General features: G+C 73.1%; 60 protein-coding genes and 1 tRNA gene (2 of these 61 running past the window's edge). 41 read left to right on the top strand and 20 right to left on the bottom strand.

Annotation, left to right across the window (positions count from 1 at the left end; translation table 11 throughout):
• From ACZ4TR_RS11360 to ACZ4TR_RS11325, 8 genes are all read left to right on the top strand, one after another.
• Window positions 1-863, top strand: partial view of an Hsp70 family protein gene (locus ACZ4TR_RS11360; protein ID WP_465286935.1) — the 3' portion only. It extends 694 nt beyond the left edge of the window; 863 of the gene's 1,557 nt are visible here — the last part of the coding sequence; its start codon lies beyond the left edge, outside the window; its stop codon occupies window positions 861-863.
• Window positions 864-1,085: 222 nt separating this feature from the next.
• Complete coding sequence (gene cutA / locus ACZ4TR_RS11355; protein WP_465286934.1) at window positions 1,086-1,415, top strand: divalent-cation tolerance protein CutA; 330 nt, start codon at window positions 1,086-1,088, stop codon at window positions 1,413-1,415.
• Window positions 1,416-1,424: 9 nt separating this feature from the next.
• A complete protein-coding gene (locus ACZ4TR_RS11350) occupies window positions 1,425-2,123 on the top strand; it encodes an RraA family protein (RefSeq protein WP_364526801.1) in 699 nt (232 codons plus the stop codon).
• Window positions 2,124-2,182: 59 nt separating this feature from the next.
• Window positions 2,183-2,635: a DUF6292 family protein gene (locus tag ACZ4TR_RS11345; protein ID WP_465286932.1), complete on the top strand. Its 453-nt coding sequence runs from the start codon at window positions 2,183-2,185 to the stop codon at window positions 2,633-2,635.
• 46 nt (window positions 2,636-2,681) lie between these two features.
• Entirely contained in the window at window positions 2,682-3,326 is a 645-nt protein-coding gene (locus tag ACZ4TR_RS11340) for a response regulator transcription factor (RefSeq protein WP_465286931.1), read from the top strand.
• Window positions 3,327-3,396: 70 nt separating this feature from the next.
• Window positions 3,397-3,795 (top strand): ATP-binding protein, encoded by a 399-nt coding sequence (locus ACZ4TR_RS11335; protein WP_465286929.1) that lies wholly within the window; start codon window positions 3,397-3,399, stop codon window positions 3,793-3,795.
• Window positions 3,796-3,836: 41 nt separating this feature from the next.
• Window positions 3,837-5,129 carry a sensor histidine kinase gene (locus tag ACZ4TR_RS11330; protein ID WP_465286928.1) on the top strand — a complete coding sequence of 431 codons (1,293 nt, stop codon included), beginning with the start codon at window positions 3,837-3,839 and terminating at the stop codon, window positions 5,127-5,129.
• The gene (locus tag ACZ4TR_RS11325; protein ID WP_465286927.1) at window positions 5,126-5,503 is read left to right on the top strand and encodes a response regulator; all 378 of its coding nucleotides are present in this window, start codon (window positions 5,126-5,128) and stop codon (window positions 5,501-5,503) included. Before ACZ4TR_RS11330 ends, ACZ4TR_RS11325 begins: the two co-directional genes overlap by 4 nt.
• Window positions 5,504-5,507: 4 nt before the next feature.
• Here ACZ4TR_RS11325 and ACZ4TR_RS11320 read toward each other — a convergent pair whose 3' ends face one another.
• Window positions 5,508-5,900 carry an STAS domain-containing protein gene (locus tag ACZ4TR_RS11320; RefSeq protein WP_465286925.1) on the bottom strand — a complete coding sequence of 131 codons (393 nt, stop codon included), beginning with the start codon at window positions 5,898-5,900 and terminating at the stop codon, window positions 5,508-5,510.
• A 238-nt stretch (window positions 5,901-6,138) separates the two neighbouring features.
• On the opposite strand from ACZ4TR_RS11320, the gene ACZ4TR_RS11315 reads away from it, so the two are divergent.
• Window positions 6,139-6,447: a DUF4326 domain-containing protein gene (locus ACZ4TR_RS11315; protein WP_465286923.1), complete on the top strand. Its 309-nt coding sequence runs from the start codon at window positions 6,139-6,141 to the stop codon at window positions 6,445-6,447.
• Window positions 6,448-6,499: 52 nt separating this feature from the next.
• Window positions 6,500-9,070 carry a tetratricopeptide repeat protein gene (locus tag ACZ4TR_RS11310; RefSeq protein ID WP_465286921.1) on the top strand — a complete coding sequence of 857 codons (2,571 nt, stop codon included), beginning with the start codon at window positions 6,500-6,502 and terminating at the stop codon, window positions 9,068-9,070.
• On the opposite strand, the gene ACZ4TR_RS11305 is transcribed toward ACZ4TR_RS11310, so the two are convergent.
• Window positions 9,067-10,512, bottom strand: coding sequence for a phenylacetate--CoA ligase family protein (locus ACZ4TR_RS11305; protein ID WP_465286920.1), 1,446 nt, complete (start codon window positions 10,510-10,512; stop codon window positions 9,067-9,069). The genes ACZ4TR_RS11310 and ACZ4TR_RS11305 overlap by 4 nt on opposite strands.
• A 28-nt stretch (window positions 10,513-10,540) precedes the next feature.
• Between ACZ4TR_RS11305 and ACZ4TR_RS11300 the strand changes: the two genes are divergently transcribed.
• The 3 genes from ACZ4TR_RS11300 (at window position 10,541) to ACZ4TR_RS11290 (ending at window position 12,680) form a co-directional block, all read left to right on the top strand.
• Window positions 10,541-11,029 (top strand): MarR family winged helix-turn-helix transcriptional regulator, encoded by a 489-nt coding sequence (locus tag ACZ4TR_RS11300; protein WP_465286918.1) that lies wholly within the window; start codon window positions 10,541-10,543, stop codon window positions 11,027-11,029.
• A 516-nt stretch (window positions 11,030-11,545) separates the two neighbouring features.
• Window positions 11,546-12,277, top strand: a complete 732-nt coding sequence (locus ACZ4TR_RS11295; RefSeq protein WP_465286916.1) for a hypothetical protein — start codon at window positions 11,546-11,548, stop codon at window positions 12,275-12,277.
• A 97-nt stretch (window positions 12,278-12,374) separates the two neighbouring features.
• On the top strand, window positions 12,375-12,680 hold the full coding sequence (locus tag ACZ4TR_RS11290) for a DUF1883 domain-containing protein (protein ID WP_465286915.1): 306 nt from the start codon (window positions 12,375-12,377) through the stop codon (window positions 12,678-12,680).
• Here ACZ4TR_RS11290 and ACZ4TR_RS11285 read toward each other — a convergent pair.
• Window positions 12,649-14,247, bottom strand: a complete 1,599-nt coding sequence (locus tag ACZ4TR_RS11285; RefSeq protein ID WP_465286913.1) for an amidohydrolase — start codon at window positions 14,245-14,247, stop codon at window positions 12,649-12,651. The two genes, ACZ4TR_RS11290 and ACZ4TR_RS11285, sit on opposite strands and share 32 nt — an antisense overlap.
• A 49-nt stretch (window positions 14,248-14,296) precedes the next feature.
• On the opposite strand from ACZ4TR_RS11285, the gene ACZ4TR_RS11280 reads away from it, so the two are divergent.
• The 6 genes from ACZ4TR_RS11280 (at window position 14,297) to ACZ4TR_RS11255 (ending at window position 20,658) form a co-directional block, all read left to right on the top strand.
• On the top strand, window positions 14,297-14,773 hold the full coding sequence (locus ACZ4TR_RS11280) for an MSMEG_6728 family protein (RefSeq protein ID WP_465287346.1): 477 nt from the start codon (window positions 14,297-14,299) through the stop codon (window positions 14,771-14,773).
• Window positions 14,774-14,918: 145 nt separating this feature from the next.
• Window positions 14,919-17,468: a glutaminase domain-containing protein gene (locus tag ACZ4TR_RS11275; protein WP_465286912.1), complete on the top strand. Its 2,550-nt coding sequence runs from the start codon at window positions 14,919-14,921 to the stop codon at window positions 17,466-17,468.
• Window positions 17,469-17,490: 22 nt separating this feature from the next.
• The gene (locus tag ACZ4TR_RS11270) at window positions 17,491-18,636 is read left to right on the top strand and encodes a type III PLP-dependent enzyme (RefSeq protein WP_465286911.1); all 1,146 of its coding nucleotides are present in this window, start codon (window positions 17,491-17,493) and stop codon (window positions 18,634-18,636) included.
• Entirely contained in the window at window positions 18,629-18,988 is a 360-nt protein-coding gene (gene speD / locus ACZ4TR_RS11265; protein ID WP_465286910.1) for an adenosylmethionine decarboxylase, read from the top strand. The genes ACZ4TR_RS11270 and speD overlap by 8 nt, the downstream gene beginning before the upstream one ends.
• The gene (locus tag ACZ4TR_RS11260; protein WP_465286909.1) at window positions 18,988-19,851 is read left to right on the top strand and encodes a spermidine synthase; all 864 of its coding nucleotides are present in this window, start codon (window positions 18,988-18,990) and stop codon (window positions 19,849-19,851) included. Before speD ends, ACZ4TR_RS11260 begins: the two co-directional genes overlap by 1 nt.
• Window positions 19,852-20,031: 180 nt before the next feature.
• Window positions 20,032-20,658, top strand: coding sequence for a DUF4360 domain-containing protein (locus tag ACZ4TR_RS11255; protein ID WP_465286908.1), 627 nt, complete (start codon window positions 20,032-20,034; stop codon window positions 20,656-20,658).
• Window positions 20,659-20,721: 63 nt separating this feature from the next.
• Here the strand turns inward: ACZ4TR_RS11255 and ACZ4TR_RS11250 are convergent, their stop codons facing one another.
• The 3 genes from ACZ4TR_RS11250 to ACZ4TR_RS11240 all read right to left on the bottom strand — a co-directional run bounded on the left by ACZ4TR_RS11250 (window position 20,722) and on the right by ACZ4TR_RS11240 (window position 22,136).
• A complete protein-coding gene (locus tag ACZ4TR_RS11250; RefSeq protein ID WP_465286906.1) occupies window positions 20,722-21,153 on the bottom strand; it encodes a hypothetical protein in 432 nt (143 codons plus the stop codon).
• Window positions 21,154-21,434: 281 nt separating this feature from the next.
• Window positions 21,435-21,560 carry a hypothetical protein gene (locus ACZ4TR_RS11245; RefSeq protein WP_465286905.1) on the bottom strand — a complete coding sequence of 42 codons (126 nt, stop codon included), beginning with the start codon at window positions 21,558-21,560 and terminating at the stop codon, window positions 21,435-21,437.
• Between the two features lie 123 nt (window positions 21,561-21,683).
• Window positions 21,684-22,136 carry a MarR family winged helix-turn-helix transcriptional regulator gene (locus ACZ4TR_RS11240; RefSeq protein WP_465286904.1) on the bottom strand — a complete coding sequence of 151 codons (453 nt, stop codon included), beginning with the start codon at window positions 22,134-22,136 and terminating at the stop codon, window positions 21,684-21,686.
• A gap of 74 nt (window positions 22,137-22,210) precedes the next feature.
• Between ACZ4TR_RS11240 and ACZ4TR_RS11235 the strand changes: the two genes are divergently transcribed.
• On the top strand, window positions 22,211-24,283 hold the full coding sequence (locus ACZ4TR_RS11235; protein ID WP_465286903.1) for an MMPL family transporter: 2,073 nt from the start codon (window positions 22,211-22,213) through the stop codon (window positions 24,281-24,283).
• Window positions 24,284-24,410: 127 nt separating this feature from the next.
• On the opposite strand, the gene ACZ4TR_RS11230 is transcribed toward ACZ4TR_RS11235, so the two are convergent.
• The 7 genes from ACZ4TR_RS11230 to ACZ4TR_RS11200 all read right to left on the bottom strand — a co-directional run bounded on the left by ACZ4TR_RS11230 (window position 24,411) and on the right by ACZ4TR_RS11200 (window position 29,865).
• Complete coding sequence (locus ACZ4TR_RS11230; protein ID WP_364527074.1) at window positions 24,411-24,764, bottom strand: STAS domain-containing protein; 354 nt, start codon at window positions 24,762-24,764, stop codon at window positions 24,411-24,413.
• The gene (locus ACZ4TR_RS11225) at window positions 24,761-25,831 is read right to left on the bottom strand and encodes a cobalamin B12-binding domain-containing protein (RefSeq protein WP_465286902.1); all 1,071 of its coding nucleotides are present in this window, start codon (window positions 25,829-25,831) and stop codon (window positions 24,761-24,763) included. The genes ACZ4TR_RS11230 and ACZ4TR_RS11225 overlap by 4 nt, the downstream gene beginning before the upstream one ends.
• Complete coding sequence (locus ACZ4TR_RS11220; protein ID WP_465286900.1) at window positions 25,828-27,456, bottom strand: PP2C family protein-serine/threonine phosphatase; 1,629 nt, start codon at window positions 27,454-27,456, stop codon at window positions 25,828-25,830. The genes ACZ4TR_RS11225 and ACZ4TR_RS11220 overlap by 4 nt, the downstream gene beginning before the upstream one ends.
• A complete protein-coding gene (locus ACZ4TR_RS11215; RefSeq protein ID WP_465286899.1) occupies window positions 27,449-27,844 on the bottom strand; it encodes an ATP-binding protein in 396 nt (131 codons plus the stop codon). Before ACZ4TR_RS11215 ends, ACZ4TR_RS11220 begins: the two co-directional genes overlap by 8 nt.
• A 92-nt stretch (window positions 27,845-27,936) precedes the next feature.
• The gene (locus tag ACZ4TR_RS11210; protein WP_465286898.1) at window positions 27,937-28,323 is read right to left on the bottom strand and encodes an STAS domain-containing protein; all 387 of its coding nucleotides are present in this window, start codon (window positions 28,321-28,323) and stop codon (window positions 27,937-27,939) included.
• A gap of 99 nt (window positions 28,324-28,422) precedes the next feature.
• Window positions 28,423-29,595 carry a VanZ family protein gene (locus ACZ4TR_RS11205; RefSeq protein ID WP_465286897.1) on the bottom strand — a complete coding sequence of 391 codons (1,173 nt, stop codon included), beginning with the start codon at window positions 29,593-29,595 and terminating at the stop codon, window positions 28,423-28,425.
• A gap of 75 nt (window positions 29,596-29,670) precedes the next feature.
• The gene (locus ACZ4TR_RS11200; protein ID WP_364527058.1) at window positions 29,671-29,865 is read right to left on the bottom strand and encodes an antitoxin; all 195 of its coding nucleotides are present in this window, start codon (window positions 29,863-29,865) and stop codon (window positions 29,671-29,673) included.
• Between the two features lie 207 nt (window positions 29,866-30,072).
• Here ACZ4TR_RS11200 and ACZ4TR_RS11195 point away from each other — a divergent pair, with 207 nt between their 5' ends.
• From ACZ4TR_RS11195 to ACZ4TR_RS11170, 6 genes are all read left to right on the top strand, one after another.
• Window positions 30,073-30,975 carry an NmrA family NAD(P)-binding protein gene (locus tag ACZ4TR_RS11195; protein ID WP_465286896.1) on the top strand — a complete coding sequence of 301 codons (903 nt, stop codon included), beginning with the start codon at window positions 30,073-30,075 and terminating at the stop codon, window positions 30,973-30,975.
• Window positions 30,972-31,367 (top strand): PPOX class F420-dependent oxidoreductase, encoded by a 396-nt coding sequence (locus ACZ4TR_RS11190; RefSeq protein ID WP_465286895.1) that lies wholly within the window; start codon window positions 30,972-30,974, stop codon window positions 31,365-31,367. The genes ACZ4TR_RS11195 and ACZ4TR_RS11190 overlap by 4 nt, the downstream gene beginning before the upstream one ends.
• A gap of 115 nt (window positions 31,368-31,482) precedes the next feature.
• A complete protein-coding gene (locus ACZ4TR_RS11185; RefSeq protein ID WP_465286894.1) occupies window positions 31,483-33,186 on the top strand; it encodes an LTA synthase family protein in 1,704 nt (567 codons plus the stop codon).
• Window positions 33,187-33,445: 259 nt separating this feature from the next.
• Window positions 33,446-33,634, top strand: coding sequence for a hypothetical protein (locus tag ACZ4TR_RS11180; RefSeq protein ID WP_465286892.1), 189 nt, complete (start codon window positions 33,446-33,448; stop codon window positions 33,632-33,634).
• 585 nt (window positions 33,635-34,219) lie between these two features.
• Window positions 34,220-35,341, top strand: a complete 1,122-nt coding sequence (locus tag ACZ4TR_RS11175) for a S1 family peptidase (RefSeq protein ID WP_465286891.1) — start codon at window positions 34,220-34,222, stop codon at window positions 35,339-35,341.
• 102 nt (window positions 35,342-35,443) lie between these two features.
• Window positions 35,444-35,995 (top strand): dihydrofolate reductase family protein, encoded by a 552-nt coding sequence (locus ACZ4TR_RS11170; RefSeq protein ID WP_465286889.1) that lies wholly within the window; start codon window positions 35,444-35,446, stop codon window positions 35,993-35,995.
• Here the strand turns inward: ACZ4TR_RS11170 and ACZ4TR_RS11165 are convergent.
• Complete coding sequence (locus ACZ4TR_RS11165; RefSeq protein ID WP_465286888.1) at window positions 35,992-36,582, bottom strand: TetR/AcrR family transcriptional regulator; 591 nt, start codon at window positions 36,580-36,582, stop codon at window positions 35,992-35,994. The two genes, ACZ4TR_RS11170 and ACZ4TR_RS11165, sit on opposite strands and share 4 nt — an antisense overlap.
• Before the next feature lie 4 nt (window positions 36,583-36,586).
• Complete coding sequence (locus ACZ4TR_RS11160; protein WP_465286887.1) at window positions 36,587-37,474, bottom strand: alpha/beta fold hydrolase; 888 nt, start codon at window positions 37,472-37,474, stop codon at window positions 36,587-36,589.
• A 348-nt stretch (window positions 37,475-37,822) separates the two neighbouring features.
• Here ACZ4TR_RS11160 and ACZ4TR_RS11155 point away from each other — a divergent pair, with 348 nt between their 5' ends.
• Entirely contained in the window at window positions 37,823-38,329 is a 507-nt protein-coding gene (locus ACZ4TR_RS11155; protein ID WP_465286886.1) for a VOC family protein, read from the top strand.
• Here the strand turns inward: ACZ4TR_RS11155 and ACZ4TR_RS11150 are convergent.
• A complete protein-coding gene (locus ACZ4TR_RS11150) occupies window positions 38,326-38,751 on the bottom strand; it encodes a DoxX family protein (protein ID WP_465286885.1) in 426 nt (141 codons plus the stop codon). The two genes, ACZ4TR_RS11155 and ACZ4TR_RS11150, sit on opposite strands and share 4 nt — an antisense overlap.
• A 434-nt stretch (window positions 38,752-39,185) precedes the next feature.
• Here ACZ4TR_RS11150 and ACZ4TR_RS11145 point away from each other — a divergent pair, with 434 nt between their 5' ends.
• The 8 genes from ACZ4TR_RS11145 to rimO all read left to right on the top strand — a co-directional run bounded on the left by ACZ4TR_RS11145 (window position 39,186) and on the right by rimO (window position 45,753).
• Complete coding sequence (locus tag ACZ4TR_RS11145; RefSeq protein ID WP_465286884.1) at window positions 39,186-39,872, top strand: TetR/AcrR family transcriptional regulator; 687 nt, start codon at window positions 39,186-39,188, stop codon at window positions 39,870-39,872.
• Window positions 39,872-40,975: an FAD-dependent oxidoreductase gene (locus ACZ4TR_RS11140; RefSeq protein ID WP_465286883.1), complete on the top strand. Its 1,104-nt coding sequence runs from the start codon at window positions 39,872-39,874 to the stop codon at window positions 40,973-40,975. The genes ACZ4TR_RS11145 and ACZ4TR_RS11140 overlap by 1 nt, the downstream gene beginning before the upstream one ends.
• Before the next feature lie 15 nt (window positions 40,976-40,990).
• On the top strand, window positions 40,991-41,689 hold the full coding sequence (locus ACZ4TR_RS11135) for an alpha/beta fold hydrolase (RefSeq protein ID WP_465286882.1): 699 nt from the start codon (window positions 40,991-40,993) through the stop codon (window positions 41,687-41,689).
• A 24-nt stretch (window positions 41,690-41,713) separates the two neighbouring features.
• The gene (locus tag ACZ4TR_RS11130) at window positions 41,714-42,964 is read left to right on the top strand and encodes a PucR family transcriptional regulator (protein WP_465286881.1); all 1,251 of its coding nucleotides are present in this window, start codon (window positions 41,714-41,716) and stop codon (window positions 42,962-42,964) included.
• 85 nt (window positions 42,965-43,049) lie between these two features.
• A complete protein-coding gene (locus ACZ4TR_RS11125; protein WP_465286880.1) occupies window positions 43,050-43,301 on the top strand; it encodes a hypothetical protein in 252 nt (83 codons plus the stop codon).
• Between the two features lie 32 nt (window positions 43,302-43,333).
• A complete protein-coding gene (locus ACZ4TR_RS11120; RefSeq protein ID WP_465286879.1) occupies window positions 43,334-43,966 on the top strand; it encodes an NAD(P)H-dependent oxidoreductase in 633 nt (210 codons plus the stop codon).
• A gap of 96 nt (window positions 43,967-44,062) precedes the next feature.
• Complete coding sequence (locus ACZ4TR_RS11115; protein WP_465287359.1) at window positions 44,063-44,380, top strand: hypothetical protein; 318 nt, start codon at window positions 44,063-44,065, stop codon at window positions 44,378-44,380.
• Window positions 44,377-45,753, top strand: a complete 1,377-nt coding sequence (gene rimO, locus ACZ4TR_RS11110) for a 30S ribosomal protein S12 methylthiotransferase RimO (protein ID WP_465287345.1) — start codon at window positions 44,377-44,379, stop codon at window positions 45,751-45,753. Before ACZ4TR_RS11115 ends, rimO begins: the two co-directional genes overlap by 4 nt.
• Here the strand turns inward: rimO and bla are convergent.
• Window positions 45,737-46,639: a class A beta-lactamase gene (bla, locus tag ACZ4TR_RS11105; RefSeq protein ID WP_465286878.1), complete on the bottom strand. Its 903-nt coding sequence runs from the start codon at window positions 46,637-46,639 to the stop codon at window positions 45,737-45,739. The two genes, rimO and bla, sit on opposite strands and share 17 nt — an antisense overlap.
• Window positions 46,640-46,747: 108 nt before the next feature.
• On the opposite strand from bla, the gene ACZ4TR_RS11100 reads away from it, so the two are divergent.
• Together ACZ4TR_RS11100 and ACZ4TR_RS11095 are read left to right on the top strand one after the other, a co-directional pair.
• Entirely contained in the window at window positions 46,748-47,614 is an 867-nt protein-coding gene (locus ACZ4TR_RS11100; RefSeq protein ID WP_465286877.1) for a LysR family transcriptional regulator, read from the top strand.
• A complete protein-coding gene (locus tag ACZ4TR_RS11095; RefSeq protein WP_465286876.1) occupies window positions 47,611-48,513 on the top strand; it encodes a serine hydrolase in 903 nt (300 codons plus the stop codon). The genes ACZ4TR_RS11100 and ACZ4TR_RS11095 overlap by 4 nt, the downstream gene beginning before the upstream one ends.
• A 463-nt stretch (window positions 48,514-48,976) precedes the next feature.
• On the opposite strand, the gene ACZ4TR_RS11090 is transcribed toward ACZ4TR_RS11095, so the two are convergent.
• A complete protein-coding gene (locus tag ACZ4TR_RS11090; RefSeq protein ID WP_465286875.1) occupies window positions 48,977-49,543 on the bottom strand; it encodes an isochorismatase family protein in 567 nt (188 codons plus the stop codon).
• Window positions 49,544-49,598: 55 nt separating this feature from the next.
• Here ACZ4TR_RS11090 and ACZ4TR_RS11085 point away from each other — a divergent pair, with 55 nt between their 5' ends.
• Window positions 49,599-49,880, top strand: coding sequence for a hypothetical protein (locus ACZ4TR_RS11085; protein ID WP_364528431.1), 282 nt, complete (start codon window positions 49,599-49,601; stop codon window positions 49,878-49,880).
• On the opposite strand, the gene ACZ4TR_RS11080 is transcribed toward ACZ4TR_RS11085, so the two are convergent.
• Both ACZ4TR_RS11080 and selD read right to left on the bottom strand, forming a co-directional pair.
• A complete protein-coding gene (locus tag ACZ4TR_RS11080; RefSeq protein ID WP_364528434.1) occupies window positions 49,877-50,089 on the bottom strand; it encodes a DUF2795 domain-containing protein in 213 nt (70 codons plus the stop codon). The genes ACZ4TR_RS11085 and ACZ4TR_RS11080 overlap by 4 nt on opposite strands.
• 35 nt (window positions 50,090-50,124) lie before the next feature.
• Window positions 50,125-51,117, bottom strand: coding sequence for a selenide, water dikinase SelD (gene selD, locus ACZ4TR_RS11075; protein WP_465286874.1), 993 nt, complete (start codon window positions 51,115-51,117; stop codon window positions 50,125-50,127).
• A gap of 54 nt (window positions 51,118-51,171) precedes the next feature.
• Here selD and ACZ4TR_RS11070 point away from each other — a divergent pair.
• From ACZ4TR_RS11070 to selB, 3 genes are all read left to right on the top strand, one after another.
• A tRNA-Sec gene (locus tag ACZ4TR_RS11070) sits at window positions 51,172-51,266 on the top strand.
• Complete coding sequence (selA, locus tag ACZ4TR_RS11065; protein ID WP_465286873.1) at window positions 51,266-52,549, top strand: L-seryl-tRNA(Sec) selenium transferase; 1,284 nt, start codon at window positions 51,266-51,268, stop codon at window positions 52,547-52,549. The genes ACZ4TR_RS11070 and selA overlap by 1 nt, the downstream gene beginning before the upstream one ends.
• Window positions 52,540-53,783 carry the 5' portion of a selenocysteine-specific translation elongation factor gene (selB, locus tag ACZ4TR_RS11060; RefSeq protein ID WP_465286872.1) on the top strand. The gene runs 481 nt beyond the window's last position, so 1,244 of the gene's 1,725 nt are visible here — the first part of the coding sequence; it begins with the start codon at window positions 52,540-52,542; its stop codon lies off the right edge, out of view. The genes selA and selB overlap by 10 nt, the downstream gene beginning before the upstream one ends.

The raw sequence follows: 53,783 nt of genomic DNA, 5'->3' as shown, positions 1-53,783 counted from the left end.
CGGTGGCCGCGGTCGTGCGGTTGCGCCAAGAGTGCGTGCTGGCGAAGGAGGCACTGTCGGCCGACACCGAGACGGCGGTGCCGGTGCTGCTGCCGTCGGTGCAGACGGAGGTGCGGCTGACCCGCGGTGAGTTGGAGGAGATGATCAGCCCGTCGATCACGGCGACGATCGGCTCGCTGCACCGCGCGCTGCGCTCGGCGAACCTCCGGCCGGCCGACCTCGGGGCGGTGCTGCTGGTCGGCGGCTCGTCGCGGATCCCGCTGGTGTCCCAGCTGGTGTCGGCGGAGCTCGGCCGCCCGACGGCGGTCGACATCCACCCGAAGTACGGGGTCGCACTCGGCGCCGCGGCGCTGGCATCGGGCCGGTCGGGGCTGGTCCAGGCGACGCGTTCGCAGCCGGTCCCTCCGCCACCGCCCGCGGTGCCGCGCGTGCCGGCGCCGCGCGAGGAGACGAAGGAGCTGGCGACAACCGGGTTCGGCGCGGGCGCACCGCCGCCGTCGCTGGGGCGGGCCAAGTCCGAGGCCACCCCGGGTAGGCGGGCCTCGCGCCGCGGGGTCGTGGTGGGGTTGTGCGCGGTGGCGGTGGTGGCGATCGGCGGGGTGGCGGTGGCGGTCGCGAGTTCGGGCGGCGCCCCGGCGGGCAGCACGCCCCCGGCGACGAGTTCGGCGGCCGAGACGCCGACGCTGGTGACGTTGCCGTCCCCGGAGGCCCCGGAGACGACACACGCGACCCAGGCGGCCCCCCGCACGAACCCGGCGACGACCCGGCGCAAGACCCCGCCGAGGACGACCTCGCCGACCCGCACGACCACCCCGACGACGACCACCACCCCGACGACCACGACCACGAAGCCGACGACGTGAGGTGAGAGGTCCCGGCAGAGCAAGGGGTCCGCCGGACCAGGCTCGGTGCCGGGTCGCGGAGAAGTGGGCAGCCGCAGGGCCGGGGCCGACCTGGTGCCGCGCCGCGGGCGGGAACGGGCTGCCGGGTGCCGGGGTCGGGTCGGCGGCGGATGCGGTTCGAGGCCCGGGCCGCTGCTCGGCGCGGGAAGAATGCATCTCCCGCACCGCCGGTAATCTCGCCGCATGGTGGCAGAGCACGTGATCGTGACGTCCACGACCGACTCCGAGACCGCGGCCCGGGCGCTGGCCGCGCAGGTGATCGAAGAACGGCTGGGCGCCTGTGCGCAGGTCGTCGGGCCGGTGACCAGCGTCTACCGCTGGGAAGGCGAGGTGCGGACCGACCAGGAGTGGCGCGTCGAGATCAAGACGACCGCCGCCCGGGTGGCCGCGCTGACCGAGCGGATCCGGCAGCTGCACGCCTACGACCTGCCCGAGGTCGGCGCGACCCCGATCGAAGGCGGCAGTGCGGACTACCTCGCCTGGGTGACCACCGAAGTCCAAAACGGTGGTTAGCTGCGAGGCATGGATCTCGGAACGCGCTTCGCCACCCTCACCACCGCCCACCTCGCCGACGCGTGCATCCGCGCCGGCCTGCCGGTGCGCTGCGCCCCGGCGCCGACGCGCGCGGTGGTGCCCGGCAGCCGCCTGCTCGGGCCGGCGGTCCCGGCCCGGCACGTCGGCAGCGTCGACGTCTTCCTGGAGGCCTTCGAGCACGCCGGCCCCGGCGGGGTGCTCGTGGTCGACAACGGCGGCCGGCTCGACGAAAGCTGCGTCGGCGACCTCGTCGTCCTCGAGGCGCGCGCGGCCGGGCTCGCCGGGGTCGTGATCTGGGGCCTGCACCGCGACACCGCCGACATCCGCGCGATCGGGCTGCCGGTCTTCAGCCTCGGCTCGATCCCCACCGGCCCGCTGAGCCTGGGCCCGCGCATCGACGGCGGGCTCGCCGAAGCGATCGTCGGCACCTGGCGGATCGGCCCCTCGGACCTGGTCGCCGGCGACGACGACGGCGTCGTCTTCCTCCCGCTGGACCGCGCGGACGAGCTGTTCACCCTCGCCGAAGGCATCCGCGACACCGAACGCCGCCAGGCCGAGCGGATCCGGGCCGGCGAACCGCTGCGCGAGCAGGTTCGCTTCGCCGAGTTCCTCGCCGCACGCGAGGCGGACCCGGGCCGGACGTTCCGCGCGCACCTGCGGGCCGTCGGCGGCGCGATCGAGGAGTAACCCGAAAGTGTGATGTTCAGCCGAAAAGGGTATCCCGAGGACGGCGTGGGAGGCAGAACATGACCATCCTGAACGACTTCGGCCGGGACATCGAATACCACTTCACCCGCGGTCTGCGGGCCTACCTCGCCCGGGTCGCCCGCGCCCTCGGCGTCGGGTTCGAGTCGTGTTCCCTCGACCTCGACGTGCCCACCTCCGGCTACCTCGCCCTCGACCGCGCACTCGCGGGCCGGCCCGGCCACGACCTGGCGCTGATCTGGGACGAGGTGCACGGCTGGTCGGCGGTGGCCGAGTCCGCGACCGGCGACGGGCCGGAAGTGCTGGCCTACCTCGGCGGGCCCGAAGTCGTGCCGCCGCCGCGGGCGGTCGCGAGGTTCGTCGAGCTGCTGCCGGTCGGCGGCCCGTCACGCCCGCCGGTGCTGCGGGCGCCCGGCCGGCACGAGGATCTCCTCGAGCTGCTGCCGGTGACCGGGCCCGAAGGACTGCTACGGGCGAGTTCTCCGGCGTGGTGACGCGCTTAGGATGGGCCGGCAGCGATCCGTCCAGCGAGGGAACCCCGTGAGCAGTGCCGATGCCCCGAAGCCCGTCCGCGTCCTCCTGGTGGAGGACCACGACATGGTGGCGGAGGCGCTGCAGCTGGCCCTCGACCGCGCCGACGGGATCACCGTGGTCGGCCGGGCCTCCTCCCGCGCGGAAGCCGTCGCCGACGCGCGCGAGCACGAACCGGACGTCGTGGTGCTGGACCGGCGCCTCGCCGACGGCGACGCCCTCGGTGTCATCGCGGAGCTGGGTGAAGGCGGCGCGCGCGTGCTGGTGCTGACCGGCGACGCGACGCCGTCGATCGCCGTGCAGGTCGCGAAGGCGGGGGGAGCCGGGCTGCTGCTCAAGTCGTCGCGGCTCGGCGTGCTGGAGTCGGCGGTGCGCGACGTCGCCGCGGGCGGCGTGGTCTTCGACCCGGAGCTGCTGCCCGAAATGTTCGACCGGCTCACCGGCCGGCGGCCGCGCGGCGCGGAGCTGACCGCGCGCGAGCGGGAGACTCTCGACCTGCTCGCGGAGGGCGCCACCACCGAGGAGATCGGCGCGCGGCTCGGCGTCTCCCGCAACACCACGCGCAACCACGTCCAGCGGGTGCTGGAGAAGCTCGGCGCGCGCTCGAAGCTCGAAGCGGTCGCCGTCGCGCGCCGGGAGGGCCTCCTCGGCTGATGCACCTGCATCAGCCGGGCGGCCCGGTTTGCATCTCGTGTGCCGGGGCGCCGCCCGGCAGGCTGGACGCGTGGACGTCCCGGCACCGCTCGTCGCGGAGTGCCGCCTGACCGATCCGGCGGGCGGCCTGGCCGCCGTGCGCCGGTTCGCCCGGCTCACCCTGACGGCCTGGGCCTGCGGCACCGTCGTCGACGACGCCCTGCTGATCGTCACCGAGCTCGCGACCAACGCCCTGCAGCACGGCTCCGGCCACCCGGTCCTCCGGCTGAGCGCCGGCGCCGGGCACGTCCGCATCGAGGTCTTCGACGACGACCCGGCGCCACCCGTGCGGCGGCCACCGGGTGCCGACGGCGGCTGGGGCCTGGCCCTCGTCGAGCGCCTGTCCCTGGCCTGGGGGACCGCGCGCCACGGCCTGGGAAAGGTGGTCTGGTGCGCGTTGTCCGCACCGTCGGCCGAGCTCGCCGGCTGACGCGCCGTGCCGGGCGGGCGCGCGTCCGGCACAGTTGCCGCATGGACGACCGCGCGCTCGTGATGCTGGATGCCGAAGGCCGGGTGGTGAGCTGCACCGCCGAGGCCGGCCGACTCACCGGGTGGTCGGCGGCCGAAGCCGTCGGCCGGCCCTTCGGGGCGCTTCTCGGGCGCTTGCGCGCGGGCGTCGTGCTCACGCCGGTGTTCGATCCGCAGCAGCGGCCGCAGGGGTTCGAGGCGGTCCTGTGCGACCCGGTGCCGGAACCACCGGGGATCGCCGCCGAGGAAGCGTTGCGGGAGAGCGAAGAGCGGTTCCGGCTGCTGGTGCAGAGCGTGCAGGACTACGGGATCTTCATGTTGGACCGGGGCGGGCACATCTCGAGCTGGAACGCCGGTGCGGAACGCATCAAGGGCTGGTCGGCGGCGGAGGCCATCGGACGGCACTTCTCGATGTTCTACCCGCCGGAGGACGTGGCGGCGGGCAAGCCGGCGCGGGAGCTGGAAACCGCGGTGGCGAACGGACGTCTCGAAGACGAGGGCTGGCGGGTCCGCAAGGACGGCACGCGCTTCTGGGCGAACGTCGTGATCACGGCGTTGTTCGACGACCGGCACCGGCTCCAGGGCTTCGGCAAGGTCACCCGCGACATGACCGAGCGCCGCAACGCCGAGCAGGCCCTGCGCGATCGCCGCCGGCTCGTCGGCCACCTCGTCGAAGCGCAGGAGATCGAACGGCGCCGGATCGCCTGGGACGTCCACGACGAGTCGATCCAGTCCATGGTCGCCGTCGGCATGCGCCTGCAGCTGCTCGCCTCCCGGCTGCCGGAGCCGCACGCGAGCGCCGTCGCGGGGCTCGACGAATCGGTGCAGGCCGCCATCGGCAGGCTGCGGGGCCTGGTGTCCCGGCTCCGGCCGCCGGAGCTGGACCGGCACGGCCTGGTCGAGGCCGTCTCCGCCTACCTCGACGAGGTCGCGGGCCGCTGGGGGCTCGCGCACTCGGTGCGCGACGAGCTGACCACCGAGCCGTCGGCCGCCGCGGCGATCACCGGGTACCGGATCTGCCAGGAAGCGCTCAGCAACGTCCACAAGCACGCCCGCGCCACCCGGATCGACCTGCACTTGTCCACAGTGGACAACGGGATGCTCGTGCGGATCACCGACGACGGCGCCGGCACAGCGGAGGAGGACGCCGGGGCCGGCCACTTCGGCCTGGTCGAGATGCACGAGCGGGCCGAAGCGGCGAACGGCTGGCTGTCGGTGACGAGCACGCCCGGCCGCGGCACGACCGTCGAATTCTGGCTGCCGATGCTGCCCGACGCGACGGGACTCGAACCGTGACCGAGGTGCGCGTGCTGATCTCCGACGACGACGAGATGATCCGCGCCGTCCTCAAGGAGGTCCTCGACGAGGAGCCCGACATCGCCGTCGTGGCGGTCGCCCGCGACGCGGACGAGGCGATCCGGCTCGCCGAGCACCACCGCCCCGCGGTCGCGGTCCTCGACGTCCGGATGCCGGGCGGCGGCGGGGCCCGGGCGGCGCGCGAGATCGCCCGGTGCAGCCCGGACACCGCCATCCTGGCCTTCTCGGCCTACGCCGACCGGGTGTCGATGGCCGGGCTGGCCGCGGCCGGCGTCACCGAATACCTCGTGAAGGGCGTGCCCAACACGAAGATCGTCGAAGCCGTCCGGCGGCTGGGACAGCAGCCCGCGTGACCGGTCAGCCGACCGGCCGGGGGCTGATCACCCCGTAGAAGTCCATCGGCAGCAACGTGAACAGCCGCCGCACGGCCCGCGACCCGCCGGGGTCCACCGTCAGGCGGGCGCCGGCGGCGTCGGCGAGGAGCTGGGCGCGCAGCAGCGAGTTCAGCCCGGCGACGGAGAAGAACGTGACGTCGGTGAGGTCGATGACGACCTCGCCGACCGGGCCGCGGATGCGCGAACGCAGGACTTCGTCGAGTCGGCGAGCGGTGTTCAGGTCGACCTCGCCGGCCACCCGGACGAGCACGGTGCGCGGGGTGGGGCGCGTGACGTGCAGGGACAGGTGACCGCCGACGCCGATGCGGCCGGCGGTGATGAGCTCGTGGTCGGCCGAGCGAGGTTCGGGAACCATCGCGGGCACACCCTTTCGTCGGGCAGCGGTGGCGGGCCGGACGAAGGCGGAAGGGTGGTGGGCCGGTGGGCGCAGCCTGCCGCCCGGGCGCGGAACGTCCGGCAGCGGCTGACGGCTCAACCGTGAATCTTCACCATAGTGCATCTGTACTAACCCGACCACCGGGGCCGTCCGGTCGAGTGGTCCGCCGGCGGCCCCGCGCCGGCACCGCCACGCCGGCGGCGAGGAAGGAGCATCCGTGTCCACCACCGTCGTCAACCTCAAGGGCCACCGCGACGACCCGGACTACGCCGACGTCGTCTACGTCGGGCGCGCCGTGCACCGGGGTGGCTGGCACCTCGCGGGATCGAAGCTCGCCAGCCCGTTCAGGCCCGGCAAGGACGGCTCCCGCGAAGAGGTCCTCGCCCGGTACCGCGAGCACCTGCTGTCCCGGCCGGACCTGCTCGCCCTCCTGCCCGGCCTGCGCGGGAAGCGGCTCGGGTGCTGGTGCGTCCCCGAGCTCTGCCACGCCCAGGTGATCGCCGAAATCGCGGATCACGGCCCGTAACGAATCGCACCCCCTCCGCGAGTAACCTGGCGACACGAGGGGGTGATCGGTGGTGCCCGCGCGACGTCACGGCGGCTTCGATCAGGCTGAACTCCCGGCGGCTCACCGGATCAGGTGGTGGCTGGCCGCGATGACGGCCGGGCTCGTCGCGGCCGGCTTCGCCGTCGTGCCGTACCTGCCGTTCTTCCAGGGCTGGACGTTCGTCCGCGACCCGAAGGTCGCGACCGTCGTCACCTGGACCGTGCTGCAGACGTCCGTCGTCGTCATCTCCGCGGTGCTGACGCTGTACTTCGTCGGCCGGGCCCGGCTGGAGGCCGCCGCCTTCCGCGCCAACCAGATCGACATCCGCCTCTTCGCCGACGAGCGTCCCGACGGCAGCCACGACCGCGAGATCGACTCCGCCGTCGAGCTGACCGCCGCGTTCAAGCGGATCCTCAACGAGTCCCGGCTCTACACGCCGACGCCGGTGCCGGGTGCGAGCAGCTCCTACGACTTCATCCAGATCGTCGAGCACGCCGGCGACTCGGTGGAAGGCTGGTGGAAGGCCGCCACCAAGCTGGTCCGGCTCGCCCAGCCGCCCGCCGCGTTCACCGTCACCGGCACCGTCCGGCCGGGCAACACCACCGGCCGCTACCAGCTCATCCTGGAGCTCGTCCGCGTCCCTCGGTTCGCGGCCAGCCCGCTGGTGATCGAGGACGAGAACTGGCCGCGCGTGCTGCACCGCGCGGCGAACGCGGTCGCCGCGCTGGTCATCCCGCGCAGCGCCTACGTCCGCACGAACATCCACTGGGCCGCCTGGCGGGGCGCGAAGATCCCGTACGAGCTGTTCGACGCCTACCAGCGGGCCAACCACTTCATCGTCCACCGCCGCTACGACGAAGCCCTCGCCGAGTACTACCGCGCGGTCAGCCTCGATCCGTCGAACGTCTACATCAGACTGGAGATCGCCGCCCTGCAGGAGCAGCTCGACCTGCACCTCGACGCGCTCGCCACCTACGACGACGTGATCACCGTCTGCAGCCGGGGCCACCCGAAGCTGGCGCGGTGGTGGATCGGCCCGGACTTCGCGCGCCAGCCGCGGCACGCGGGCCGCGGGCGGGCCGTCGCGCTGCTGATCGCCCGCTACCGGCACGCGCTCGTGCTCGGCCACGGCGACTCCGTGGCCGGCTCGTGGTGGGTGCGGCGCACGACGGCGGGCGCACCCGGCGACGCGCGGGCGCTGCGCCGAGCCGAGCTGAGGGTGGCGCTGGAGCTGCGGTTCCGCCGGTACGTCGACCTCGACGTGCGGGTCCGGCCGTACGCGATCCCGCCGGAGAAGCGGCTCGAGCTGCATCGCCGCGTGCTGAAGGTGCCGGTCGACGAGCTGGTCGTCCAGGACGCGACGCCGGCGCAGCTGGCCGAGTACAACCAGCGGGCCGCCGAGATGCGCTCGTACTTCTGCGCGTTGTCGCAGTACGAGATCGAACGGCTCGTCGCGGACTACCGGCGGTTCGGCCGGCGCTGGCGCAGCACCTGGCAGCAGCTGACGAACCGCGCGCTCGACCTGTCGCTGGTCTGGGCGGTGGTGCGGCGCGCGATGGCCGACGTCGAGCCGGTGACCGGCGCGGTCCCCGCGCCCGCGGTCGCGTACCCGGGCAGCCGCGTGCGGCTCGCCGACGTCTGCCCCGACCGCCGCTGGCCGCCGGACCCGCGGGCGATCGACGAGACCGTCGAAGCCCAGGGCTCCCGCAGGTCGTGGGAGGAGTGCTACAACGCGGCGAGCGTGTATGCCGTAGCGATGCTCGAGGTCGGCCCGCGCGGCGAACGCGACCTCCGCGACCGCGCGCGCAACCCGCGTCTCGTGGGCCCAGCGCGTGACGAGGTGGCCCGCCGCGCGGTCCGCGAGCTCTACCACGCCGCGACGATCAGCCACAGCGGCCGGCTGTCCGAGCGCCGGTCGTGGGTGATGGGGGAGGACCCCGACCTCGTCGCGCTGCGCGGGCACGAGCTGTTCCGGGTCTTCGAGATGGTCACGTTCTCGCCGGACCGCGCCGCGCCGCTGCGGCCGCAGCGCGCCCACGTCTGGGAGCAGGTCAGCTACGTCCGGCAGCTCGTCGGGGAGATCGCCGCCTGCCGCGCGCACTTCTGGCGCGCCCGCGCCCTCGACACCGGCGAGGGCCCGGACGGCCGGACGCTCGACCGCTGGCGCGCGGCCGACCGCGACGCCTGGCGCAAGCTGACCGAGCTCGCGACCGGCAAACAGGACTGGTACACGCGGTACCAGGCGATCTGCGCGTTCCGCGCGTGGTCGGCCGACTCGGGCTACCCGGGGTCGATCACGGGATTCCCGCTGTACTGCGAGGAACGGCTGCACGCCCAGCTGCGCGGCGCAGCGGGCCGGCGCGTGAAGACGGGCCTGGACCCGAACGTGGTGGTCCGCGAATACGTCCGCCAGTGCGACCAGCGCCTCGACCGGCTGGCCGCCGACATCGCCGAGCTCGAGCACTCCCTGGTGGCGGAAGACGGCTTCGCGGCCCGCGCGGAGTTGTGGACGGCCCTGTCCGCGTGGTTCGACGACGACGTCGCGGACGGCTCCTCCGCCGACGAGCGGCGTGAGCGGTTCCGGAAGCTCCTCCGGGCCTAGGACCGCCGCGTGTAGCGGTGCTTCACCCCGACCGGGAAGTACTCCGGATCGCCGGCCGGGCGCACGACGACGTCCGGCAGCTGCCGCTCGGCGGGGACGTAGTGCGCGAACTCGCTGTTGAGCCTCTTCAGCTGCTCGCGCACCGACTCGGCGATCCGGCTCGCGTCGGCGGTCGCGCCCGGTGCCGTCTCGACCGTGATCCGCAGCCGGCGGTCGTGGTCGGCGTCCTCCACCGACTCGATGACGAACTTGCCCGTCACCGTGTCGCTGATCCCCGGCTGCTCCAGGCCCACGGTGACGTTCTCCGGGTAGACGTTCGCGCCGAAGAACGACACCGTGAACAGCGACCGGCCGAACACGTACACGAACGGCAGCTCCGGCCCGGGCGGCGGCGCGAAGCCGTGGCGGGCGCAGATGTCCAGCAGGCCGGCGTGCGGCAGGAGGCCGCCGTCGTCGGCGATGTGGTAGCGGATCAACGGGATTCCGCCGTCGCCGGTGAAGACGAGCGTGCCCTCGTGCTCCTCGAAGAAGCGGCTCGCCGGGTCGTACTGCACGAGCGTCGGGAGGCGCGCGTCGCCGAAGACCTCGCGGGCCAGGTCCGGGCGGCCGGCGAAGAACCGGCGGATGCCCGCCGACAGCGGGGTTTCGGTGCCGAGGACGCCCGCGTCGGCCGTGCCGTACAGCGACGCGATGTCCCGGACCGGGTCGGCGATCCCGGCCCGCCGGGCCACGAGCTCGCGCCACTGCTCGCTGAAGACTTCGCCGGCCAGCACCAGCTTGACCGCGTACGCGGGCCAGTCGACGCCTTCGGCGAGGCCGGTGTCGACGACGTCCTTGACGAACGGCGGGTAGCCCAGCAGCACCACCTGCTCGAAGTGCGGCGCGAGCTCGGGGAGCACGCGCAGGATCTCCGCCTTGGCGTTGCCCGGCGCCACGACGGTGATCGGGCAGCCCTTGGCCGCGAGGTGGCGCACGCACGCGGTGGTGAAGAGGCCGCCGACCCAGGTGCCGAGCGGGAAGCAGACGACGGCGAGGGTGCTGCGCCGGTCGGCCTCGAACGCGTCCACGAGCACGGTTTCGAACCGGCGCGCGACGTGCAGCTCGTCCTCGAGCGCGCGCGGCCAGATCGTCGGGTGGCCGCTGGAGCCGGAGGAGACGGCGATCATGTCGTTGCCCGCGAACGTCCCGCCGCGGCACAGCTCGGGCAGCGGGTACTTGCGGTGGTAGCCGGCCTTGTCGAGGAGTGGCAGCTTCCGGAAGTCGGCCATGGTCACGACGGTTTCCGGGGCGATCCCGTGCTCCCGCAGGAACTTCCGATACGCGGGTACGGTCTCGGCGGTGCGGCGGAAGAGGTCGAGGACGTGGGTTTCGGACGAAGGTTCGGGCGGGCCGAAGAAGGTGTCGAACGCCTGCCGCACGCGGGTCTGCCGACCGAGGTCCATGATCGGAGCATAGCCGCGGGCGCGTGTCATGATGAGCGGCGTGAGCACCTCCGCGGAGCAGCAGCCCGCTAGCCCGCCGTTGACCCTCTACCTGGTCAAACGGCTCGAGCTGGTGATCAGGGCGCTGCTCGACGACGCGCTGCGGCCGCTCGGGCTCACGACGTTGCAGTACACCGCCCTGACGGTGCTGGAAGCCAGCGGCGCGCTGTCGTCGGCGCAGCTGGCGCGGCGCTCGTTCCTGCGGCCGCAGACGATGCACGAGATGGTGCTGGCGCTGGAGAAGCGCGGGCTCATCGCGCGTACGCCCAAGCCGGACAACCGGCGCGTGCTGCTGGCCGGCCTGACCGAGACCGGGCACCGCCTGCTGGCCGACTGCGCACCGGCCGTGGCGGAGGTGGAGGACGCGCTGCTCGCCGACCTCGGCCCGGGCCAGCGCGCGACGTTCCGCGAGGGACTCCAGCACGGCGTCCTGGCGCTGGGCGCGCTGTCTTCGCAGCGACGCTCCCAAGAGGCCTGATCCGCGACTGGGCTACCGGTTTCGCCCACCTGGCGGCTTGGCCCAGCTTGCTTACGCGAAAGAACTAGGCCGGTCGAGTGGTCGCGGCAGACGGTGCGTAGCGAGCGTGTGGGGACGGGCGTTGGAGGGTACGTCCCAGACCTGCATCCGCATTCTGGAGGTTCGCCGACCGTGGCCAGGGCTCGCGACAAGGGTGACGCGACAACCGCGGCCCGGCGTGTGCTGTTGCTGGCCGGAGCGGTGGCCGCGCTGTGGCTGGTGTCGTGGTGGTTGTCGGGCCACGCCCAAGCCGCGACGCGCGAGGCGAACCCGATCGGCGAGGTGGTGGCCGGAGTGCTCGGAGGGCCGCCGGGTGGGGCGGGTCAAGCGCCGAAGGACGAGTCTGGCGCTGCGGCCGGTGTGGTGGCTCCGGTGGCTGGCGGGGTAGAGCCGGTGTCGCAAGTGGTGCGGGCTGCCGCGCCGGTGGCTGAGCCCGTATCGCAGGTAATGCGTGCTGCTGCCCCGACAGTTGAGCCGGTGACGCAGGTTGTGCGGGCGGCCGCGCCAGTGGTCGAGCCGGTCTCGCAGGTAGTGCGGGCGGCCGCGCCCGTCGTCGAACCCGTTCTCGAGCCGGTCTCGCAGGTCGTGGGCGCCGTCGCACCGGTCGTCGATCCCGTGCTCGAACCGGTCCTGGACACCGTCGCGCCCGTGACCGACTCCGTCGGTTCCACGGTGGAACCCGTCACCGACGTCCTGTCCCCGGTGACCGAGCCCATCGGCGACACCCTGGCCCCCGTGGTCGAGCCGATCGTCGCGCCGGGGAGCCAAGGTGCCGCACCGTCCACTCCGGATACCTCCACCAAACCGCTGATCCGGCAGGCCCGCCAAGCGAAATCCGCGCCGCCACAACGGGAAACCGTCCCGATCACGCACCACGCCGCAGCCCTGCTGACCGCGCCGGACCGGACGTACGACCGGCCGAGTCCCGCGACCGGACCCACCGTCGCGACCCCGCGCGAGGCCCACCGGACGCACCGGGGGCACCCAGCCCGCCAGGCCACTCCGTCGCAGCCGGTCCGCCACCCGGGCAACGCCCCGGCGCCGCGCTCCCCGGCTCCGGACGATGCCGCCTGCGGGCCCGCCCCCACCATCCCGCCGGCCTTCCTCACCCCCGATCACGGCCCGCGTGCCACTCACGCGTTCACGCCGTCGCACGGGGACTTCCTCCCGCTCTGGCGGGCCTGCGAACCGGGCACCGGCCCCGGCTGATCCCGTCCCCGACTTTCCGCCCGTCGCGTTTCCGCGGCGCGATCCGCGCTGCCCGCGACAAGCCAGAAGCACCATCCACGCGTGATTGAGGGGCGTAATGGAAGCGAACGTGTTCGACCTCGGAAAGCTGCGAAGAGACGCGGTGGTCACCATCCGGCTGGAGGCGATGGCCAACGTCAGGCTCCTGACGGAAGTCAACTTCCGGGCCTACCAGCGCCGGCAGTACTACCGGATGCACGGCGGGGTGGCCACCGCACCGATGTTCAAGATCCACATCCCGGCCAACGCGCACTGGTTCCTGGTGCTCGACGTCGAGGGGCTGGACAACCTGCCCCTGCGCCCGCGGGTGAGCGTCGAGCCGGAGCCGGCCGTCATGGCTCGTGGACGCACCGGCCCCCGGTGAACGTCATCGCGACCTTCGCGGCCCCGATCTCCCGGTCGAGGCCCGCGAAGGGGTCGCGGTCGAGCACCACGAGGTCGGCGCGGTGACCGGGCCGGATCGTGCCCGTGTCGTCGAGGTGGTTGACGTAGGCCGAGCCCGCCGTGTACGCGGCGATCGCCGCGGCCAGGTCGATCCGCTGCCCGGGCAGGAACGCGGGCACGTCCTCGCCGTACGGGATCCGGTTCACCGCCACGTGGATGCCCTGCAGTGGGTCGGGGCTGCTCACCGGCCAGTCGCTCCCGGCGGCCAGGGTGGCCCCGGACCGCAGCAGGGCACCGAACGGGTACTGCCACGACGCCCGTTCGGCACCGAGGAAGGGGATGGTCAGTTCGTCCATCTGAGGTTCGTGCACGGCCCACAGCGGCTGGATCGTCGCGGTCGCGTCGAGCCGCCGGAAGCGCGGGACGTCGTCGGGGTGCACCACCTGCAGGTGCGCCAGGTGGTGCCGGTGACCGGTCACGCCGTTGGCGGCGCGCGCGGCTTCGAGGGCGTCGAGCGCGTCCCGCACCGCGCGGTCGCCGAGCGCGTGGAAGTGCACCTGGAAGCCGTGCGCGTCCAGGAGCGTGACGTACTCGCGCAGTGCCGCCGGGGCGACGAAGCTCAGTCCACCGTGGCCGGTGCCGCGGTAGGGGCCGAGCAGCGCCGCCGTGTGGTTCTCGGCGACGCCGTCGAGCATGATCTTGACGGTGCCGGCGCGGAAACCGCCGGTGCGCAACGATTCCCGGCGCTCCACCAGCTCGGGGAGCTGGTCGGCGCCGCGGGTGCGGTCCCACCAGAGCGCGCCGGTGACCCGGGCGGTCAGCAGGCCGCGGCCGGACGCGGTGGCGTACGCGCGCGACGGGTCGGGCATGCCGGCGTACTCGCCGAGCAGCGGGTCCTGCCAGGCGGTGACGCCGAGCGAATGCAGCAGCCGTTGCGCCCGCAGCAGGCCGGCGAGCTCGTCGGTCTCGCTGACCGGCGGCAGCAGCCGCGTGACGAGGTCCATCGCGCCTTCGTGCAGGACGCCGGTGGCGCCGTCGGCGTCACGCTCGATGCGGCCGTCGGGCGGGTCCGGCGAGTCCGCGGTGATCCCGGCGCGCTCGAGCGCGGCGCTGTTCAGCCACACGCCGTGGTGGTCGCGGTTGACCAGCACGACCGGTCTGTCCGCCACGACGGCGTCGAGCAGCGTGCGGTGGGGGAGACCTCCCGCGAAGGTGTCGAGGGACCAGCCGCCGCCGACGAGCCACCCGAGCCGCGGGTTCGCCCTGGCGTACGTGGCGACGGCGTCGAGGCAGCTCACGATGGTGCCGGCGCCGGTGAGGTCGCAGCGGCCGAGTTCGACGCCGCCGCCGACGGCGTGCACGTGCGCGTCCTGGAAGCCGGGCAGCAGCAGGCGGCCGTGAAGGTCGACGATCTCGGTGCGCGGGCCGATCAGCGGGCCCGGATCGTCGCCGACGGCCACGATCCGATCGCCGCGGACGGCCGCGAACCCGGCCCGGCCGCCAGGGGTGAGCACGGGGCCGCGGGTGAAGACGAGGTCGGCGTGCATGTCCTCGATCTTCCCGCATTGCCGGGCGCGCGTGGGGTACCCGGCCGGGATGCAGACGTTCCTGCCCTGTGCCGACTTCGCCGCCAGCGCCCGCACGCTCGACCGCCGCCGGCTCGGCAAGCAGCGCGTGGAGACGCTCCAGGTGCTGCGCGCGCTGGTGGTGCCGGGCTACGGCTGGCGCCACCACCCGGCGGCGAAGATGTGGACGGGGTACGAGGAGGCGTTGACCCGCTACGGCCTCGAGGTCTGCGCGGTGTGGTGCGCGCTGGGCGCGGCGGACACGTGCGCGGTGAAGCTCACCGATGAGTTCACGGCCGCGATCGGGCGAACGGCCGTTCGCACGCAGGACGAACTCGCGGCCACCGGCGACCTCCCGCCCTGGCTGGGCGACGAGGCACTGCACCGCAGCCACCAGTCGGCGCTGGTGCGGAAGGACCCCGGCCACTACGCCAGGCAGTTCCCGGACGTTCCGCCGGACCTGCCGTACGTCTGGCCGCCCTCCGACCGCCCCCGCCGCGCCGGCTGACGCTTCACCCGAAAACCCGCACCGGACCTGCGTCTCCAGTGGTCCGCAAGAACATCACGCACCGACCAACGGCGGATTTACAACGTTGTACCAACGATGTAAAAGTTGTCCCACGCCGGCTCGCACGCCGTGGAAGGGGCCACCGATGTCCTCCCGAGAACGCGCTCACCTCACCCGCCGGGACCTGCTCCGGCTCGCCGGAGGCACGGCCGCCGCCGTGGCCGCGGCGCTGTGGCTGCCCGGAACGGCCGCCGCCGCGGGCACCTTCAGCCCGATCCGGCCGCCCGCGACCCCCCTGATCGTCCGCTCGCCGTACCTGTCCACCTGGCAACCCGCCGACACCCTCGCGGGCACCTGGTCGAGCTTCTGGACCGGGCACGTCACCGCCCTCTGCGGCCTCGCCCGCATCGACGGCGCCGCGTACGTCCTCGCCGGGTCGCCCGCGCTGCCGTCCGGGCCCGCGCTCACCCCGATGACGCAGGTCAGCCTGCAGGTCACCGGCACGCGCTCGACCTACGTGCTCACCGGTGGCGGCGTGAACCTCACCGTCACCTTCTTCTCGCCGGTCGACCCGGCGAACCTGCAGCGCCAGTGCGTGCCCTTCGGCTACGTGACGATCCAGGCCGCCAGCGCCGACGGCCGGGCGCACGCCGTCGACCTGCACTTCGACACCTCCGCCGAGTGGGTGCACGGCAACACCGCGACGCCGGTCACCTGGACGCAGCAGCAGTCGGGTGGCTACACCCTCCTGAGCTGCACCCCGGCGAGCCCGGGCGTCCTGCAGGAGAACGGCGACCAGGCGAGCTGGGGCTCGCTCGTGCTCGCCGCGCCGACGGCCGGCGTCAGCTGGCAGATCGGGCAGGACACCGTCGTGCGCGCCGCGTCGGCCGGGCAAGGCTCCCTGCCGAACACCAGCGACACCGCCCAGCCGCGCGCGATCAACGACCGCTGGCCGGTGCTGGCCTTCAACAAGAACCTCGGCACGATCCCGGCCGGCGGCTCATCGACCCCGTTCACGCTGTCGATCGGGCACGTCCGGACGCCCGCCGTCCGCTACCTCGGCACCGAACTGCGCCCCTGGTGGACGCACTACTGGGGCAGCTGGCAGGACATGGCGGTCTGGTTCGCCAACGACTACGCGAGCGCGCTGAGCGCCGCGACCGCGATCGACCAGCGCCTGCACGACGACGCCGTCGCCGCGGCCGGCGGCGGGACCACCGGCGAGCACTACGCCGGGATCTGCGCACTGGCCCTGCGTCAGGCCTTCGGCGGTACCGAGCTCGTCGACCGCGGCGGCGCGCCGTGGGGCTTCCTCAAGGAGATCTCCTCCAACGGCAACATGTCCACAGTGGACGTCACCTACCCGGCGTTCCCCGCCTACCTCTACCTGTCGCCGGCCTACCTGCGGCTGATCCTGGAGCCGCTGCTCGACTACGCCGAGCGAGGCGGCTGGCCGATGCCGTTCGCCGAGCACGACCTCGGGACGCACTACCCGGACGCGACCGGGCACAACGACGGCAACGAGGAGAGCATGCCGGTCGAGGAGTCGGCCAACCTGCTGATCATGGCCGCCGCCCTGGTGCAGCGGCTGCCCGCGGCGGAGGCGAGCGCGTTCGCCACCACCCACTACCGGATCCTGCGGCAGTGGGCCGAGTACCTGGTCGGCAACACCCTGGACCCCGGCTTCCAGAACCAGACCGACGACTTCACCGGCTTCATCGCGCACAGCGCCAACCTCGCGCTCAAGGGCATCATCGGCGTCGGCGCGATGGGGATCATCGCCGCCGCCACCGGCAACGCGGCCGACGTCCAGCGCTACCGGTCGACCTCCCGCGGCTACGTCAGCCAGTGGGTGACCCTGGCGCAGGATGCGTCGAACCAGCACCTCAAGCTCGCCTACGACCAGCCGGGCACGTGGAGCCTGAAGTACAACGGCTTCGCCGACCGCGTGCTCGGCCTCGACCTGGTCCCGCTCGGCGTCGCGGCGCAGGAGGCCGCCTGGTACCAGGGCCGCGCCGGCGCCCACGGCGTCCTGCTCGACCCGCGCAACAACTACACGAAGGCCGACTGGGAACTGTGGACCGCGGCCTGGCTCACCGACCAGCCGAACGTCCGGAACACCCTGGTCGAGGGCGTCTACAGCTACGCGAACACGACGCCGCAGCGGGTGCCGTTCAGCGACTGGTACGTCGTCGCCGACGCCACCCAGCGCGGCTTCCAGGCCCGGCCGGTCGCGGGCGGCTACCTGGCCCTGCTGACGCGCCCGGCGGCGTCGGCGACGGTGTGGCGCAAGCTGCAGAACCAGCGCTCGGGCAAGGTGCTCGCCGTGTCGAACATGTCCCTGGCCGACACGGCCGAGGTCACGCAGTGGTCGGACAACGGCACGGCCGACCACCTCTGGGCCGTGGTCGACAACGGCGACGGCACCGTCCGGATCGTCAACCGCAACAGCGGCAAGGTCCTGGCGGTCCACGACCAGAGCCTCGACAACGGCGCCCACGTGCAGCAGTACCAGGACAACGGCACCCCCGACCACGACTGGCGGATCGTCGACGCCGGCGGCGGCTGGTCCAAGCTGGTCAACGTCCGCAGCGGCAAGGTCATGGCGGTCGACCAGCAGTCCACCGCGGACGGTGCGCAGGTGACCCAGTGGGACGACAACGGCTCACCGGACCACCTGTGGCGGTTCGTCTGACGCCGTTTGCGACACTGGCGCCGTGTGCGCCGACCCCCTTCGCCGGTTCCTCGAGGAACGGGACCCGCCGACCCCGTGCCTCGTCGTCGACACCGACGCCGTCGCGGCCCGGGCGCGCGAGGTCCGCTCGGCGTTCCCGGGCGCGCTGATCCGGTACGCGGTCAAGGCCAACCCGGCGCCCCCGGTGCTCGACGCGCTGGTGGCGGCCGGGCTCGGCTTCGACGTCGCCGGGCCCGCCGAGCTCGCGCTGTGCCTCGGGCGCGGCGCGGCGCCGGCGGACCTCGCCTACGGCAACCCGATCAAGAAGCCCCGCGACATCGCCTTCGCCTTCGAGAGCGGGGTCCGGGAATTCACGTCGGATTCGCCCGCCGACGTCGACCACCTGGGCCGCTACGCGCCGGGCTCCGCGGTGTCCGTCCGGGTGGTGCTCGACGCACCCGACTCGGTGACGCCGTTCGGCCGCAAGTTCGGCTGCGAACCGGCCGAAGCCCTGGACCTCGTGCTGCGCGCGGCCGCGCTCGGGCTGCGGCCCGGCATCGCGTTCCACGTCGGGTCGCAGCAGCCGGACGTCGCCGCGTGGGAAATCGGGATCGCCACGGCGGCGAAGCTCTTCGCCGAGGCGGAGGCACAGGGAGTCGCGATGACGCGGCTCAACCTGGGTGGCGGCTTCGCGACCACGCACCGGACCGGCGTCCCGCCCTTGGCCGCGTACGCGGCGACGATCACCACGGCACTCGGCACGTACTTCCCCGGGCGCCGGCCCGAGCTGATGCTGGAGCCCGGCCGGGTGCTCGTCGCCGACGCGGGCCTGCTGCGGACCGAGGTCGTGCTGGTCGCGCGCCGCGGCGAGCGGCGGTGGGTGTACCTGGACATCGGCCGCTACAACGGCCTGGCCGAGGCGGAGAACGAGGCGATCGCCTACCGGTTCGAGCCGGTCGGGGCGCACGACGACGGCCCGGCCGGCCCGGTGGTGCTCGCCGGGCCGACCTGCGACGGCGACGACGTCCTCTACCAGCGGACGCCGTACGAACTGCCGCTGTCCCTGCGGAGCGGGGACCGGCTCGACCTGCCCGGCACCGGGGCCTACACCGCGAGCTACGCGTCGGTCGGGTTCAACGGCATCGAGCCGCTGCGCACCTACTGCGTCGGGAGGTGGGGGAATGCCTGAAGTGGGCCGGTTCACCGGGCGGCACGTGCTGGCCGAGCTGCACGGCATCGACCCCGGGCTGCTCGACGACGCCACTCGGCTGGGGGAGCTGCTGCGCGCGGCGGTGACCGAGGCGGGCGCGACGGTCGTCGACGTCGTGGCCAAGCGGTTCGCCCCGCAGGGCGCCACGGTGATCGCGCTGCTGGCCGAGTCGCACGCGTCCGTCCACACGTACCCCGAGCACGGGTCGCTGTTCGCCGACGTGTTCACCTGCGGCGAGCGCGCCGACCCCGAGCACGCGCTGCGGTTGCTGGCGAAGTCGCTGGACGCCGCTTCGGTCCACCTGTCCGTCCTGCACCGGGGAGAACGCTGATGCCCACGATCCACGAACCGGTCGGCGCCGGCCTCACCCGCGTCTGGGAGGTCGGCGACGTCCTGTTCAGCGCGCGCACGCCGTTCCAGGAGGTGCTGATCGGGAAGACCGCGCAGGGGATTTCGCTGTTCTGCGACGGCGAACGCCAGAGCACCCAAGCCAGCCAGCTCGTCTACCACGAGGCGTTGATGGTGCCCGCGCTGCTGCTGGCCGAGCAGGTGCGGCGGGTCCTGATCATCGGGTCGAGCGAGGGCGTGGCCTCGGAGCTGGCCGTGGACGCCGGGGCCGCGCACGTCGACCACGTCGACATCGACGAGCAGGCGGTGCGGGCCTGCGCCGAGCACCTGCCCTACGGCTACACGACCGCGGACCTCGCGCGCGGCGACGGGCCGGTCCGGGTGTCGTTCGAGGACGGCTGGGCGTTCCTGGCCGCGGCCGAGGCACGCGGCGACACCTACGACGTCGTCGTCATCGACCTGCCGGACGAGAACACCGACCCGGACGCCCAGCACAACCGCTTGTACGGCAAGGACTTCCTCGGCCGCTGCGTGCGCGTGCTGGCGCCGGGCGGGGTGGTGACGTGCCAGGCGGGCTGCCCGACGCTGTGGCGCAACGAGACGCTGCTCGCGTCGTGGCGGCGGTTCCGCGAGGTGTTTCCGACGGTGCTGTACTTCGGTTCCGACGAGCACGAGTGGGCCTTCCTCTCCGGCCGCGCGGACCGCGTCGGCGAACCGGGTGCGCTGGTGGCGCGGCGGTTCGCGGAGCGGGGGTGCCGGGCCTCGACGCTGGACGCCGACGCCCTGCTCGCAGGCGCGACCCCGCCGTTCTCCCTCCGGCACGACACTGGTCCGAACCAGTCCTGACCGTCGATTTCGTTATGCCCGCCAAGGCAGGGTGAAATAGCGGGAAATGGATTTCCCGCACATCGGGTTGTCGTGTTACTCCGTTCAGTGGCCGTCGAATAGGTTGCGACCGCGCTACGATCCGTTCCGCGCGCGATCATCGTGATCAAAAAGGCACCGTGGCCCATTTGGAGGAGCGTCATGCTCGGTATCGTGGTCGTAGCCGGAATGATTCTGTCGGCCGTCGCCGCACCCGTCGATTCCGTGGCGGAATCGGCTCCGGCCGAAAGGATCACGCTCGACGTCAAGACCATCAACGGGTCCGGTTGCCCGGCCGGCACCGCCACGGCGTCGGCCGAAGTCGCGTCCGACAACACGTCGTTCACGGTGCACTACACGAACTTCACCGCCAAGGCCGGCGGGGGCGCGTCCGCGCTCGACGCCCGGAAGAACTGCCAGATCAACGTGCTCGTCCATGTACCCCAAGGGTTCACGTACGCGATCGCCGGGGTCGAGTACCGCGGCTTCGCGCACATCGAGAGCGGGGCGAGCGCGCTCGAGCAGGCCAACTACTACTTCGCCGGCACGTCACCGACCGCGCGGGTTCGGCACACGTACCCGGGCCCGTTCCACGGCGTGTGGCGGGCGAGCGACACCACCGACGTCGCGGCGCTGGTGTTCGCCCCGTGCGGCGAGGACCGCAACCTGAACATCAATGCGGAACTGCGGGCGGACGCGGGCACCTCCTCCGGAACGAGTTACATCGAAATGGATTCCGAGCACGCGAGTGTCGACACGATTTACCACTTCGCGTGGAAGGACTGCTGAATTCGGTGGAGTTCACCGGACGGCCCGCTCATCGGAACGGCTCCGGTGAGCGGGCCGTTCGCCTTATACGTGCGTGACCAGAAGGGTCACTCCCGCTTCGCCGCCGCAGTCGACGAAGACCGGACCGACGCCGTTGCCGATGTCCGGTGCCACCGTCGCCTTGGCGACGAAGTGCTCCGGCCCGGCGTCGACGATCCGGATGTTCTCCAGTGCCGGGTGCTCCGGGAAGCCGCCGAGCACGGACTTCAGCCCGGTTCCGCCCCCGCAGTCGCCCGTGATGGTCACTTCCTGGCCGCGCTGGGTCGTCGGGTTCGGGCTCACCCGCACGGTGGCCCGGGCGCCCTGGGGCGGCTCCTCGTGGTTCGCGTTCGTCATGGTCCCCTCCGTGGTCCCCGGTTGCGCCGACGCACCGCCGGCGATCCCGATGCTCACCGCCGTGACGAGCCCGGCCGCGGTGGCCAGGCCGATCACCGTGCGGGTGGACTTGCCGCGCATGGTGTCCTCCTCCCTCGATCCGGAGTTCGCCGGATCTGCTACGTCAGTCGCCCCAGGGTGGGCCCGGGGTTCTCGACGTAGCGGAGTGAGACGTGGATCACAGCCGGGAAGGGCCACCGACCGTCCACAAGGGACGAACGAGGGCCGGTGTCGCGCGTCCGAATCCGTCGGCTGCGGCCAGGCGACGCGCGCCCGGGCGGCTGAAGGTGCCCTTCAGCTCGCGTGGCCACTCGTCCGGTGATCAGCCTCTGTGTGTCAACAAACTTGCGAGGCGCGAGGAGTCAGTCGAAGGCGCGAGACGCCGGCAGCTCGGCCGGTTCGGCGTTCGCGGCGGGCAGCACGCCGCATCGTCGCTCGAACCGCTCCATCAGGACGGTGGCGATCAGGAGGGCGACTGGGGTGCTCACCGCGATCCACATGGAAGAAGACCTACCCACGCCCGCGCGAGATGAACCGCCGGGATCGGCACGGTAGCGGGTTCCGGCGGCGGCCCGCGCCTCGCGAACGCCCGTCTGCCTGGGCGTGGCCGCTCAGGTCACCGGTTGGTCTCGATCCTCTGCGGACAGCCGGGTGATCACGTCCAGCAGCCCGGCGCGGAACGTGTCGTCCTCGCCCAGGACGCCGAGCAACGCCGGTTCGGCCCGCACCGCCCGTTCGTGCACCTCCCGGCCGCGCGTCGTCAGCCGCGCCAGGTGCCGGCGCGCGTCGGCCGGGTCCGGCGTCCGGGTGACGAACCCCGCCTTGGCCAGCCGGTCGAGCGTGCGGCTCATCGTCTGGTCGGTCACCTGGCAGCGCTGGGCGAGCGTGCGCTGGGGGAGCGGCCCGTCGCGCAACGTGTGGAGGGCGATGAGCCCCGCGTGGGTGAGTCCCATTCCGTCGAGCACGGCCGCCCAGCGGTGCTCGACCAGGCGCGCGGCCACCGCCAGCAACCGGCCGGTGGGCCAGGTGCTCAGGTCGGGTTCGGGGGTTGTGCTCACCGTCACTCCGGGTCGTCGTGCAGAATGTTCAGCTTGCTGAACAATTGGGCGTGTTCGCCCTCGAAAGGACCTTAGCGACCATGAACGACAAGCCGCGCCGGCTCCGCTGGCTGATCCCCGCCCTCCTGGTGATCGCCTGGCTGGGGCTGGGCGGGTTCGGCGGGCCGTTCGCCGGGAAGCTGAGCGAAGTCGCGAAGAACGACAACGCCGCCTTCCTGCCGCGCTCGGCCGAGGCCACCGAGGTCTCCGACGAGCAGAAGGCCTTCACCCCGCGTCAGGTGCTGCCCGCGACCGTCGTCGCCGAGCGCACCACCGGCCTGACCGCCGACGACCGCCGCTTCCTCGACGCCAAGGCGCGTGAGCTGGGTGGTATCCCCGGCGTCGTCGGCCCGCTCGGCAAGCCGCAGCAGGCGCCCCGGGACGACCAGGCCGTGCAGCTGGCCGTGCCGATCCTCGCCGACGGCAACCCCGCCGACGTCGTCAAGGAGGTCCGGGCGCAGCTCGAAGGCGCCCCGGCCGGGCTCACCGTGCTGGTCACCGGGCCGGCCGGGCAGATCGCCGACCTGGTGAAGGCGTTCGGCGGCATCGACGGCATCCTGCTCCTCGTCGCCGGCGGCGTCGTCGCGCTGATCCTCATCGCGGTCTACCGCAGCCCGCTGCTGCCGTTCCTGGTGCTGCTCTCGGCGGTGTTCGCGCTCGGGCTCGCCAGCCTCGTCGTCTACCTGCTGGCGAAGAACGACGTCCTCGCGCTCAACGGCCAGAGCCAGGGCATCCTCTCGATCCTCGTGTTCGGCGCGGCGACCGACTACGCGCTGCTGCTCGTGGCGCGGTTCCGGGAACAGTTGCGGGACACGCCGAGCCGGTTCGACGCGCTGAAGCTCGCCTGGCGCGCGACGCTCGAACCGATCGCCGCCTCGGCGGGCACCGTCATCCTCGGCGTGCTGTGCCTGCTGTTCAGCGACCTGAACTCGAACAAGGGCCTCGGCCCGGTCGCGGCGATCGGCATCGGCGCCGCGCTGCTGGCGTCGACCACGTTCCTGCCCGCAGTCCTGGCTCTGTGCGGCCGTGGCGCGTTCTGGCCGTTCAAGCCGGCGCTCGGCTCGCCGCACCCGGAGACGGCCGGGATCTGGGGCCGCGTCGCGCGGCTGGTGGGCCGCCGGCCGCGCACGGTCTGGGTGGTGACGGCCCTCGTGCTCGGCGTCGGCGTCGCGTTCCTGCCGCAGCTCAAGGCGTCCGGCACCGCGCAGTCCGACGTCTTCCTCACCCAGGTCGAATCCGGCACCGGCCAGGACGTCCTGGGCCGGCACTTCCCGGGCGGGCTCGGCGCGCCCGCGATCACGATCGCCGACGCCGGCGCACTGCCCGCCGTGCTGAAGGCGTCCACCATGGACGGCATCGCGCAGTCGTTCCCCTTGCCGGGCCCGGACGGGCAGCCCAAGGTCGTGAACGGCCGCGTGCAGGTCCTGTCCGTGCTGAACGATCCGGCGGACTCCGAAGCGGCGGTCGCGACCGTCGGCAAGCTGCGCGACGCCGTGCACGCGATTCCCGGCGCGGAGGCGAAAGTCGGCGGCCCGACGGCGATCCAGCTCGACACGCAGAAGACGTCGGAGCACGACCGCGCGCTGATCATCCCGATCGTGCTGCTGGTGATCTTCCTCGTGCTGGTCCTGCTGCTCCGGTCGCTGCTCGCACCACTGCTGCTGATCGCGACGGTGGTGCTGTCCTTCGCGGCGACGATGGGCGTGTCCGCCCTGGTGTTCAACCACCTGCTGGACTTCCCTGGCGCGGACCCGGTCGTGCCGCTGTTCGGGTTCGTCTTCCTGGTGGCACTGGGGATCGACTACAACATCTTCCTGATGACGCGGGTCCGCGAGGAGGCGCTCACCCGGGGCACGCGCGACGGCACGCTGCGCGGGCTGTCGCTGACCGGCGGCGTGATCACGTCGGCCGGGGTGGTGCTCGCCGCGACGTTCTCGGCGCTCGCGGTGATCCCGATCCTGTTCCTGGCCCAGATCGCGTTCATCGTCGCGTTCGGCGTCCTGCTGGACACGTTCCTGGTGCGGTCCTTGCTGGTTCCCGCCTTGACCGTCGACGTCGGCCGGCGCATCTGGTGGCCCTCCGCGCTGGCGAAGGCCGCGAAATCGCCGGCTTGACGTCCGCGCGCCCGACCAGCGGCCGCCCGACCTCCTCCGGTTGCAGTGAATGACTCATTCCTGGCGTCCAACGCCAGGAATGAGTCATTCACTGCGTGCCGGGGCCATCGTCCGGCACCCCGGCCGGCTAGGAGTCGCGGCGAGCTCGGGAGTCGGCGGCCTCACCGGTGAGGTACGCCGTCGTCCCGGTGCGGGTCAGCAGCCGGTCGAGTGCGGGCGGCCGGTTGTCCAGGTGCAGCCGGGAGCCCGCGCCGGTCACCGCGCGGTGGACCAGCAGCAGCGTGGACAGCCCGGAGGAGTCGCAGAACGCGAGCTCGGCGCAGTCGAGCCGCACCTCCCGCACCTCCGGGTGCTCGGCCAGGCGGTCGGTGACCAGCTGCAGCAGCAGCCGTGCCGTCGCGAACTCGAGCTCGCCGACGACCGCGACGCGGGCCGTGGCGACGTCCGGGGCCGTCCAGGTGCACGTCAGCCCGCCGGTCATGCCGACAGCCCCGATCCGGCGGCCTGCTCTGTCAGGTGCGTGCGCGCGGTGCCGAGCAGGTCGGTCGCCCGGGGGAAGTCACGCAGCTCCGCTTCGAGCAGGTCGAGCGCGGGCACCAGGGACGCCGCCGGGACACCCCGCGCGGTGAGGATCCCGGCGGTCCAGCCCAGGAAACCGGTGAACAGCTCGCTGTCGCCGACGTACAACGCCGTCGCCAGGAACTCGACGATGTGCGCGAGGTCCTCGGCCGTGTGCTGGCGCTGCAGGTCGGTGTAGGTCCGCATCGCCGGGATGCGCTCCTCCAGGCCGGCCAGCACCGACTTGACGAGCCGGCCCGAACTGCGCGTGACCAGCGTGTACTCCTGATCGGCCAGGTGCGGCAGGTCGTCGAGCGGCTGGTGGCCGACCTGCGGGCGGGGGAGGGGCTCGGTCAGCCGGTCGGCGGCCGAGCGCGCGTCCGGGGCCCACGCCTCCGCGCCGAGCAGCCGGGCGTAGCGGCCGTCGGGGCCGAACGCGGCGCCGCCCGCGATGACCGGCGTCGCGGCCGCCTGGCACGCGGTGATCGTGGCGTGCGCGGTCGGCAGCCGGGTGGCGATCGACCCGGACAGCGCGACCGCGTCCGGCCCGGTGCGGTGCAGGTGGGCGACCAGGTGCGGGGCGGGCACCTGCGCGCCGAGGTAGTCGACCCGGAAGCCGCGCAGCCGCAGCACCTCGGCGAGGAGCCGGGCCGGCATCGCGTGCCACTCGCCGTCGACGCAGGCGACGGTGACCCGCCCGAGGTGCGGCTCCGGCCGCTTCAGCACGTAACCGAAGGTCGCGATGACGCGGTCGTTGATCGCGGTCGCCGCGTGCTCCTGCGCGACCGTGAGGCGGTTGGCCGCCCATTCCTGCCCGACCTTGCGCTGGACCGCGCCGATCACGTCGAGCAGCAGGCTCTCCGGGTCGGCTCCTTCGCCGAGCGCCTGGACCACGACGTCGCCGGCGGCGTACTCGTCGCCGGTCGTGACGGCGTCCCAGAGCCGTTCGGCGTGTTCGGCCACCCCGGGGGTGCGGGTGGGGGTGCTCATGCCGTGTACCTTCCGCGTCCGTGGCCGCCGACCGCGGCCAGGTGCTGCCCGCGCGGCGCGGTGATCGCCAGCACGGCCATGTCGTCGTGGGTGCCGCGGCCGATCCACTGCGACGCGAGCATCTGGATCCGCTCGACGACGGCGTCGGCCGGCATGTTCGCGCATTCGGTCAGCGACTGCCGGAGCCGGTCCTCGCCGAACATCGCGTCCCCGAGCGGCCCGCCCCGCGCTTCGATGATCCCGTCGGTGTAGAGCAGGCACGTCTCGCCCGGGTCGAGCGTGATGTCGGCGCTGGTCGACTCGATGTCCGGCAGCACGCCGATCAGGCTGCCGTGCGTGTCGGCCTCCTCGACCCGGCCGTCGGCCCGGACGATCACGGGCGGCGGATGGCCCGCGCTCGTGACGCGCAGCCGGACGGTGGCGCCTTCCCGGCGGGCCGAGGCCAGCACGAGCGTGACGAAGCGGGCGTCCCGGCGGTCGGCGAGCGTGCGGTTCAGCAGCTTCAGCAGGCCCTGGTGGTCGCCCGCCATCGGCAGCAGCGCCCGCAGCGTGGTGCGGATCTTCCCGGTCAGCACGGCCGCGTCGAGGCCCTTGCCGCAGACGTCGCCGAGGACGGCCAGCGACTCGTCACCCTCGCCGTCGATCGCCGAGTGCACGTCGTAGAAGTCGCCGCCGATCCGCTCGCCGTCGCGGGCCGGGCGGTAGCGGCCGGCGAACTCGACGCCGCCGAGCTGCTCCAGGGTGGGCGGGAGCAGCTCGCGCATCAGTGTGTCGGTGATCGACGCCTGCAGCGCGAACACCCGCGCCGCCGACATCGCGGCGCCGGCCCGCGCCGCGAACAGCCGGGCGAAGAGCTCTTCCTGGCCGGTGAAGGAGGCCCGCTCGCCGCGGCGGAGCAGGACCAGGGCACCGGCGGGGACGCCGTGGCCGGGCAGGGGCGTGACGACGATCGAACCGACCGGGCCGAACCCGGCCGGCAGCACCCAGCCGGGCGCCGCGTCCGGGTCGAGCCAGCGCGACGGCACCGGCGGGAAGCCCTGGAGCGCCTCACCGAGCCCGGGCAGCTCTTCCGGGTTGATCTCGAGCCGGGACCGCGTCGGCTCCTCGCCGCGCACGCAGGAGACGGCGGGGTAGGTCCCGCTCGTCCCGGGCGCCAGGACCAGCGCGGCGTCGGCGAGGTGCTGGGCGGCGAGCCGGGCCGCGACCTCCATGCAGCGTTCGAGGTTGAGCGAGCCCAGCAGCGCGGCGGAGGCGTCGCTGAGGAAGGCGGTCCGCTCCTGCTCCCGGGCCAGGGCGTCCCGGGCGGCGCGGGCGTCGGTCTCGTCGACCAGCCACCACGTCACGGCCTCGCCGTGCGGGATCGGGTGGGCCGCGAAAGCCTGCTCGCCGACCTCGCCGCGGACGACCTCGCCGGCGCGGCGGTCGTGTGCTTCGGCCAGCCAATCCGCCACCGTGCCGGCCAGCGGGCAGCCGGGCTCGGCCGTGGGGAAGAGCGTGCGGGCGCCCTCGTTGAGCGCGAGGACCACGCCGTCCGCGTCGGCGGAGACAGCGGCCACGGGGGCGGCGGCCCAGCCCCGGTCGCCGATGCCGGGGGCTCTTCGCGCGGTGCGCACCGGGTCAGCCACAGGCGCCCGTGGGGTCGTCGGTGACCAGCTCGGCCCACAGCGTCTTGCCGCTGGGGCGCCGCAGCTGGCCCCACGCCGCCGCGCAGCGCTCCACCAGCAGGAGTCCGCGGCCACCCTGGTCGGACGGCGCCCGGCGGCGGGCGGACTCGCCCCCGCCGTCGTCGACCTCGATCCGCAGCTTGGCGGCGCCGGGCAGCAGGCGCACGTGGTAGGGCGCGCGGCCGTGGCGCAGCGCGTTGGACGTCAGCTCGTCGACCACCATGACCGCGGTGCTGACGACGTTGGCCGGCAGCCCGCCCAGGACCGTGCGGACCCAGTGGCGGACCTTGGCCAGCTCCGTCAGCTCGGCGGTGATGCCGAGCTCGTGCCGGATGCCTCTCAGGTTCATGTCCGCCTCCTCCGCCTTGCCGGGCTCCGGGGAGAAGCCCTCCCCTTGTTCATGCCCGGATCCGGTCCCGCCCACACGGGTATCGGAGGCCGTCATGATTCTTCGCCCCAGGAGGCGCGCGCCGCGGCGAGGCTCGGGTGCACCGGCATGACGTCGCCGAGGCCGAGCAGCTCGATGGGCCGGACCACCGCGTGCACGGCCGACACGACGGCCAGCCGGCCGCCGGCCTCGCGCAGCCGGGCGGCGAGCCGCAGCAGGATCTGCAGGCAGCTGGAGTCGCAGAACTCCACCTCGGTCATGTCCAGGAGGACACGGCGTGCGCCGGAATCGGCCGGAAGCACCTCGGCGAGCTTCGCCGAGACCGCGAAGTCGAACTCGCCGCGCAACGTGCAGATCTCCAGGTCGCCGTCCTCGTGGATGTCCACGGACCAGCCGTCACCGGAGAACCGCTGCCGAGGCCGCAGTGCGTCGGTGGTCATGCACGCTCCAGAATGGGGGATCGGGGCGCGGGCTGGCGGCTCAACCTGCTCCCGACGGAATCTACCAGCGCCCCCTGGCCCGGGCAGCACGGTGTCCCGTCACAGTCCTTTAAGGACTTTGTCCGGCCGGGGCGGTTCGGCCGCCGGTTCCGGGGCGGGGACGGCCGGATCCACGATGGCCACGTTGACCGTGCGGGTCAGCCGTTCGTAGGGCGCCCGGTGCTCGCCGTCCAGCAGCACCGCCAGCGGCGTCCAGACGCCGATGACGAACACCGACGCGACCAGCCCGACGGGCAGGAGCAGCTGTTCGGGGTGACTGCCGAGGTCCCAGTGGTCCACGTCCAGCAGCATCCACGAGAGCCACAGCGGCGAGAGCAGGACGCCGTTGCGGACCAGCAGCGCGAGGGGTCCGGCACGGCGGCGGCCCCGGCGCGCCACGCGCAGCAGCATCGCCCGCTTCCCGGGCGTCGACCCGGTCACCGCGGGCAGCACCACGAACCAGACGAGGGCGAGGATCACCACCGGCGTGTCACGGTGCTCGAGGTCTTCGCCGAACAGCGTGAGCAGGCCGAACAGGAAGCCGAGCAGCGCGGCGAACCCGAGCAGGTCGGTGGCCAGCGCGAACAGTCGCCGGGTGAACGTGACCCGCGCGGCGTAGTGGCGCCGGTCGTGCTCGGGTTCCGGCGAGGGCAGCAGCCGGCCGAGCGGACCGGCCACCAGCCAGCCCACGACGACGCCGGCGGTGTTGAGGATCAGGTCGTCGACGCTGAACAGCCGGTACGGGCACGGGTAGACGAACCACAGGCCGGTCAGCTGCGTCAGCTCGAAGAACAGCGACACGCCGAAGCCGATCAGCGCCGCGGGCACGATCCGCATCCGCTGCGCGTAGCGGACGTAGAACCCGAGCGGCGCGAGCATCACGACGTTGAGCGCGGTGGTCCAGACCGCCGGGTTGTGCAGCAGCGCCACGGGGCTCCAGTGCCCGCGGGCGCGCTGCGAAACCACCTCGACGAAGTAGAAGGGCCGCAACTGCGGAGAACTTGCGTACGTGTGACCGGCGCAGTACGCCGGGTCGGCCGGCAGCGGCAGCACCGTCTGCGTGGCGATCGCCAGCAGGTAGAACAGGAACGCGTAGAAGACGAACGTCGGCCAGCCGCCGGCGCGGCCCCGCCGGCGGTAGCTGACGAAGGCGGCCGGGAGCATGACGGCCAGCACGAGGAACGGGAAGAGGATGAGGGCCGTCCGGACGGGGACGAGGTAGGTGGCGACCACGGAGCCGGTGGTACCCAGCCGAGCGGGGAGCGAAGCGTGCTTCCCCCGGACGGCTGGGCGATCACCGGCCGGGACTCACTGCGGGGGCGCGTCCTGCTGGCCGCCGCCCTGCTTGTGCAGGAAGTCCTTCGCTTTCTCCGAGCCCTGGTCGATCTTGTCGGCGTGGTCGCCGAAGCGCTGCTTGGCGGCCTCGGCGGCCTTGTCGACACCCTGGTCGGCCTTGTCCGGGTTGTTCCCGAGCGCTTCCTTCGCCTTGTCGAACAGATTCATCGCGTCAGGCCTCCAACAGTAAGCCGATCTTCGGACCCTCCGAGGAGAACACCAGCACAACCGGCCCGCAACCGAATGGCCGCAAGCACTCACCTGTCGTGGGTAATACCGGCCCTTTCCCGGGTGAAAGCCGTCGGCACGCGTTTGGAACCGGTGAGCCCGGGTAACGACCGATTCCTTTCCCGCCCGGGCCCGGTCGGTACGGGCATGAGCACTTCCATCGACGAAAAACGGGTGGTCGCCGTCATCGGCGCCACCGGGCGGCAGGGCGGCGGGCTGGTCCGCTCGATCGCCGCGGATCCGGACGGCCCGTTCGCCGTCCGGGCCATCACGCGCGACGCGGGTTCGCCGCGCGCGAAAGAACTGGCCGGGCTGGGCGCCGAAGTCGTGACCGCCGACCTCGACGACCCCGGCTCCGTCGAGGCGGCCTTCGCCGGCGCGTACGGCGCTTTCTGCGTCACGGCCGCCCAGGACCAGCCGGAACGGGAAACCGCCCACGCCACCACGATGGCCGCGGCGGCCCGCCACGCCGGCGTCGCGCACGTCGTGTGGTCGACCTTCGAGGACACGCGGACGCTCGCCGACGACCGGGTTCCGCTGCTGCCGGGCGGCTACCGCGTCCCGCACTACGACGCCAAGGCCGCGGCCGACGCGGAGTTCGCGGGGATGGCGGTCACGTTCCTGCGCACCGCGTTCTACTGGGAGAACTTCCTGGACGGTGGCGGTCCGCGCCGCGGGGAGGACGGCGCCCTGGCCCTGGCGCTGCCGTTGGGACCCGCGCGGCTGCCGGGGATCGCGGTGGCGGACATCGGCCGCTGCGCCCACGCGATCCTGCGCCGGCCGGAGCTGGCGGGGACGACGGTGAGCGTCACCGGCGAGAACCTCACCGGCGCCGAGCTCGCGGCCGGGTTCGCCGCCTCCCTCGGCGAACCCGTGCGGTTCGACGACGTTCCGCCGGACGTCCTCCCCGCCGCGCTGGCCAACATGTTCCGGTTCACCCGGTACTTCGAGCCGGTTCATGCCGGCTCCCGGGATCCGGCGGAAACCCGGAAGCTCCACCCCGGCCTGCTGACCTTTGCCCGATGGCTTTCAGAAGGGACCTCCCGATGACCCCGCCCCTCCCCGCCGCCGCCCGCGAAGTGCTCGACGGCCCGCACACGGCGGTGCTCGCCACCGCGAACGCCGACGGCCGGCCGCAGTCGTCGGTGATCTTCGTGAAGCGCGACGGCGACAGCGTCGTGTTCAGCACCATCGAAGGCCGGCTGAAGACCCGCAACATGCGGCGCGACCCGCGCGTCAGCCTGCTGGTCACGAGCAACCCCGGCCGGTACGTGGAGATCCGCGGCCGCGTCGAGGTCACCGGTGACCCGGACAAGGTGCTGCTGCACGAGATGTACGACCGGTACATGGGTGGGAAGACCCCGCCGCCGGAACCGGACGCGCAGCGGCTGATCGTCCGGATCGTCCCGGAAAAGCTCTATCTCTGGCCGCCCGCGGCGTGAGCTGTGCGCGGCGGCGTGAACCCTGCGCCGCCGCGCACCGTATATGCGGTGAGACCGCCGTCCCCGCCGCAGGGGATCGGCGGCCGACCCGTGAACCGTGATGTGAGGCCGCACCATGATGGGAACCACCGGTCTGCCGCTGCCGCGGCGTGCCCGCCGCCGCACCCCGGGTGCACCACTGCCCGACTTCGGGCTGCCCCGGGCCGCCCGGCGGCACGCCGTCGCGAGCGTGGTGCTCACCGTCCTGGCCGCGCTCCTCGTGCTGTTCGCGCTCCTCGCGCCGGACGACCTCAACTCGTTCTCGCCGGAAATGCTGGTCCGCGTACCGGTGGAAGGCCTGATCGTGGCCGCGTTCGCGCTGGTCCTGCCGCCGCGGGCGCGCGGCGTCGGCGCGGTGCTGGTCGGGCTGGTACTGGGCCTGCTCACCGTGCTGAAGGCGCTCGACACGGGCTTCTACGCGACGCTGGAGAAGCCGTTCGACCCGATCTACGACTGGAGCTTCTTCACCGCGGGGGTCGAGTTCCTCGCCGGGGAGATCGGGGAGGTGGGGGCGTACGCCGCGCTGGCGGGTGCCGTGGTCCTCGCGATCGCGATCGTCGCCTTCATGGTGCTCGCGATGCTGCGCCTGACCCGGATCGCGGCCGGCCGGCGGACCGGCTCGACGCGGGTGGTGGCCGTGCTGGGCGTGATCTGGATCGTCTGCTCGGTGTTCGGCGTCGAGATCGCGCCCGGGCAGCCGGTCGCGGCGCAGAACGCCGCCGCCCTCGCCTACGACGACCTGCGCCAGGTGAGCACGGACCTGCGGGAGCAGCGGCCGTTCGGCGAGCTGGCCGCCGAGGACGCGTTCCGGCACACCCCGGGTGACCAGCTGCTGACCGGGCTGCGCGGGAAGAACGTGGTGCTGACGTTCGTGGAGAGCTACGGGCGCGTCGCGCTCGACGACCCGGGGTTCGCGCCGAAGATCGGCGCGACCCTCGACGCGGGCACCGCGCAGCTGCGCGCGGCCGGCATCGGCGCGAAGAGCGCGTTCCTGTCGTCCTCGACGTTCGGCGGCGGCAGCTGGCTCGCGCACTCCACCGTCGAGTCCGGCATGTGGATCGACAACCAGCAGCGGTACAACAGCCTCCTCGACAGCGACCGGCTGACCCTCGGCGGCGCCTTCCAGAAGGCGGGCTGGAAGACGGTCTGGGACGTCCCGGCGCACACCAAGGACTGGCCGGAGGGGCAGCGGTTCTACCACCCGGACGCCTACTACGACTTCCGGAACATCGGCTACCAAGGCCCGGGGTTCGCCTACGCCACGATGCCGGACCAGTACACGTTCTCCATGCTGCAGCGCAACGAGCTCGCGAAGTCCTCGCAGCAGCCGGTGATGGCCGAGGTCGACCTCGTCTCCAGCCACGCGCCGTGGTCGCCGCGGCCCTGGCTGGTCGACTGGGACCAGGTCGGCGACGGGTCGGTCTTCGCGCCGCAGCCGGGCGCGGGGGAGGCGCCGGAGTCGGTCTGGAAGGACCCGGCGAAGATCCGCGACGCCTACCGCGACGCCACCGACTACTCGCTCCGGACGCTGATCTCGTTCGTCCAGCACTACGGCGACGACAACCTGGTCCTCGTGTTCCTCGGCGACCACCAGCCGCCGGTGGTCACGCCGCAGGGCGCGGTGCGCGACGTGCCGATCACGATCGTGGCGAAGGACCCGAAGGTGCTGGACCGGATCTCCGGCTGGGGCTGGACCGACGGCCTGCACCCCGCCGCGCAGGCCCCGGTCTGGAAGATGGACTCCTTCCGCGACCGGTTCCTGACCGCGTTCGCCCGCTGATCCCACCCGGGCCGGGATCGGGGTTTGCGTCAGCCATTCCGGAATCGCGTGGCCGCCCGCCATCCGTCCAGGGTGGCGGGCTAGCCCGGATGGAGCAGCGTCGTGACTTTCCGCTGCGCTCGCATTCACTGGCCCGATGAATTGCCGGTAATGCTTGCGTAATTCCAGGCTCGGTAATGTCAGGTTCGCTGTGCTGAGGAGTGGTCATGCGCCACCCGGTTGCTTCGGCGAGCGCTACGGAACGCTCTTCGGGCAAGGCGTGTCGGTCAGCTGTTTCCCCGGCGAAGGCTACGGGTACCGCGTGCTCGCGCACTGCGCCAACGGCACCGCGTTCTGGTTCGTCGCCGGTGATTTCGTGCCGTACGGATTCGGCTCGGCGGTCGCGGAATGCACCGGGGCGCTGCTCGTCCCGGCGCGGGTGGTCGCCTACCAGGTCGACGAAATCTGATTTCCGCGTTCCCGGTTTCCCTGACGGTCCCTCACGGACCCAGTCGAACGTCTTGAATGACTCATTCAAGACCTCTGGATCCGGCTGCGGCGGTCGAGGCGGGCCCTGCCGAGGCGGAGGCACACCGAACCCGCCCAAGCCGGGTTCGCGACGTCCAGACTGCAGGCGCGGACGAGTGGGCTGGGGACCAGGTGCACGGCAGCGGCGGAAGCCAGGCGGCCGAACCGCGACTTTGCCGGAACCCCTGGCGAGTGAGGTGGGGGCTGTCAACGCCGGGTGCCGCTGGGAGGGACGCTCATGCACGTCTGCTGCCCCGCAGACTCTGGTTCCCGTCACCGTCCCCGCTCGCGTGTTCTACTTGGTCCAGACCTTCGTCGACGCGGACAGGTGGGACCTGTTCGCGCTCTTCTGCGTTCCCGGAATCCGTTGCCCCGCAATGCATCGCGTCCGTGAGTCCACAGTGGACGGATGTTCGCCTCCGCGAATTCCGGACAGAAGACCGGACAAATCTGGACCACCGCCCCGATCCGCCCGCACACTCGGCGCACGGTGAGTTTCTTTCCCCCCTGCCTCGAAGGAGACCGCATGCGTCGAAGAATCGCCCTCGCCCTCGGCGGCGCCGCCGTCCTGACCGCTTCCCTCGCTTCCTCGTCGCTCAGCCCGGCTGTCGCCTCACCCGGGTTGATCGCCGCCATGCAGCGGGACTTCGGCCTGACCGCCGCCCAGGCCGAGACCCGCCTGGGCCAGGAGATCACCGCTGCCCGGGTGATGCCGGCCGCGCAGCAGGCCGCCGGGGCCGCCTTCGGGGGTGCCTGGTTCGACCCCGCGCTCGGCAAGCTCGTCGTCGGCGTGACCGACCCGGCCGCGGCGGACGCCGTCCGGCAGGCCGGGGCCGAAACCGCGTCGGCGAAGGTCAGCGCCGCGAAGCTCGACGCGACCAAGGCCGCGATCGACGCCTCCGCCAAGGCTGACCCCGCACCGGCGGCCGTCAGCGGCTGGCGCACCGACCCGCGGGCCGGCAGCGTCGTGGTCACCCTGCGGCCCGGCGCGCACGGCGCCGACGTCGACGCCTTCCTGGCCCGGGCCGCGAAGGCCGGCCCGGTGACCGTGGCGACCGCACCGGCCGCCGAGCCGTTCTCCGCGGGAACCGTCGGCGGCGATCCCTACTACATCAACGGCAACACCCGCTGCTCGATCGGCTTCTCCGTGAACGGCGGGTTCGTCAGCGCCGGCCACTGCGGCGGCACCGGCAGTTCGGTCGTCGGCTGGGACGGCTCGGCGATGGGCAGCTTCGCCGGCTCTTCCTTCCCCGGCAACGACTATTCGTTCATCCGCATCGGCAACGGCTGGTGGACCGCGCCGGTCGTGCTCGGCTGGGGCACAGTGAGCGACGCGCTCGTCCGCGGCTCGTGGGTCGCGCCGGTCGGCACCTCGGTGTGCCGCTCGGGCTCGACGACGCACTGGCACTGCGGCACGGTCCTGGGGCTCAACGAGACCGTCAACTACTCCCAAGGCGCGGTCTACCAGATGACCCGGACCAACGTCTGCGCCGAGCCCGGCGACTCCGGCGGCTCGTTCATCACCGGTGACCAGGCCCAGGGCGTCACCTCGGGCGGCTGGGGCAACTGCGGCTCCGGCGGCGAGACGTGGTTCCAGCCGGTGAACGAGATCCTCCAGACCTACGGCCTGTCGCTCGTCACGGCCTAGGAGGAATTCCTCCGGCGGCGGCCGATGAATCCGGCGGCCGCCGCCGGTAGGTACCGGTGAGGCCGCGCCACCCGGGCGCGGCGGGATCCACCGGGAGCAGTCATGAGCGTGATCGTCACCGAGTTCGTCACCCTGGACGGCGTCATCGAAGACCCGGACGGTTCGGGCGGAACAACGACCGGCGGCTGGGCCTTCCGGCACGGCCCGGAAGCGGTGGCCGGGGACAAGTTCCGGCTCGGCACGCTGCTCGAAACCGGCACCCTGCTGCTCGGCCGCACCACCTGGGAGCTGTTCGCCAAGCTTTGGCCCGGCCGTACGGGCGAATTCCCCGACCGCCTCAACGCGGCCCGGAAGCTGGTCGCTTCGCGCACGCTGAACGACGTGTCCGCGTGGCGGAACTCCTCGCTGCTGCAAGGAGAACTCATCGACGAAGTCGCGAAGGAAACCGGCGATCTCGTCGTCATCGGCTCCGTCGGGATCGCCCAGGCGCTCGGTCGGCACGGTCTCGTCGACGAGTACCGCCTGCTCGTGTTCCCCACCGTGGCGGGTGCGGGCCGGCGGCTCTTCGACGACGTGCCGGCACCGGTGGACCTGCGGCTGGTGTCGGCCACCGCGGTCGGTGCCGCCGTGCTCAGCACCTACCGGACGCGCTAGGGCCGCACGAGGCTCGCGAGCCAGCCGCCGAGGACCTGCTGGACCTCGGCGCGGGTCCGGGCCGCGTCGTCGGCGGCGGCGATCATCCTCGCCGCCTCCATCACCGCACTGAGCACCAGCTGAGCCAGGGCCCGGACGGGCATCTCCACGATCAGCCCGTCCGCCCTGGCCTGCTCGAGGACGGCGACGATCAGGCCGAGGCCGTATTCCGCCTCGATCTCGCGCCAGACGTCCCAGCCCAGCACGGCGGGTGCGTCGGTGAGCGAGATGCGGCGGACCTCCTCGCGCAGGCATGCGTCGAGGAAGACACCGAGGCCCTCAAGCATGCCGGTCAGCGGGTCCGCGCCGCCGGCGAACGCGGCCCGGACCTCCTCGGTCAGCTCGCGTTCCAGCTCCTCGACGACGGCGCGGAACAGGCCCTGCTTGTCGGCGTAGTGGTGGTACAGCGCGCCGCGGGTGACGCCGGCGGCGCGGGTGATCTCGTCCGCCGGGACGGCCTGGTAACCGCGGGCGGCGAACAGTTCGCGCGCGGCGGCGACCAGGGCGGCCTTCGTGCCGGCGGAACGGTCCTGCTGGGTACGTCGCACCCGCCTAATCTGCCATGACGCCCGCGAACTCGGCGATGTGCCCGGCCAGCGCGGCGGGCTGGTCTTCGGAGACGAAGGTGTAGGAGTCCGGGATTTCCACGACCTTCGCGTCCGGGAGCAGCGCGGCGAGCCGGTGGGCCAGCCGGATCGGGAAGAGCTTGTCCTCCGGGGCCCACGCGAGCAGCACCGGCCGGTCGAAGGTCCGCAGCGCCTCGGCGGCGGCGAGCGTGTGGCGCGGGTGCACTTCACGCAGGAGCTTGCGCAGGTCGCGGCGCACCCCGGCGGACTTCCGCAGCGGCGAGAGGTAGGCCTGCGCGACGGCGTCCGGCAGTGGCCGCTTGACCACCCAGCCGAAGAGCACGGGCAACGGGTACAGCGCACGGATCCGCAGCAGCTGCCCGAGCACCGCCATCGAACCGGGGATCCGGGCGAGCGGTGGCAGCGCCTTGAAGATCGGCGGGAAGAAGTGCTCGAAGCAGTCGGACGGCGTGAGCACGACCCGCGCGACCCGGTCCGGGCGGCGGCTGAGCAGGATCTGCGTCAGCGCGCCGCCGGTGTCGTTCGCGACGAGCGTGACGTCCCGCAGGTCGAGCGCGTCGAGGAAGTCGGCGATCAGGTCGGCGTTGCCGGTGGGGGAGAGGTCGGCGTCCGCGCGCATCGGGAGGTCGTGCGAGCCCAGCGGCAGATCCGGGGCCAGGCACCGGAACCCGGCGGCGGCGACGTCCGGTACGACCTTCCGCCACAGTTCGGCGTTCGTCAGCACGCCGTGGACGAACACCACCGGGGCGCCCGCGCCCCGCTCGAAGTACCGCACCTCACCGGCCGGCAGCCGGACCCGGTGCTCCTGGCCCAGGGATTCGCTCGTGTCGTCATGACGCGAGGTTACATACATGGTGTATGTATGTAAATGCTCGCGACTGTCGGACGTCGCGAAGAGCGAGGGATGGGGAATGCGATGGTGCCCCGGACTTGGCTTCGGGGAAAGGTCGGACCCGGGGCACCACCGCCCGCGGGACAGCTGACACGGTGCCCTGCGGTGGACCAACCCTACGAACCGCCGGCGCGCCTGACCAGGGCCTCGATGCGGTGTCGAAGGTTTGTCGCCCGGTCAGTGGCCGCACCTACCGAGAGTGGGTCGCCCGCCGGGTCCTGGGTGCTCGGCCCCGCGGTGAGCGGCGGCGATCGTGGTAGCCTTCGGTTGAAACTTCAACCGATTTGCGTGCCGCGCGCGGGAGCCCCGATGTCGATCTTTCGCCTGAACCACGCCGTGCTCTACGTCCGGGATCTGGCCGAAAGCGTCGCGTTCTACCGGGACGTGCTCGGCTTCGACTACATCGAAGGCGGCGACGTGCACCGCGGCGCGGCGTTCCTGCGGGCACCCGGGTCGGCCAACGACCACGACCTCGGCCTGTTCGAGCTCGGTTCGCACGCCGCGGACTCGGGCGCGGGCAAGACGTCGGTGGGGCTGTACCACCTGGCGTGGGAGGTCGACACCCTCGGCGACCTCGAACGGCTCGCCGGCCGCCTCACCGAGGCCGGCGCGCTCGTCGGCTCGTCCGACCACGGCACCACGAAGTCGTTGTACGCCAAGGATCCCAGCGGGCTCGAGTTCGAGGTCGTCTGGATCATCCCGCGCGAGCTGCTCACCGACGACGACCGGGCGAGGAGCGGGCGGCTCGACCTCGCGGCGGAGCTCGCGAAGTACGGTCCCGAGGCCCGCAGCGGCGTCGGGATCTCGCGTCCCTAGGCCGTGACGCGCTCCGGCGCCGGCTCGGAATCCCGCCGCAGGGCGGGGAGGTTGCCGAGCGCGAAACGGCCGGGGCCCACGAACGCGACGACGAGCAGGCTCCAGCAGAACAGCGTCGCCGCTTCGCCGCCGTTCTGGATCGGGAACAAGCCGTCCGGCATGTGCGCGGTGAAGTAGGCGAAGGCCATCGAACCGGAGCCGAGGATCGCGGCCGCCCGGGTGCCGAGGCCCAGGCAGACGAGCGCGCCGCAGACGAGCTGGATCACCGCCGCCCACCACCCCGGCCACGCCCCGACGGCGGCCGGGGCCTTCGCGCCGAACAGGCCGAACAACGTCTTCAGGCCGTGGCAGGCGAACAGGAAGCCGATGACGATCCGGTAGAGCCCGATGACGTGGTCGCGGGCCGGGTCCAGGCGGTGCATGGTGCCTCCGGTGAGCGGGGTGCGGGCGGCATCGAACCGGCCGGTGGTGTCACCGGCCGCTGCGGATTCGGTGGTTCAGATATACCGTCCGTGCGAAGGGGACACACCCCCCGAAAGTTGCTTAACCGGTTTTCCGAAAATTTCGGTCCAGTGGTCTGAACCTCTTGCTTTGTCTTGTGGTGGAACCGGAAACCGCCAGACGGGTGATCTTCACTCAGTGGTTCAGACCAGTTAGGCGGCTGGTCCGTGTTTCCCTATTGTTTCCGATTGTTTTCGTCCGGAAGTATTCGGCGGCGCAGCGGTTTCGACGCTCTGGCGTCGCAAGTCGCTCACGGTCGGCGCGACGGGAGCGGGCTCGCCCGATACCTGCACAGCCGCACGAACATGTTCGCCCCGAACGTGCTCGTAACGAACATGTTCGCTACAGTGAACCCATGGCTCCGGAAAGCACCTACAACCGCCGCGAGCGCCCGGCGAAACCGGCGCTGACCCGGGAAGGCATCGTCGCGACCGCGGTCGCGGTGATGCGCGCCGAGGGTGTCGAGCGTGTCACCATGCGCCGGCTCGCCAATGAGCTGGACACCGGCCCGGCCTCGCTCTACGTCTACGTCAAGGACACCGAAGAACTGCACGCCGCGGTGCTCGACGAACTGCTCGCGGAGGTCGACCTCGGCGGGGCGGGGGACTGGCGCGAGCGCCTGTGGTCGGTGCTGGACTCCTACCGGACGGTCCTGTTCGCGCACCCGAGCCTCGCCCGCGTCGCGCTGGTGACCCGGCTGAGCGGGCCGCACTACCTGGCCGTCGTCGAGGCGGTGCTCGCGCTGCTCGACGAGGGCGGCATGGCGCCCGGGCAGGCCGCCTGGGCGGTCGACGTGCTGCTGCTGACCGCCACGGCGACCGCCGTCGAACACGGCAGCCGCCGGGAGAAGCCGGGGGCCGCCCGCGAGCACGAGGTGATGGTCGATTCCCTGGCCACGGTTTCCTCGCTGACCCACCCGCACATCGCCGCGCTGGCCGCCGACCTGGTGTCCGGACCCGGCCCCGCCCGCGCGCGGTGGGCGTTCGACGCGCTGCTCAACGGCGCGCTCGCCACGCCGCGGCCCGAGCCCGAGGAGACCTGATGACCCGCATCGCCATCGTCGGCGGGGGCCTGGGCGGCCTCACGCTGGCCCGCGTCCTGCACACCCGGGGGATCGCGTCGACCGTCTGGGAACTCGACGCTTCCCCGGCCGCCCGCGACCAGGGCGGCACGCTCGACCTGCACGAGGAGTCCGGTCTGCGCGCACTCGCCGAGGCCGGCCTGACCGAGGAGTTCCGCGCCGTCGCGAGGGAGGAAGGCGAGGCCCTGCGGATCCTGGACCGCGACGGCGTCGTCCACTTCGAGGAAACCGCCGAGGAGAGCGGTGGCACCCGGCCCGAGGTGGATCGCGGGGACCTCAAACGGCTCCTGGCCGAATCGCTGCCGGCCGGCGTCGTCCGCTGGGGCACCAAGGTGACCGCGGTGTCCGCCGGCCGGCTCACCCTGGGCACCGGCGAGGTCGTCGAAGCCGACCTGGTCGTCGGCGCGGACGGCGCGTGGTCGAAGGTACGGCCCCTGCTGTCGGCCGCCGTGCCGGTCTACTCCGGACTGTCGTTCGTGGAGGCTCATCTGTCCGATGTGGACGAGAAGCACCCGGCCGTGGCCGCGCTCGTCGGCCCGGGTTCACTGTTCGCGCTGGCCGGTGGGAAAGGGCTGATCGCCCAGCGCAACGGCGGCGGGCGGATCCGCGTGTACGCCGCCGTGCGCACCGAAGACCCCGCCGCGGTCACGGACCTGGCCGACCGCGCGCGGCTGCTCGACGTCTTCGGCGACTTCGACGCCGGGCTGCGCGCCCTCATCGAGGAAAGCGGCGAAGCCCTGGTCCCGCGTCCGATCCACGCGTTGCCGGCCGGCCACCGCTGGGAGCGCGTCCCGGGCGTGACCCTGCTCGGCGACGCGGCGCACGTCATGTCGCCGTTCGCGGGGGAGGGCGCGAACCTCGCCATGCTCGACGCCACCGGACTGGCCCTCGCGCTGGCCGCCCACGACGACGTCGAAAGCGCTCTCGCGGCGTACGAAGCCGCGCTGTTCCCGCGAGCGGAAGAAGCCGCCCGCGAGTCGGCGGACAACCTCGAAGCCAGTTTCCGGACGGACGCGCCCGCCGCCATGGTCGAGCAGATGCTCGCCCACACCGCCCACCCCTGACCGGAAGGAACCACCATGACCCGGACCCTGCGTCCCCACCCGGGACTGGACATCCCCCTCGTCGACACCGGCCGCGGCGACCGCACGGTCCTCGTCCTGCACGGTGGCGCCGGCCCGCGCGGCGTCGAGCCGATCGTCGAGCACTTCGCGCCGCACGCCCGCGTGCTCGCGCCGACTCACCCGGGCTGGGCCGGCACGCCCCGCCCGGACTGGTTCTCCGGTGTCGACGACCTCGCCGTGACCTACCTCGACCTGCTGGACGACGAGGACGCCGGCGACGTCCTCGTGGTCGCCAGCTCCTTCGGCGGCTGGGTCGCGTCCGAAATGGCCGTGCGCGACCGCGGGCGCCGGATCGGCCGGCTGGTCGTGCTCGACGGCATCGGCCCGGAGGTCGAGGGCCACGCCGTGAGCCTGCCGCAGCCGCCGCCCGGCGCGCCCGGGCCGGACCCCGCGGACCTGGCCGCGCTGCGGGTCTACGGCGGCCCGCGGATCGCCGACCCGAAGCTGCTGCGCCGGCTCGCGCGCGTCCGGATCCCGGCGCTGCTGGTCTGGGGTGCCGACGACGTCGTCGTGCCGCCGGAGTTCGGCAAGGTCTACGCGGCCGCGTTCGCCGACGCGCGGTTCGAGGTCGTGGCGGGCGCCGGGCACGTGCCGCACGTTCAGGCGCCGGCCGAAACGTTCGCCCTGATCGACGAGTTCGCCGGACGAGCTTGATCGTCCACCCCCTAAGGTGGCTCCATGGTGGACGAAGAAGTCGTCTCGGACCGCATCCGGCAGATCGCCGCCACCCTCGCGGACCGGGCGGGCGAGCTGACCGGGGAGCTGGTCCAGCTGTACGCGGCCGACCTGCCGCAGCTGGTCAACGACGACGAGCGCATGGTGAGCCTGCTGTCGGCGAGCGTCTACCAGAACATCGAGACCGCCCTGCAGATCTTCCGGCACGGCATCGACCCCGCGACCGTCGATCCGCCGGCCGCGGCCATGGAGTACGCGCGGCGCCTGGCGCAGCGCGGCACGCCCGTGTTCGACCTGATCCGGGCGTACGACCTCGGGCAGGCCGCGATGCTCGACTTCGGGTTCCAGGAGTGCATCCGGCTGGTCGACGACGCGGCCCTGCTCGGGGCCATGATGCGCCGGCTGCTCAAGGTCGCCTACGAGTTCATCACGCGGGTGGTGCGCCAGCTCGTGACCGTCTACCAGGACGAACGCGACAAGTGGTTGCTCAACCGGAGCGCCGCGCGGGCGGCGAAGGTGGTGGACCTGCTGGGCGAGAACGGCGGCCCGCCCGACGTCGACGCGGCCGAGGCGGTCATCGGCTACCGCCTGCGCGGCACGCACGTGGGCATGATCGTCTGGCACACGTCCGAGGCCCACGACGTCCTGTCGCTGCTGGAATCGGTCGCGGGCGCGGTCCTCGAGCGGGCCGGCGGCCAGGGACGTCCGCTGTTCGTGCCCCGCGACGAGGCCGGCGCCTGGGTGTGGCTCCCGGTGGCATCGGTCCGCCGCGAACACCTCGACGCCGCGCTCGCGGAGGCCGACCCCGGCGTGCGCGTGACCGTCGGCGACCCCGGCACCGGCGTCGCCGGCTTCCGGGACACCCACCAGCAGGCCCGGCGCGTGCACGCGCTGGCGCTGGCCGCCGGCGAGCACTGCGACCGCGTGCTGACCTTCCGGGAGGTCGGCACGGTCGCGCTGATGACGACCGACCTCAACGCGGCCCGGCTGTGGGTCGCGAGCACGCTCGGGCCGTTGAGCGCCGACGACGAGCACTGCGCGCGGCTGCGGGACACGCTGCGCGTGTTCCTCGCGTCCGGCGGCAGCTACACGGGGGCCGCGGCCGAGCTGACGATGCACAAGAACTCGGTGCAGTACCGGGTCCGCAAGGCGCAGGAGCTCCTGCCTCGCGACCTCGCGGAGAGCCGCTTGGACGTCGAGCTCGCGCTCAACCTGAGCCACCGCCTGGGTGCGGCCGTGCTGTCGCCGGCGTGACTTTGGTCCCCCGGACCACCGTCGTCGAAGATCGTTGGTGCCCGGGCACGAAGCTGGGATGAGCCGTTCGGCCTACGGTCCGTGTATGGGTGAAAACGGTGGGATGCTCGCGCTGGTGCGGCTACGCCGAGGCGTCGTCGGCGAAAGCAGACGCGTCTGCCACCTGATCCCCGTCCCGCCCGCGGGCGCGGTGCCGGCGCGGCTGACGGCGCTGTGCGGCGAGGAGATCTTCCCCGGCGAGGCCGAAGTGCTCGACGGGCTGCGCGGGATGCCGTGCCACGCCTGCCTGATGCAGAGCGCGCCGACCGGGCCGGGCCTGCTGGCCAACGCGGGCTGAGCCGGCGGCCGGCGCCGTGGCAAGCTGACGCGGTGCTCGACGAGACGTCCCGGCCGGTGGTGGTCCTGCTGGCCCATCCCCGGCCGGGGAGCTTCAACCACGCCCTTGCCGCGCGGGTCCGCGACTGCCTCGCCCGCGCCGGGCGGCCGGTGTTCTTCCACGACCTGTACGCCGAAGACTTCGACCCCGTGCTGACCGCGGAAGAGACGTACACCAGCGGGACCCGAGCCGAGGAGTTCCTCGCCGCCGAACCGGATCCGCTGGTGCGGCAGCATCGGAACGAACTGCGCGAAGCGGGCGGGCTCGTGGCGATCCACCCGAACTGGTGGGGCAAACCGCCCGCCATCCTGAGCGGCTGGCTCGACCGGATCCTCGTCCCCGGCGTGGCGTACCGCCTCGACGACGCCGGCGGCGCGCCGGAGTCGCTGCTCTCGCTGCGCGGCCTGCTCGTCGTGAACACCTCGGACACGACCGAGGAGCGCGAGCGGACGCTCTTCGGCGACCCCTTGGACGCGATCTGGAAGCGCTGCCTCGCGCCGTACCTCGGCGAACCGGAGGTGCGCCGGCTGGTGCTGCGCGTGGTCGCCGACGCGGACGAGCGACGCCGGGCCGGGTGGCTCGACGACGTCGAAACCGAGGTCCGGCACCTGTTCGGTGGTCACTGACCGGTTCCGGTCACTTCCGGTGAAGACCTTGAGCGGGCTTCGCGCCGCGTGCGACTCTCGGCTCGACCGGCTACCGGACTGCACCGAGGGGGAACCGTGGGCATGCTCGAGCGGATGGCCGAAGAACGTCGTCGCCGTCAGGGAAACGCGCCGGAAGCGCCGGCCGGGCAGCAGTGGGGCACCTGCGTCAGCGTCCGGGAATCCGGCGATCGCCGCCGCAAGATCGCCCGGGTGCTGCTCGCGAGCGGCCTGGTCGTCACCGCCTACCTGCCCCTGAACGCCATCGCGCCGGCGGTCGACGCGCCCGTGCTGGTGCAGACCCGGGCGATCGGCGACGAAGGCCACGGCCGGGGCGTCGTCGTTTCCGCGATCGGGGACTCGAAGCCGCCGACCGTCGCCATCGTCGAGTACTGACCGCCGTGCGCACGGTCTCCCTGGTCACCCTGGGCTGCGCACGCAACGAGGTCGACTCCGACGAGCTCGCCGCCCGGCTGGGCGGCTCGGGGTGGCGCCTCGCCGAACCGGGTGGCGAAGCCGACGTCGTCGTGGTGAACACCTGCGGCTTCATCGAAGCGGCCAAGAAGGAGTCGATCGACACGGTCCTGGCCGCGTCCGGCAAGGGCGCGAAGGTCGTCGCGGTCGGCTGCCTGGCCGAGCGCTACGGCCGCGAGCTCGCCGACGCGCTGCCGGAGGCCGACGCCGTCCTGTCGTTCGACGACTACCCCGAGATCGGCGACCGCATCGAGGACGTCCTCCTCGGCCGGACCGGGCCCGCGCACACCCCGCGCGACCGGCGCACGCTGCTGCCGATCACCCCGGTCGAGCGGTCCGCCGAGCAGGTCGCCCACGTGCCCGGCCACGGCCCGGCCAGCGGCCCGCGAGTGCTGCGGCACCGGCTCGGCGGAGGGCCGGTCGCGCCGCTGAAACTGGCGTCGGGCTGCGACCGGCGGTGCACGTTCTGCGCGATCCCGAGCTTCCGCGGCGCGTTCGTCTCGCGGCCGCCCGCCGAGATCCTCGCCGAAGCCGAGTGGCTCGCCGGGCACGGCGTGCGCGAGCTGGTGCTGGTCAGCGAGAACTCGACGTCCTACGGCAAGGACGTCGGCGACCTGCAGGCGCTGGAGAAGCTCCTGCCGAAGCTCGCCGCCGTCGCCGACCGCGTCCGGGTGAGCTACCTGCAGCCGGCCGAACTGCGGCCCGGGCTCGTCGAAGCGATCGCCGGGACACCCGGCGTCGCACCGTACTTCGACCTCTCGTTCCAGCACGCGAGCGGCCCGGTGCTGCGCCGGATGCGCCGGTTCGGCGACCGGGAGCGCTTTCTGCAGCTGTTGGAGCGGATCCGGGCGATAGCGCCGGACGCCGGCGTGCGCTCCAACTTCATCGCGGGCTTCCCGGGCGAGACCGACGCCGACTTCGCCGAGCTGAAGCGCTTCCTGGAGCAGGCCCGGCTGGACTCCACCGGCGTGTTCGGGTACTCGGACGAGGACGGCACCGAAGCCGCCGGCCTGCCGGACAAGGTGCCGGCCCCGGTGCTCGCCGAGCGCGTCGAGGAGCTGTCCGTCCTGGCCGACGACCTGGTCTCCCGCCGGGCGGAGGAACGGCTCGGGGCGGTCGTCGACGTGGTCGTCGGGACCGGCGGGCACGGCTGGGCGGCGCACCAGGGACCCGAGGTCGACGGGCACGTGACGTTCGCCGGACCGGCGCCGGAACCGGGTTCGCTGGTCCGGGCGGAGGTCGTCGGCACGCACGGCGTCGATCTCGAAGCCCGCGTCCTCACCGAAGAGCGCTGAACACGAGCTTCGCCGCCGCCGCGATCAGCCGGTCGTCGGCGGTCGCGTCCTTCGCCTTCTTGTCGGACATCACCACCAGCACGACCGGCGCGCGTCCCGGCGGCCAGACGACGGCGATGTCGTTGCGGGTCGCGTAGCCGCCGGTGCCGGTCTTGTCGGCGACGGCCCAGCCCGCGGGCGTGCCCGCCCGGATCACGGTCGCGCCGGTGAGGTTGGCGCGCATCGTGTCCGTCAGGATCTGCCGCTTCTCCGGCGGCAGCGCGGTGCCGAGGGTGAAAGCGCGCAGGCTGCCGGCCATCGCCTGCGGGGTGCTCGTGTCGCGGATGTCGCCGGGCGAAAGGTCGTTGAGGCCGGGTTCGGTCCGGTCGACGTGCGTGGTCGTGTCGCCGATCCCGCGCAGCGCGGCGCCGAGCCCCGGTGGCCCGCCGAGTTCCTTGAACAGCAGGTTCGCGGCGGTGTTGTCGCTGTAGCGCAACGCCCCGTCGATCGCGTCCCGCAGGGAAATGCCGGTGGTGACGTGCTTTTCGGTCACCGGGGAGTTCGGCTGGAGGTCGGCGCGGGTGTACTTCAGCACCTTCGCGAGCTCGTCGACGCTCGTGCGTTGGAGGACGGCGGCGGCCGAGAACGCCTTGTGCGTCGAGGCGTAGCCGAAGCGTTCGTCGGCGCGGTGGGCGAGTTCGCGGCCGGAGCCGGTGTCGACGGCGTACACGCCGAGGCGGGCGTCGAACTCGCGCTCGAGGGGCGCGAAGTCCGGTTGCGGGGCTTCGGCGGACTTCGACGGCGACGGCGCCGGCGGGGCGGCCACCGGGGCTTCGGCGGTGCAGGCGGTGAGCGACACGAAGGCCAGCGCGGCGAGCGCGGCCCGCCGGACGTGGGGGAACGGCACGAGGCATCCTTTCCGATCTTGATCGACCTCCGCAGTCTCACCGGCTTCGGTCATGCTGTCCAAGACGGAAACGAACGGTTCGATGCCGGAATCGCATAGAGTGGCGGGGTGGATCTGGTCGGCGGCTGCAGGGCGTTCGTGAGCGTGAGCGAGGCGGGGAGCTTCACGGCGGGCGCCGCGGTCGCGCGGATCCCGCAGCCGGTCGCGAGCCGGCGCATCGCCGCGCTCGAGCGGCACTTCGGTGAGCGGCTCTTCGACCGGACGACCCGCCGGGCGCGGCTGACGCCGTTCGGACGGGACGTGCTGCCCACGGCCAGGCGGCTCGTGCAGCTGGCCGACACCCTGGAACACGACGCGCGGCGGGCGCGCCTGCGGCCGATGAACGTGGCCGTCCCGGACATCTGCGGGGTGCGCGAGCTGGCGGAACTGGCCGCCGAGGCCCGCACGCGGGAGGTCCACCTGGAGTTCCGCGTCGCTCCGCCGGGGGAGCGGGCCGAGCTCGTGCGCACGCAGGAGGTGCGAGCGGCGCTCGTCGCGGTCCCGGCCGGCGAGGGCGAGTGGTCGGTGCCCCTGGGGCTGGCCGGGGTGGTCTCGCCGCCGGCGCGGGTGGTGCACCTGGAGACCCTCCGGGCCGGGCGGGCCGGCGGCGCCCGGCGCCACGTGTGGATCCAGCCGGAGGACGACGTCCCCCACGTCCGCGACCCGCTGCTGCGGGCCCGGGACGCCGTGGGCCTGCGGCCGGCCCAGGTCGCCGTGGCCGGCTCGCTGACCGCGGCCGCCGCGGCGGTGTTCGGTTCGGCGGACCTGCTGCTGTGCTCGGCCGCGCAGGCCGACCAGCTGGGGTTGCACTGGCGGCCGGTCGGGGAGGTCCCGCTGGCGCGTGGCTTCGAAGTCGCGGCCGGATCGGGCGATGACGCGGAGCGGGTGCGCGGCTTGTCTGCCGCGGTCGCGCGGTGTTTAGGGGTCGAGGGGTGAGCGCGGAAGCGTTGGTCCGGCAGTTGCGGGCCGAACTGGACGAGGGCGGGTTGCGTGGCTCGTTCCTGGTGCGTGACCTGCGCTCCGGGCACGAGCTGGGGATCGACCCGGATCGGGTGTACCCGATCGCGTCGCTGGTCAAGGTTCCGCTCGCGGCGGCGACCCTGGAGCGCATCCGCCGCGGCGAGCTGGACGGCGCGACGCAGCTGGAGGTCGAGCCCGGCGGGGTCACCACCCCCGGGCCGATCGGGCTGACGCGGTTCCGCCACCCGGCCCGGATCGCGGTCGACGACCTGCTGTACCTGAGCACGGCGCTGAGCGACGGCGTCGCGGCCGACGTCCTGTTCGGCCTCACCCCGCCGGACCTGATCATGCACACGCTGGACGGCTGGGGTTTGCGCGGAATCGCCGTGCGCCACCTGATGGCGGATCTGGTCGACACCCCGGCCGAGCGGTTCGACGCGGGCGAGGCCGACCTGGCCCATTCCCTCGCCATCGGCGCGGGCACGGCGGGACAGGGGCACCGGCTGGCGCAACTCGACGTCACGCGAGCGAACGCGGCGTCGGCGCGGGCGGTGCTCGAGCTGCTGCAGGCACTGTGGACGCCGTCGCGCATCGATCCGGTGGTGGCCGCCGGCGTCCGGGAACTGATGGCGCACAACGTGATCCGCCACCGCCTGACACCGGACTTCGCCTCGGACGCGGCCCGCTGGTCGTCGAAGACGGGGACGCTGCTGAATCTGCGGCACGAGGCCGGGGTGGTCGAGCACGCGGACGGGCGGGTGTTCGGAGTGGTGGCGCTGACGGAGTCCCGGGTGCCGGCGGTACTGCAGCCCGAAGCGGACGTGCTGATGGCCCGAGTTGCCCGCGCCCTGCGCGATCACCTGCGCGGCGCGTGACATCGGGCTGGCCGCGTTCCCACGAGCCGCCGCCGAGCACTCGCCGAGCACCCTCGAGCACCCTCGAGCACCCTCGAGCACTCGCCGGGCGTCGGCGAGCACCGGCCGAGCCGCTGCTGGCCGAGCCGCGAGCGGCCCCGCGAGCCGCCGCCGAGCACTCGCCGGGCGTCGGCGAGCACCCTCGGGCACTCGCCGAGCCGCCGGTGAGCACCGGCCGAGCCGCTGCTGGCCGAGCCGCGAGCGACCCCGCGACCCGCCGCCGAGCGCTCGCCAGCCGCTGCCGGCGAGCTGCGAGCGACCCCGCGAGCGCCGCCGAGCCGTCGGTGAGCACCGGCCGAGCCGCTGGCGGCCGACCCGCGACCCGCGAGCCGCCGCCGAGCACGAGCCGAGCACTCTCGAGCGACCCCACGAGTACCCGGCGAGCCGCCGGCGAGCGACCCGACCGAAATCCCGCCGCCGCGGCTCAGGCCGGCGCTGCCACCCCGAACTCCACCTCCGCGGTCCGCACCGTCCCCGCCGTCCGGCCCGGCGCCGTGTGGAACTGCCAGTACAGGTTCGTGTGCGCGATGACCGCTCCCGGCTCCGGCGCCCCGTACGCCGACAAGTCCTCCGTCGTGTGCGCGTCGGACACCAGCGTCGCGTCGTAGCCGCGGGTGATCGCGCCGTGGAGGGTGGCGCGGATGCACGCGTCCGTCTGGGCTCCCGCCACCACCAGCCTGCCGATGCCACGCGCCGACAGCACCGCCTCCAGGTCGGTGTCCTCGAACGAATCGCCGTAAATCTTGTGCACCAACGGTTCCGTCTCCCGCCGCACCAGCTCCGGCACGTACTCCCACACCTCGCTCCCGCGAGGGAACTCCTCACTCGTGTGCTGGACCCACACCACGTCGACCCCGTTCGACCGCGCCTTGTCCACCAAGGCGACGATGTTCGCGAGGACGGCCGCGCGGTCGTGGGCCCCGTTCATCACGCCGTTCTGCACGTCGACGATCAACAGGGCGGTGTTCGGGCGATCGGGCAAAGTCGTCATGCCGCTCACCTTAAACGCGGGCACCGACAGTTTCCGCGACGTAGCATGATCCGCCATGGACTACGGGATGCTGCTGCTCGGGGTCGTCCTGCTCGTGGTGGTCGTCGGCCTGGGCTCGTCGGCCACCGAACGCAGGCTGACCCGCCGGCTCGAGCGGATGGAACGGAAGCTGGACGCCATCGTCGCGCAGCTCGGCGTCACCGTCGAGGAACCGGGGCTCGCCGAGGTCACCGCGCTGCTGCGCGAGGGCAAGAAGATCCAGGCGATCAAGGCCTACCGCGAGAACACGGGCGCGGATCTCAAGGAAGCGCGCGACGCCGTGGAGCGGCTCGCTTAGGGCGCCCCGCCGACGTGCTTCGCCGAAACCGCTTCCCACACGGAGTCGAAGTTCTCGTAGCGGTCGCCGGCGGGCAGGCCGCCGAGCGACCCCAGCACGGAGTCGCCGCCGCCGGCCGCGGCGGCGCGCCGCAGGAGCTCCTCGCGGCCGCACGGGTAGTCGGTCTCGGCCAGGTGCTGTTCGAGGCTGGAACGGTCCGGTGCAGGCATGATCCCCGCGTACCCGCCGCGGACGGCCCGAAAACTCAGCCTACGACGATCGTGTGGTCCCCGCGGGGCACGAGCTCCCCGATCACCGGGTGACCCGGCAGTTCCCCGGCGACCAGCAGCCCGCCGGACGTCTGCGCGTCGGCCAGCAGCAGCGCCTCGTCCTCCGGGATCCGGGACAGGTCCGCGTGCGGGCGCACCCAGTCGAGGTTGCGGCGGGTGCCGCCGCTGACGTACCCGTCGCGCAACGCCTCACGCGCGCCTTCGACGTAGGGCACGGCCGCCGGGTCGAGCCGCGCGGTGACCCCGCTCGCCCTGGCCAGCTTGTGCAGGTGGCCCAGCAGCCCGAAGCCGGTGACGTCGGTGGCGCACACGGCCCCCGCTTCGAGCGCGGCGCGCGCGGCCGCGTCGTTCAGCGTCGTCATGACGTCGATCGCCTGCGCGAACCGTTCGCCGGTGGCCTTGTGCCGCGAGTTCAGCACGCCGATGCCCAGCGGCTTGGTCAGCGTCAGCGGCACGCCCGCGCGCCCGGCGTCGTTGCGCAGCAGCCGCGAAGGATCCGCGACGCCGGTGACGGCCAGCCCGTACTTCGGCTCCGGATCGTCGATGCTGTGTCCGCCGGCCAGGTGGCAGCCCGCCTTCCCGCAGACGTCGAGGCCGCCGCGCAGCACCTCGCCCGCCAGCTCGAAGGGCAGCGTCTCCCGCGGCCAGCCGAGCAGGTTGACCGCCACCACCGGCGTGCCACCCATGGCGTAGACGTCGGACAGCGCGTTGGCCGCGGCGATCCGCCCCCAGTCGTAGGCGTCGTCGACGACCGGGGTGAAGAAGTCGGTGGTCGCGATGAGCGCGGTGGACCCGGAGATCCGGACGGCGGCCGCGTCGTCGCCGGTGTCGAGGCCGACGAGGAGCTCGCCGACCGGATGGGTGGGGGAGCTGCCGGTGAGGCCGCGGACGGCCTCTTCCAGCTCGCCGGGCGGGATCTTGCACGCACAGCCGCCGCCGTGCGCGTACTGCGTCAGTCGAAGCGCCACCGGTTCATCGTGCCCGCCGGCCGCGAACTTGGCAGGATGGCGGGCATGGTGCAGGGAGGCGTATCCGGCCTGGTGACCGGCACGGTCTTCAAAACCGTTGAGCGGCAGGTCCTGCCGCTGGCGGGTTCGATTCCCGTCCGCCTCCGCCATGCCTGACCCCCGCCGCGCGATCCCGCGGACCGACGCGCTGCTGGCCGAGCCCCGGATCGCCAAGTTCGCCGAGACGCTCGGCCGGGACCTGGTGAAGGCGGCGATCCAGGCCGCCCAGCAGGCCGCGCGGGCCGGCGAGATCGCCCCGGGCGACGTCGTCGACGGCGTGCTCGCGCGGCTCCCGGCGAGCGCGGCGTCGCTGCGGCCGGTCATCAACGCGACCGGCGTCGTCGTGCACACCAACCTCGGCCGCGCCCCGCTGTCCGCGGCCGCCCTGGACGCCCTGGTAGCGGCCGGCGGCGCCACCGACGTCGAGTTCGACCTCGCGACCGGAGAGCGGGCCCGGCGGGGGCGGGGAGCGCTGGCGGCGCTGGCCGCCGCCGTCCCGGCCGCCGGCGCCGTGCACGTCGTCAACAACAACGCGGCTGCCCTGCTGCTCTGCGCGCTGGCGCTGGCCCCGGGACGGGAGATCGTCGTCAGCCGGGGTGAGCTGGTGGAGATCGGGGACGGCTTCCGCATCCCCGACCTCCTGGTGTCGACCGGCGCCCGGCTGCGCGAGGTCGGCACCACGAACCGGACTTCGGTCCGCGACTACGCCGACGCCGTCGGCCCGGACACCGGGTTCGTGCTCAAGGTGCACCCGTCGAACTACCGCGTCACCGGCTTCACCTCGGAAGCGGCGCTCGGCGAGCTGGCCGGCCTCGGCGTGCCCGTGGTCGCCGACATCGGCTCCGGCCTGCTGGCCCCGCACCCGCTCCTGCCGGACGAACCGGACGCCACGAGCGCGCTGCGGGCGGGCGCCACGGTCGTCACGGCCAGCGGCGACAAGCTGCTCGGCGGCCCGCAGGCCGGCCTCCTCCTGGGCGACGCCGACGTAGTCGAACGGCTGCGGCGGCACCCGGCCGCGCGGGCGCTGCGCGTCGACAAGCTCACGCTCGCCGCGCTCGAAGCGACGCTCCGCGGGCCCCGGCCGCCGGTGCGCACGGCCCTCGACGCGTCCGTCGCGAGCGTCCGAGAGCGAGCGGAGAACCTGGTCCGAGCGCTGGAATGCGTGGACGCCCGGGTGGTTTCGTGCGTCGCCGCCGTCGGCGGTGGGGGAGCGCCGGGCGTCGAGCTGCCCAGCGTCGCGGTGAGCCTGCCCGCCCGGTACGCCGCCGCGCTGCGAACGGGCGAACCCGCGGTCGTCGGCCGCGTCGAACGGGACCGGTGCCTGCTCGATCTGAGGACCGTGCGCCCGGAAGAGGACGCGAAGCTCCGGGAGGCCGTGCGCCGATGCGGGTGATCGTCACCGCCGGCCACGTCGACCACGGGAAGTCGACTCTCGTGCGCCGGCTGACCGGGATGGAACCGGACCGGTGGGCCGAGGAACGCCGTCGCGGGCTCACCATCGACCTCGGGTTCGCCTGGACGCGGATCGGCGCCGAGGACGTCGCGTTCGTGGACGTGCCGGGCCACGAACGGTTCGTGCCGAACATGCTGGCGGGCGCCGGGCCCGCGCCGGCGGTGCTGTTCGTGGTCGCGGCCGACGAGGGCTGGATGCCGCAGTCGGCCGAGCACCTCGCCGCGCTCGACGCGTTCGGGGTGCGGCGCGGGCTGCTGGTCGTCACCAAGGCCGACCGGGCCGACCCGGCGGCCGCGACCGAGGCCGCACTGGCCGAGATCGGCCGGACGTCGCTGGGTGCGGTGCCGAGCGTCGCCGTCAGCGGGACCACCGGCGCGGGCTTCGACGCACTGCGCGCGGCGATCGCCACCCTGGCCGGAACGCTGCCGGCCCCCGATCCGAGCGCCGACGTCCGGCTGTGGATCGACCGGGCGTTCACCGTTTCGGGCGCCGGCACGGTCGTCACGGGCACCCTGGCCGCGGGGACGATCGCCGTCGGCGACGAGCTGCTGCTCGGCGACGCGCGGGTGAAGGTCCGCGGCCTGCAGGCCCTCGGCGAACCGCACGACCGGGTGACGGCCGTGGCCCGGGTGGCGGTGAACCTGCGCGGCACCGCGCGCGCCGGCGTCGGACGCGGCGACGTCCTGCTCACGCCGGGCCGGTGGCACGCGACGGCCGAGTTCGACGTCCGGCTGCGTGGCGTGGACGCCGCCGCGGTCCACCGGAACCTGGTGCTGCACCTCGGCACGGCGGCGGTGCCGGTGCGCGTCCGTCCACTGGGGACGGACACCGCGCGGCTCACGACGGCGTCCGCCTTGCCGCTGCGCGTGGGCGATCGCGGGCTGCTGCGCGATCCGGGGGAGCACCGGATCGCCGCCGGGTTCGACGTCCTCGACGTCCGGCCGCCGTCGTTGGCTCGCCGCGGTGCGGCGCGGGCCCGGGGCGACGAACTGGCTTCCCCCCACCTCGCCGCGGCCTACCTGCGCCGCGTCGGTTTCGTCCGGGCCGCGGACTTCGCGGCGATGGGGCTGCCCGAGACGGGCGACCCGGTCGGCGGCTGGCGCGTGGACCCGGCCCGGTTCGCCGCGCTGCGTGCGGAGGCCGCGGCGATCGTGCGGGACTGGGACGCGGTGGC

The organism is Amycolatopsis sp. NPDC028719 (assembly GCF_055565395.1).
Note: the sequence above shows the minus strand (reverse complement) of the source record. Positions and strands in the feature narration are given on the sequence as shown.

What these genes read in the sequence shown, in the direction of transcription:
- cutA (WP_465286934.1), top strand. Translation starts at nt 1,086, where the DNA reads ATGGTGGCAGAGCACGTGATCGTGACGTCCACGACCGACTCCGAGACC.
- ACZ4TR_RS11350 (WP_364526801.1), top strand. Translation starts at nt 1,425, where the DNA reads ATGGATCTCGGAACGCGCTTCGCCACCCTCACCACCGCCCACCTCGCC.
- ACZ4TR_RS11345 (WP_465286932.1), top strand. Translation starts at nt 2,183, where the DNA reads ATGACCATCCTGAACGACTTCGGCCGGGACATCGAATACCACTTCACC.
- ACZ4TR_RS11330 (WP_465286928.1), top strand. Translation starts at nt 3,837, where the DNA reads ATGGACGACCGCGCGCTCGTGATGCTGGATGCCGAAGGCCGGGTGGTG.
- ACZ4TR_RS11320 (WP_465286925.1), bottom strand. Translation starts at nt 5,900, where the DNA reads ATGGTTCCCGAACCTCGCTCGGCCGACCACGAGCTCATCACCGCCGGC.
- ACZ4TR_RS11305 (WP_465286920.1), bottom strand. Translation starts at nt 10,512, where the DNA reads ATGGACCTCGGTCGGCAGACCCGCGTGCGGCAGGCGTTCGACACCTTC.
- ACZ4TR_RS11300 (WP_465286918.1), top strand. Translation starts at nt 10,541, where the DNA reads ATGATGAGCGGCGTGAGCACCTCCGCGGAGCAGCAGCCCGCTAGCCCG.
- ACZ4TR_RS11290 (WP_465286915.1), top strand. Translation starts at nt 12,375, where the DNA reads ATGGAAGCGAACGTGTTCGACCTCGGAAAGCTGCGAAGAGACGCGGTG.
- ACZ4TR_RS11285 (WP_465286913.1), bottom strand. Translation starts at nt 14,247, where the DNA reads ATGCACGCCGACCTCGTCTTCACCCGCGGCCCCGTGCTCACCCCTGGC.
- ACZ4TR_RS11280 (WP_465287346.1), top strand. Translation starts at nt 14,297, where the DNA reads ATGCAGACGTTCCTGCCCTGTGCCGACTTCGCCGCCAGCGCCCGCACG.
- ACZ4TR_RS11275 (WP_465286912.1), top strand. Translation starts at nt 14,919, where the DNA reads ATGTCCTCCCGAGAACGCGCTCACCTCACCCGCCGGGACCTGCTCCGG.
- speD (WP_465286910.1), top strand. Translation starts at nt 18,629, where the DNA reads ATGCCTGAAGTGGGCCGGTTCACCGGGCGGCACGTGCTGGCCGAGCTG.
- ACZ4TR_RS11260 (WP_465286909.1), top strand. Translation starts at nt 18,988, where the DNA reads ATGCCCACGATCCACGAACCGGTCGGCGCCGGCCTCACCCGCGTCTGG.
- ACZ4TR_RS11255 (WP_465286908.1), top strand. Translation starts at nt 20,032, where the DNA reads ATGCTCGGTATCGTGGTCGTAGCCGGAATGATTCTGTCGGCCGTCGCC.
- ACZ4TR_RS11250 (WP_465286906.1), bottom strand. Translation starts at nt 21,153, where the DNA reads ATGCGCGGCAAGTCCACCCGCACGGTGATCGGCCTGGCCACCGCGGCC.
- ACZ4TR_RS11235 (WP_465286903.1), top strand. Translation starts at nt 22,211, where the DNA reads ATGAACGACAAGCCGCGCCGGCTCCGCTGGCTGATCCCCGCCCTCCTG.
- ACZ4TR_RS11230 (WP_364527074.1), bottom strand. Translation starts at nt 24,764, where the DNA reads ATGACCGGCGGGCTGACGTGCACCTGGACGGCCCCGGACGTCGCCACG.
- ACZ4TR_RS11225 (WP_465286902.1), bottom strand. Translation starts at nt 25,831, where the DNA reads ATGAGCACCCCCACCCGCACCCCCGGGGTGGCCGAACACGCCGAACGG.
- ACZ4TR_RS11215 (WP_465286899.1), bottom strand. Translation starts at nt 27,844, where the DNA reads ATGAACCTGAGAGGCATCCGGCACGAGCTCGGCATCACCGCCGAGCTG.
- ACZ4TR_RS11210 (WP_465286898.1), bottom strand. Translation starts at nt 28,323, where the DNA reads ATGACCACCGACGCACTGCGGCCTCGGCAGCGGTTCTCCGGTGACGGC.
- ACZ4TR_RS11200 (WP_364527058.1), bottom strand. Translation starts at nt 29,865, where the DNA reads ATGAATCTGTTCGACAAGGCGAAGGAAGCGCTCGGGAACAACCCGGAC.
- ACZ4TR_RS11195 (WP_465286896.1), top strand. Translation starts at nt 30,073, where the DNA reads ATGAGCACTTCCATCGACGAAAAACGGGTGGTCGCCGTCATCGGCGCC.
- ACZ4TR_RS11190 (WP_465286895.1), top strand. Translation starts at nt 30,972, where the DNA reads ATGACCCCGCCCCTCCCCGCCGCCGCCCGCGAAGTGCTCGACGGCCCG.
- ACZ4TR_RS11185 (WP_465286894.1), top strand. Translation starts at nt 31,483, where the DNA reads ATGATGGGAACCACCGGTCTGCCGCTGCCGCGGCGTGCCCGCCGCCGC.
- ACZ4TR_RS11175 (WP_465286891.1), top strand. Translation starts at nt 34,220, where the DNA reads ATGCGTCGAAGAATCGCCCTCGCCCTCGGCGGCGCCGCCGTCCTGACC.
- ACZ4TR_RS11170 (WP_465286889.1), top strand. Translation starts at nt 35,444, where the DNA reads ATGAGCGTGATCGTCACCGAGTTCGTCACCCTGGACGGCGTCATCGAA.
- ACZ4TR_RS11160 (WP_465286887.1), bottom strand. Translation starts at nt 37,474, where the DNA reads ATGTATGTAACCTCGCGTCATGACGACACGAGCGAATCCCTGGGCCAG.
- ACZ4TR_RS11155 (WP_465286886.1), top strand. Translation starts at nt 37,823, where the DNA reads ATGTCGATCTTTCGCCTGAACCACGCCGTGCTCTACGTCCGGGATCTG.
- ACZ4TR_RS11150 (WP_465286885.1), bottom strand. Translation starts at nt 38,751, where the DNA reads ATGCACCGCCTGGACCCGGCCCGCGACCACGTCATCGGGCTCTACCGG.
- ACZ4TR_RS11145 (WP_465286884.1), top strand. Translation starts at nt 39,186, where the DNA reads ATGGCTCCGGAAAGCACCTACAACCGCCGCGAGCGCCCGGCGAAACCG.
- ACZ4TR_RS11140 (WP_465286883.1), top strand. Translation starts at nt 39,872, where the DNA reads ATGACCCGCATCGCCATCGTCGGCGGGGGCCTGGGCGGCCTCACGCTG.
- ACZ4TR_RS11135 (WP_465286882.1), top strand. Translation starts at nt 40,991, where the DNA reads ATGACCCGGACCCTGCGTCCCCACCCGGGACTGGACATCCCCCTCGTC.
- ACZ4TR_RS11130 (WP_465286881.1), top strand. Translation starts at nt 41,714, where the DNA reads ATGGTGGACGAAGAAGTCGTCTCGGACCGCATCCGGCAGATCGCCGCC.
- ACZ4TR_RS11125 (WP_465286880.1), top strand. Translation starts at nt 43,050, where the DNA reads ATGGGTGAAAACGGTGGGATGCTCGCGCTGGTGCGGCTACGCCGAGGC.
- ACZ4TR_RS11090 (WP_465286875.1), bottom strand. Translation starts at nt 49,543, where the DNA reads ATGACGACTTTGCCCGATCGCCCGAACACCGCCCTGTTGATCGTCGAC.
- ACZ4TR_RS11085 (WP_364528431.1), top strand. Translation starts at nt 49,599, where the DNA reads ATGGACTACGGGATGCTGCTGCTCGGGGTCGTCCTGCTCGTGGTGGTC.
- ACZ4TR_RS11080 (WP_364528434.1), bottom strand. Translation starts at nt 50,089, where the DNA reads ATGCCTGCACCGGACCGTTCCAGCCTCGAACAGCACCTGGCCGAGACC.
- selA (WP_465286873.1), top strand. Translation starts at nt 51,266, where the DNA reads ATGCCTGACCCCCGCCGCGCGATCCCGCGGACCGACGCGCTGCTGGCC.